The 57671-nt window shown below is 52.2% G+C and carries 40 protein-coding genes (2 of these 40 running past the window's edge); 15 read left to right on the top strand and 25 right to left on the bottom strand.

Annotated features, from left to right (window positions below):
- Nucleotides 1-1107, top strand: the 3' portion of a protein-coding gene (locus ACFQ2I_RS01755) for a response regulator (RefSeq protein ID WP_377561751.1). 540 nt of this gene lie to the left of the window's left edge; only the last 1107 of its 1647 coding nucleotides appear in the window; the start codon falls outside the window, past its left edge; the stop codon is at nucleotides 1105-1107.
- A gap of 375 nt (nucleotides 1108-1482) precedes the next feature.
- Here ACFQ2I_RS01755 and ACFQ2I_RS01750 read toward each other — a convergent pair whose 3' ends face one another.
- The 10 genes from ACFQ2I_RS01750 to ACFQ2I_RS01705 all read right to left on the bottom strand — a co-directional run bounded on the left by ACFQ2I_RS01750 (nucleotide 1483) and on the right by ACFQ2I_RS01705 (nucleotide 23329).
- Complete coding sequence (locus tag ACFQ2I_RS01750; RefSeq protein WP_377561750.1) at nucleotides 1483-5331, bottom strand: TIM-barrel domain-containing protein; 3849 nt, start codon at nucleotides 5329-5331, stop codon at nucleotides 1483-1485.
- Nucleotides 5332-5349: 18 nt separating this feature from the next.
- Nucleotides 5350-8250, bottom strand: coding sequence for a glycoside hydrolase family 66 protein (locus ACFQ2I_RS01745; RefSeq protein ID WP_377561749.1), 2901 nt, complete (start codon nucleotides 8248-8250; stop codon nucleotides 5350-5352).
- 402 nt (nucleotides 8251-8652) lie between these two features.
- Nucleotides 8653-13932, bottom strand: a complete 5280-nt coding sequence (locus ACFQ2I_RS01740) for a CBM96 family carbohydrate-binding protein (protein ID WP_377561748.1) — start codon at nucleotides 13930-13932, stop codon at nucleotides 8653-8655.
- A gap of 172 nt (nucleotides 13933-14104) precedes the next feature.
- Nucleotides 14105-15685 carry an FAD-dependent oxidoreductase gene (locus ACFQ2I_RS01735; RefSeq protein ID WP_377561747.1) on the bottom strand — a complete coding sequence of 527 codons (1581 nt, stop codon included), beginning with the start codon at nucleotides 15683-15685 and terminating at the stop codon, nucleotides 14105-14107.
- A gap of 35 nt (nucleotides 15686-15720) precedes the next feature.
- Nucleotides 15721-16356 (bottom strand): SGNH/GDSL hydrolase family protein, encoded by a 636-nt coding sequence (locus ACFQ2I_RS01730; RefSeq protein WP_377561746.1) that lies wholly within the window; start codon nucleotides 16354-16356, stop codon nucleotides 15721-15723.
- Between the two features lie 41 nt (nucleotides 16357-16397).
- The gene (locus ACFQ2I_RS01725; RefSeq protein ID WP_262679131.1) at nucleotides 16398-17240 is read right to left on the bottom strand and encodes a carbohydrate ABC transporter permease; all 843 of its coding nucleotides are present in this window, start codon (nucleotides 17238-17240) and stop codon (nucleotides 16398-16400) included.
- The gene (locus ACFQ2I_RS01720) at nucleotides 17233-18132 is read right to left on the bottom strand and encodes a carbohydrate ABC transporter permease (RefSeq protein WP_262679132.1); all 900 of its coding nucleotides are present in this window, start codon (nucleotides 18130-18132) and stop codon (nucleotides 17233-17235) included. Before ACFQ2I_RS01720 ends, ACFQ2I_RS01725 begins: the two co-directional genes overlap by 8 nt.
- Before the next feature lie 36 nt (nucleotides 18133-18168).
- Nucleotides 18169-19521, bottom strand: coding sequence for an ABC transporter substrate-binding protein (locus tag ACFQ2I_RS01715; RefSeq protein WP_377561745.1), 1353 nt, complete (start codon nucleotides 19519-19521; stop codon nucleotides 18169-18171).
- Between the two features lie 54 nt (nucleotides 19522-19575).
- Nucleotides 19576-20685, bottom strand: coding sequence for a glycoside hydrolase family 88 protein (locus ACFQ2I_RS01710; RefSeq protein ID WP_377561744.1), 1110 nt, complete (start codon nucleotides 20683-20685; stop codon nucleotides 19576-19578).
- The gene (locus tag ACFQ2I_RS01705) at nucleotides 20678-23329 is read right to left on the bottom strand and encodes a glycoside hydrolase family 2 protein (RefSeq protein ID WP_377561743.1); all 2652 of its coding nucleotides are present in this window, start codon (nucleotides 23327-23329) and stop codon (nucleotides 20678-20680) included. Before ACFQ2I_RS01705 ends, ACFQ2I_RS01710 begins: the two co-directional genes overlap by 8 nt.
- A gap of 417 nt (nucleotides 23330-23746) precedes the next feature.
- Between ACFQ2I_RS01705 and ACFQ2I_RS01700 the strand changes: the two genes are divergently transcribed.
- Complete coding sequence (locus ACFQ2I_RS01700; RefSeq protein WP_377561742.1) at nucleotides 23747-24778, top strand: LacI family DNA-binding transcriptional regulator; 1032 nt, start codon at nucleotides 23747-23749, stop codon at nucleotides 24776-24778.
- 285 nt (nucleotides 24779-25063) lie between these two features.
- On the opposite strand, the gene ACFQ2I_RS01695 is transcribed toward ACFQ2I_RS01700, so the two are convergent.
- The 8 genes from ACFQ2I_RS01695 to ACFQ2I_RS01660 form a co-directional block, all read right to left on the bottom strand.
- The gene (locus ACFQ2I_RS01695) at nucleotides 25064-26968 is read right to left on the bottom strand and encodes an ABC transporter ATP-binding protein (protein ID WP_377561740.1); all 1905 of its coding nucleotides are present in this window, start codon (nucleotides 26966-26968) and stop codon (nucleotides 25064-25066) included.
- Complete coding sequence (locus ACFQ2I_RS01690) at nucleotides 26965-28698, bottom strand: ABC transporter ATP-binding protein (protein WP_377561739.1); 1734 nt, start codon at nucleotides 28696-28698, stop codon at nucleotides 26965-26967. The genes ACFQ2I_RS01695 and ACFQ2I_RS01690 overlap by 4 nt, the downstream gene beginning before the upstream one ends.
- Before the next feature lie 300 nt (nucleotides 28699-28998).
- The gene (locus ACFQ2I_RS01685; protein ID WP_377561738.1) at nucleotides 28999-32733 is read right to left on the bottom strand and encodes a hypothetical protein; all 3735 of its coding nucleotides are present in this window, start codon (nucleotides 32731-32733) and stop codon (nucleotides 28999-29001) included.
- 22 nt (nucleotides 32734-32755) lie between these two features.
- Nucleotides 32756-34852, bottom strand: a complete 2097-nt coding sequence (locus ACFQ2I_RS01680; protein ID WP_377561737.1) for a DUF4838 domain-containing protein — start codon at nucleotides 34850-34852, stop codon at nucleotides 32756-32758.
- 13 nt (nucleotides 34853-34865) lie between these two features.
- On the bottom strand, nucleotides 34866-36395 hold the full coding sequence (locus ACFQ2I_RS01675; RefSeq protein ID WP_377561735.1) for an extracellular solute-binding protein: 1530 nt from the start codon (nucleotides 36393-36395) through the stop codon (nucleotides 34866-34868).
- 60 nt (nucleotides 36396-36455) lie between these two features.
- On the bottom strand, nucleotides 36456-37319 hold the full coding sequence (locus tag ACFQ2I_RS01670; protein WP_377561734.1) for a carbohydrate ABC transporter permease: 864 nt from the start codon (nucleotides 37317-37319) through the stop codon (nucleotides 36456-36458).
- A gap of 12 nt (nucleotides 37320-37331) precedes the next feature.
- On the bottom strand, nucleotides 37332-38276 hold the full coding sequence (locus ACFQ2I_RS01665; protein WP_377561732.1) for an ABC transporter permease: 945 nt from the start codon (nucleotides 38274-38276) through the stop codon (nucleotides 37332-37334).
- A 312-nt stretch (nucleotides 38277-38588) separates the two neighbouring features.
- Entirely contained in the window at nucleotides 38589-38876 is a 288-nt protein-coding gene (locus ACFQ2I_RS01660) for a hypothetical protein (protein WP_377561731.1), read from the bottom strand.
- Between ACFQ2I_RS01660 and ACFQ2I_RS01655 the strand changes: the two genes are divergently transcribed.
- A complete protein-coding gene (locus ACFQ2I_RS01655; RefSeq protein ID WP_377561729.1) occupies nucleotides 38868-40769 on the top strand; it encodes a helix-turn-helix transcriptional regulator in 1902 nt (633 codons plus the stop codon). The two genes, ACFQ2I_RS01660 and ACFQ2I_RS01655, sit on opposite strands and share 9 nt — an antisense overlap.
- Before the next feature lie 63 nt (nucleotides 40770-40832).
- Here ACFQ2I_RS01655 and ACFQ2I_RS01650 read toward each other — a convergent pair whose 3' ends face one another.
- Nucleotides 40833-41840, bottom strand: coding sequence for a cell wall hydrolase (locus tag ACFQ2I_RS01650; RefSeq protein WP_377561728.1), 1008 nt, complete (start codon nucleotides 41838-41840; stop codon nucleotides 40833-40835).
- A 297-nt stretch (nucleotides 41841-42137) separates the two neighbouring features.
- Between ACFQ2I_RS01650 and ACFQ2I_RS01645 the strand changes: the two genes are divergently transcribed.
- The 6 genes from ACFQ2I_RS01645 to ACFQ2I_RS01620 all read left to right on the top strand — a co-directional run bounded on the left by ACFQ2I_RS01645 (nucleotide 42138) and on the right by ACFQ2I_RS01620 (nucleotide 46619).
- The gene (locus tag ACFQ2I_RS01645) at nucleotides 42138-42899 is read left to right on the top strand and encodes an SDR family NAD(P)-dependent oxidoreductase (RefSeq protein ID WP_377561727.1); all 762 of its coding nucleotides are present in this window, start codon (nucleotides 42138-42140) and stop codon (nucleotides 42897-42899) included.
- Nucleotides 42900-43443: 544 nt separating this feature from the next.
- Nucleotides 43444-44424, top strand: coding sequence for a hypothetical protein (locus ACFQ2I_RS01640; RefSeq protein ID WP_377561725.1), 981 nt, complete (start codon nucleotides 43444-43446; stop codon nucleotides 44422-44424).
- Between the two features lie 18 nt (nucleotides 44425-44442).
- The gene (locus ACFQ2I_RS01635; RefSeq protein WP_377561723.1) at nucleotides 44443-44592 is read left to right on the top strand and encodes a helix-turn-helix domain-containing protein; all 150 of its coding nucleotides are present in this window, start codon (nucleotides 44443-44445) and stop codon (nucleotides 44590-44592) included.
- 301 nt (nucleotides 44593-44893) lie between these two features.
- Complete coding sequence (locus ACFQ2I_RS01630; protein ID WP_377561721.1) at nucleotides 44894-45610, top strand: M24 family metallopeptidase; 717 nt, start codon at nucleotides 44894-44896, stop codon at nucleotides 45608-45610.
- 63 nt (nucleotides 45611-45673) lie between these two features.
- A complete protein-coding gene (locus tag ACFQ2I_RS01625; RefSeq protein ID WP_377561719.1) occupies nucleotides 45674-46105 on the top strand; it encodes an HIT family protein in 432 nt (143 codons plus the stop codon).
- A 142-nt stretch (nucleotides 46106-46247) separates the two neighbouring features.
- Complete coding sequence (locus tag ACFQ2I_RS01620) at nucleotides 46248-46619, top strand: VOC family protein (RefSeq protein WP_377561717.1); 372 nt, start codon at nucleotides 46248-46250, stop codon at nucleotides 46617-46619.
- A gap of 206 nt (nucleotides 46620-46825) precedes the next feature.
- On the opposite strand, the gene ACFQ2I_RS01615 is transcribed toward ACFQ2I_RS01620, so the two are convergent.
- Nucleotides 46826-47602, bottom strand: a complete 777-nt coding sequence (locus tag ACFQ2I_RS01615; RefSeq protein WP_377561715.1) for a sugar phosphate isomerase/epimerase family protein — start codon at nucleotides 47600-47602, stop codon at nucleotides 46826-46828.
- A 227-nt stretch (nucleotides 47603-47829) separates the two neighbouring features.
- Here ACFQ2I_RS01615 and ACFQ2I_RS01610 point away from each other — a divergent pair, with 227 nt between their 5' ends.
- Nucleotides 47830-48945, top strand: coding sequence for a Gfo/Idh/MocA family protein (locus tag ACFQ2I_RS01610; RefSeq protein ID WP_377561713.1), 1116 nt, complete (start codon nucleotides 47830-47832; stop codon nucleotides 48943-48945).
- 144 nt (nucleotides 48946-49089) lie between these two features.
- Here the strand turns inward: ACFQ2I_RS01610 and ACFQ2I_RS01605 are convergent, their stop codons facing one another.
- Nucleotides 49090-49971 carry a LysR family transcriptional regulator gene (locus ACFQ2I_RS01605; protein ID WP_377561712.1) on the bottom strand — a complete coding sequence of 294 codons (882 nt, stop codon included), beginning with the start codon at nucleotides 49969-49971 and terminating at the stop codon, nucleotides 49090-49092.
- 114 nt (nucleotides 49972-50085) lie between these two features.
- Between ACFQ2I_RS01605 and ACFQ2I_RS01600 the strand changes: the two genes are divergently transcribed.
- From ACFQ2I_RS01600 to ACFQ2I_RS01580, 5 genes are read left to right on the top strand one after another with little or no spacing between them, the layout of a single operon-like run.
- The gene (locus tag ACFQ2I_RS01600; RefSeq protein ID WP_377561711.1) at nucleotides 50086-50982 is read left to right on the top strand and encodes a 3-hydroxyacyl-CoA dehydrogenase family protein; all 897 of its coding nucleotides are present in this window, start codon (nucleotides 50086-50088) and stop codon (nucleotides 50980-50982) included.
- Nucleotides 50969-52162 (top strand): acetyl-CoA C-acetyltransferase, encoded by a 1194-nt coding sequence (locus tag ACFQ2I_RS01595; protein ID WP_377561947.1) that lies wholly within the window; start codon nucleotides 50969-50971, stop codon nucleotides 52160-52162. The genes ACFQ2I_RS01600 and ACFQ2I_RS01595 overlap by 14 nt, the downstream gene beginning before the upstream one ends.
- A 16-nt stretch (nucleotides 52163-52178) precedes the next feature.
- The gene (locus tag ACFQ2I_RS01590; RefSeq protein WP_377561710.1) at nucleotides 52179-52865 is read left to right on the top strand and encodes a CoA transferase subunit A; all 687 of its coding nucleotides are present in this window, start codon (nucleotides 52179-52181) and stop codon (nucleotides 52863-52865) included.
- 20 nt (nucleotides 52866-52885) lie between these two features.
- Entirely contained in the window at nucleotides 52886-53551 is a 666-nt protein-coding gene (locus ACFQ2I_RS01585) for a 3-oxoacid CoA-transferase subunit B (protein ID WP_377561709.1), read from the top strand.
- 36 nt (nucleotides 53552-53587) lie between these two features.
- The gene (locus ACFQ2I_RS01580; protein WP_377561708.1) at nucleotides 53588-54364 is read left to right on the top strand and encodes a 3-hydroxybutyrate dehydrogenase; all 777 of its coding nucleotides are present in this window, start codon (nucleotides 53588-53590) and stop codon (nucleotides 54362-54364) included.
- Nucleotides 54365-54415: 51 nt separating this feature from the next.
- Here ACFQ2I_RS01580 and ACFQ2I_RS01575 read toward each other — a convergent pair whose 3' ends face one another.
- From ACFQ2I_RS01575 to ACFQ2I_RS01560, 4 genes are all read right to left on the bottom strand, one after another.
- The gene (locus ACFQ2I_RS01575; RefSeq protein ID WP_377561706.1) at nucleotides 54416-55363 is read right to left on the bottom strand and encodes an NAD(P)-dependent oxidoreductase; all 948 of its coding nucleotides are present in this window, start codon (nucleotides 55361-55363) and stop codon (nucleotides 54416-54418) included.
- Nucleotides 55364-55387: 24 nt separating this feature from the next.
- Entirely contained in the window at nucleotides 55388-56326 is a 939-nt protein-coding gene (locus ACFQ2I_RS01570) for a sugar phosphate isomerase/epimerase family protein (protein ID WP_377561705.1), read from the bottom strand.
- The gene (locus ACFQ2I_RS01565) at nucleotides 56323-57057 is read right to left on the bottom strand and encodes an HAD hydrolase-like protein (protein WP_377561704.1); all 735 of its coding nucleotides are present in this window, start codon (nucleotides 57055-57057) and stop codon (nucleotides 56323-56325) included. Before ACFQ2I_RS01565 ends, ACFQ2I_RS01570 begins: the two co-directional genes overlap by 4 nt.
- A gap of 72 nt (nucleotides 57058-57129) precedes the next feature.
- A protein-coding gene (locus ACFQ2I_RS01560; RefSeq protein ID WP_377561703.1) for an ABC transporter substrate-binding protein crosses the window boundary here: on the bottom strand, nucleotides 57130-57671 show its end. 802 nt of this gene lie beyond the right edge of the window; the window shows 542 of its 1344 coding nt (coding positions 803-1344); its start codon lies beyond the right edge, outside the window; its stop codon occupies nucleotides 57130-57132.

Below are 57671 nucleotides of genomic sequence, written 5' to 3'. Positions count from 1 at the left end.
GCGGAAGGCGCCATGCTGGTCGTGGAGCTGGACGGATGCGCCATGCTGGAGCGCGATATCTCCCCCAGCGACTACGCCCTGTACCGCTACATTGTTCATCAGACGGCCATGGAGCTTGCTGAAGCGGAAGCAGGAACCATCGCCTTCATCGACAATGAGGAAAGAACGGTCATGCTGGTTCCAGGGGACGATGCGGACAATGTCAGCCGAAGATGCGCTGAGCTGTTCCGCCGACTGTCCGACAGCATCTCCTCCATGACCGGATTGCGGCTGTGGGGCGCTCGCGGCTTCTCTGAGCTGGATGTGCTGCAGCTTGGCATCTCTTACCGGAGAGCTTGTCAGACACTGAAGCACAGCGTATTCGCAGCTCCTCTCTCCTCAGCGGAGCTACTTGCCGACAACGCCGATCTGGACGAGCGAGTCAGGCAGCTGGACAAGGATATCTCTTCTGTTCAAGGCGCATTGCGCGATAATAATGAAGTGCAGCTTCACACCTCCCTTCTCAAGCTGACGAAGACGGAAGGTCCCATTAATCGAATCGAACTTCTTCGTCTAGGCGTCTATATGCTCGAAGCTTTGGCGTCGAACAGCCGGGCGGGAGAGCGAATGATTGCTCAGGAGGCCGTGTATCGCTCCCTGAAGCAACTGAAGCAGCGGTGTACGGCGGCTGCTTACCATACAGATGATGCCGCACAGCTGCTGCGGGAAGTGCTGGAGCCACTATACGACGGCTATTGGAGGAATGCGGAGCATGCGCTGCAGGAGCACAGCGGCAAGGAGCATGATATAGTGACGAAAGTAAAGGATTACATTCTGTCTCATTACTCCGAACCGCTTAGCCTTGCGCTTATTGCGGAGAAGATGAATATGTCCTCCGGCTATTTGAGCAGCCTGTTCCATAGCAACACCGGCGAATCGTATATCAAGTTCCTGACCCGGGTGCGCATGGAGCATGCGGCCTCCCTGCTCCGAGCGAAGCCGGACGAGAAGGTGTACGACGTCGCGGAGAAAGCCGGCTACACAAGCGTCAAGCACTTCTCCTACGTATTCAAGCAGCACTTCGGCATGCCGCCGGGCGAGTATCAGGAGAAGAGTCGTCGCCAATGAATTCAATCCCCAGTCGATTAACTAACTGGATTTCATGTCATTATTTTCGTTGAAATGATCCTACTTGCCACAAATAAATGGATTTCATGCTACTCTTTCTGACGATTTTAGCGATTTTTTATGATATAGCCTGATATAACTGTACTAAATCCATTTGCGGTGTCCTAGAAAGATAATTATGGTTTCACTAATGACATAGAATCGATTTAGCTGCCTCTGCGCCACCTGTTGTGCCAACTCGATCAATCTCTGCACCTACTTCAGACTTCTCTTCCCACTTCTACAGGCGCAAAGGGATGCCCCCGAGCAGAACAATCTGCCGGGGGCATTCCTTTATTCATTCCCTTATGACCATTCTTCTGTCAACAGAAGCTCTTATTCCTTCGTCAAGCGCACATCGTCAATATGAAGCACCGTTCCGCCAGGCGAGTCCAGATAGAAGCCTACGTCCACCTGTCCGCTGGTCACGTAAATATTGTCGATGCTGATATACTTCCACACGCCGTCATTGGTTATATTCTCGTATAAAGCAGTGCCGCCGTATCCGCTTATCTCCGCCCGTGCCGTCGTCGGATTGGCGTACTGCATGCGCACCCACGCTTCCAGCTTGTAGTAGCTGTTGTTCACCGGCACGTTCACCACCTGATGAATGGATTGCTGATATGCGCTGGCGGAATAGAAGTACGCCCGCTTATTCTCTGTCCAAGGGGATTGCGGCGGATGAGAGCCCGAACCGCTGTCCACACCGTACGCAAGCGCCTGCCCGCCGGGATGCCACTCTGTCCAGTTGCTGCCGTATCCGCCAGCTCGTTCGAAGTCTCCGTTATCCAGCAGATTCAGCTCCTCGAACGGTACAGCCGGCGTACCTGCCGACACCAGCAGCCGATCCAGATTGACATTGCCGCTGTCTGCTCCGTCATATTTGAACGCAATCGTATTCGTACCCGCTGCCAGCGTCAACGTCTGCACATTATCCTGCCATACATCCCAGCTGGCGCCCGGGCTTGTGAGGCTCGCTTGCGCTACATCGACTCCGTTCACATATGTGCTGAGCGTCTTTGTACTGCCCGTACCGTTGGCATAGCGCAGCGAGACGTTATAATTGCCGGCTGTAGGCACATCCACCTTGAAGGAAGCGGCTGTCCCTACAGTCGTCATGCTGTCCACGAACGCCTTGCCGCTATAGAACTGATGATTCTCATTCACGGAAGCTCCGCCGGACAGCTCCGCGCTCTCCGCCTCGTACTTCGCCGTAATCGGCTCCTTCGGCACCTCGATATAATCCAGATTGATATTGCCGGTGTCGCCGGCATCGGCGTAATAGCGGTAAGTAATCGTGTTGCGGCCGGCTTCCAGCGGAATGCTCTCGCTCACCTTCGACCAGGTGCTCCAGTTCGCCAGATGCGGCAGCGACGCTTGCGCCACCCGCTTGCCGTTGGCGAAGATGCTGACCGTCTTGGCCGCGCCCGTCGCATTCGCATAGCGAAGGTCAACATTGTAAGTGCCGCCTACCTTCACATCGGCATAGAAGGTGACCGCGGCGTCTGTGTTGTCGAAGCCGTCGACGAAGCCCGTTCCGGAGTATCCGGCATGATTATTATTCACCTTAGCCATCGTACCCGTCGTCTCACCCCACAGCGAAGCATCCTCCGCCTCCAGCTTGAACGTGGAGGAGGAAGCGGCTGCGTTGCCGCTAATGACGACGCTTTTGGCGGAGCCACTGCCTGCCGCTACTTTGACGTAGGTGACATCCCCATACTTATCCTCGCCCGTCGTCCATCCCTCACCGCTGGCCGCCCTCAGAGCGTCCAGATCCGCGTAAGAGGTCAGTCCGGACCCGTTGCTGGTCACGCCAGTGCCCGCCTTGCCATGCACCTTCAGCACATAATGCTGGACGGCCGGCGTATAAGAGCCCGACTTGCCCGCGACATTCACGTTAATGCCGCTGCCGCCGTTATCCTGCGCGCTGATGTCCTGCTTGAAGTAAGAGCCGCTCTCATAATTGTAGCTGGTGCCGTCATCGTCATAATAAGTGAAGCTCGTCGCCGCCGTATCCGGGAACACGTCCACATCGACCGTCGTCACCGCGCTCTGGCCGATATAGTCCTGCACATCCTGTGAAGGAATGATCGCCCCCTTCTTAATGAACAGCGGAATGTCCGACCATGTCTCGGCGTTGACGGGATATTGAATCGTCTGTCCTCCGGAGTAGACCTTGCCGGTGAAATAATCCGTCCACGTGCCCGCCGGCAAGTAGATCGGCTTCACGGTCTGCCCTTCATCGACGACCGGCGCCGCCAGCATCCAGTCACCGAACATCCAGGCGTCTACATAATTTTTCACATTGGCATCTGTCGGGTAGTCGAAAATAAGCGGTCGTACAAGGCCCTTGTTCGTCTCATACGTGCTCCTCTCGTAAGCATACATATACGGAATGAGCGAGTAGCGCAGATGGATGGCCGCCTTCGCCGCTTCCTCCGCCGTATTGCCGTAGAACCACGGCTGCCGCTGATGATACAGATTGCCGTGGACGCGGAATACCGGGGTAAGCGCGGCGAACTGCATCCATCTGGCATATAGCTCCGGACTTGGATTGCTGTCGTTCGGATTGAAGCCGCCCGTATCCATACCCCACTTCGGCTGTCCGTTGTTCACGGAGGACAGCATAACTGTCCGCTGCTCCTTCATGCCTGAAGCCCAGCCTACCTTGTCGCCCATCTGGAACTGGGCGCCGATATCGCCGGACCACAGCGTCGTCGCATAGCGCTGCGCTCCGGGATAATAGGTTCTTGCCGTCTGCCATACCCGCTGCGCATCGCTCGTATAAGCGCGTTGTCCCTCGTACATTGCTTGCGACAGATGGCCGGTCGTGAAGTTGCCGAACCACCACTGGGCGGCGCCGGATGACACCTTGTCCGTCTCGTCGTTCCACCAGCCGACGATGCCCTTGTCGTAAGCCGCCTCGGAATGATCCCAATACCATGACCGCATGCCTGCGTTATAGGGATCGATGCTCCTTACCAGCACAGGAATAAAGTAGTCGGAGTATTCGCTATGCCCGGGATACCAATACCCTGCCGTATCCGCATCGTAGTATTGGCTCGTTCGCGTATTGCTGGCATCCTCGGTCACGATTCTCGGCTTCGTAATGCCGATCATCTTGATCCCTTTGGCATCCATCGTCGATTTCAGCGCAGTGGTGCCGGCATCAGGGAAGTTCGACGTGTTCCAGGCGAACTCGCCGTAGCCGGTCTCCCCGTACTTCTTCCAGTCGTAATCCAGTCCGTAGCCGTCGATCGGAATGTTGCGGGCGCGGTACGTATCCACCATATTCGTCATCTCGGTCTGATTCGTATCCCACTCGAAGTTCATGAAGCCGAGCGACCACTTCGGCAGCATCGGCGCCTTGCCCGTTACCTCCGAGAAGCCGTCCATAATCTCATCCGGACTGCCGACGAACGCATAGTACTCCACGTCCGTCTTGCTGTAGCGCCGTCCCTCTGTCGGCGTACCGCCATAGTAGAACTCCAGCTTGCCCGTATTATCGGTGTAAGGATAGCCGCCGTCGCTGTCTACCAGGACGCCGTATCCCGCTGTCGACCAGATGAACGGTCCGCCGGAATCTCCTTGATGGCCGGCATGCGCGGGATGAGTGCTGGAATTGCGAATAATGTCAGGCGCGCTTTCGTTGGCGTTATAGCTTCTGATGCCGTAGACGTTGTGGCTCGTATGATGCTGGAAGCGAACGCCGTCGTAGAAGACACCGCCTGCCGCAGGCTCCCATAGCAGTGTCGTGCCGTCCGCCTTTTTAATTGTTACGCGGGCAGGGTTTTTGGCGATTTCCACCTTCATCTTCGACGTTGTGATGACGATAGGATCTCCCGATGTGTCGATGGTCGAGCCGACCGTCGTCCACGTCTTGGTGGGATCGATCATCGGCGTATCGGCGCTCGGCGTCACATTGTTCGGCCGATATGACACCTTCACGATATCGTCTCGCAATATATCGAAGATAAGCATGTCGTCATTCGGCTCCGCACCGTTGTCGATTGTCAGAGACAGCGAATCGGCGGCTGCAGTGACGCCGATCACATTGCCGAGCGCACTGACGTAAGCGGATACCCTCGGTCCCGATGCCGGTAGCAGCAGCGCGGTCATAAGCGAGAGAGCGAGTGCGAACAGCGCCGATCTTCTCATTCCTTGTCCATACCTTTTACCCGTCATATATGGCACCCCTTTCGATTAACTGACCGTTATTTCAAAATCTGTGCCTTCCCAGCGATCCGTTCCCGTCTCTAGTATGCCGTTCCCATTATCGTCCCACAGGAATGTGAAGTCCACCGTCGTGCCGGTCGTGAACGGTCCTACCGACGTCTCGTGATCCAGCAGCGCGTCGCCCGATCCGTTCGGTCTCATCATGACGTCGACCACATTCGTCCAGTTGTTCACGCCCTGATGCGCCCAGCCGGAAGCCCCGGTGCGGAACGTAATGCGGTAGCCTGCCGGCACCGACGTAATCTGCCGATCGAACTGCCACACATACGTTTTGTCCAAATCTAGATAGTCCAGATTGATGGCCCCGGTATTGGCCGCATTCTTCCATATCGTAATCGTATGAATGCCCTTCTTCAGCGAGACGGTCAGCTCCGAGGTCGACCAGTTGCTCCAGCTGCCGGTAGACGGGAAGCCGATCGTTCCGGCATAATTACCGTCGACGAATATGTCTCTCGTCGCATCCGATCCACCGTTCGCATAGCGGAACAGCAGCACTTGATCGTCGTCTTGCGCCGCCTTCACAGTGAATGTTACTCCGTCATTGTCCGCGAAGTTGTCCACGAAGCCGGTGCCGGAGTAGCCGGAGTGATTGTTGTTCACCCCTACATTGACCTTGTTGGCATTCTCCGCTTCGTACAGATCGTTCGTAGGCGCCGTGAAGGTTCGCTTCATATAGATCATGTCCCAATACTGCAGCGAAGGAATCGTGAACGAGACATACTTGCCCTTGCTGTCCGTGCCTGTCGTGTAAGAGAGCGATTGCGTCGCGCCCAGCGCAATATCAGGCGATGCCAGATAGACGCCCGATACCGATTCGTTGTCGCCGACATACACCTTCGTCGCCAAGCTCGTAAGCGTCGTCGGCGTATCATCGGAGTAACGCCAATCCGTGTCCGTGCTGTTCTTCAAGTTGATCAGATGCACAATATTGTAATCGTCGCTCTGCTTCATGAAGTGCCAGATGTTGCCCGCCGTTCCGTTGCCTGCGACAGGCTGGCCCGCGATCTCCACGAACTGGCTGCCGGAATCAGTGTTGAAGACATCCTTGTCGTACAGCAGATTCTCATACGCCGTTATAAAGTTGTAATGGTTCTTCATCGCTTCCTTCAAGCCGCTTCGCATCTGCTTGGCCCGATTCGGGAAGTACGGATGGCCCAGCATCTGGTCGCCCTCTCCCATCTCGATGCGCGATCCGCCGGAAGCGGCGATAGCCGCGCTGGTCAGCCGGACAGCGTCTTCGTCGAATGTGCCCAGCGTCAAGCTGTCCAGGTTAATGAAGCCCGTATCGCCGGCATCCTTGGCGAGCTTCACTGTATGCGAGCCCGCTGTCAGCCATACCGTATGGGACGCATCGAACTTCCACGTTCCCCAGCTGTCCTGATCCAGGAAGTTGTCGATCTGCTTGACGAAGTTGCCATCCACATACAGACTGCGCGTATTGTTGGCGCCGGTATCGTTACCGTATCGGAATACCAGTCCATACCAGCCTTCCTCCGGAACGGTAATGCTGAATTGCACATAGTCGCCCGTATCGCCGAAGCCGTCCACGAAGCCGCTGCCGGTATAGCCGGCGTGATTGTTATTCGTCGATACGCCGCTTAGCGTCGCCGATTCCGCCTCGTAGGTCGTGCCGCTATTCTCCTCATAATTCATGTAAGCAGCCAGCACGACAGCCTTCTGCCCGTTGTTGCGCCTTGCCTTGTCGATTAGTCCCTTCAGCTCGATATAATCGTTGGCGTGCCCCCAGATCTCGGTATACGTGAAGTCGTAATCCGCGTTCTTAGTCACATCGTCGAACGCCCAGCCTTCCGCCGCTCCGTCCACGTTATTGAACGTAATCACCTTGTCGGACATGCCGTTGCTGTCCAGATTGGCGCGCAGATTGTTAATGAAGCTGGAGAAGCTGTTGTCCAGATCGATCACATTGCCGTAATAATCGTAGGGGTCCGGGCGTTCGCCCATCTGATCCAGATGGATGCCATCGAAGCCCGCCGTAGAGATCATATCCCGGTACTCACCATAAATATGGTTCTGCCAACCGGCGCTGCCGGGATTGAACAGCCAGAGCCACGTATCCGGGTTGTTGTCGACGAAATCGAAGCCCAGTGGATTCATATGCGCGCTGTCCTCATACATCGCCCATTCCGGACTGACGCCGGAGATCGCCTCATAGTTGTTGAGCGCCGCATAGCTCATCGTATAAGGCATGGCTGCAGCGTTGTAATTGTGCATGGAGGAGATCATATTCTGGATTGTCGCCCAGTACATCGTATGCTTGCCGCTCCAGTCCGTCCAGGAGCTGTCAATGACACCTCCCGTCCGCTTGATATTGTTCTCGTGCCGCCACATCCAGTCGTACAGCTGGAACGCATTCGTGTGGTAGTCCTCGATCGTGCGCTGCACCCGCGCATCCGTTACGGTCGAAGACTCATTGGGGAACTCCGCCATATAGCCGTAGCGAGGGAATCTTGTCCAATCGCTGGATACGTCTATGGCGGTCGCTCCCGAAGCGGAGCCGGCTGTTACATGTACGAAGTATCCTTTGAAATCCGTGCTTGGTGTCGTCCAGGTGAAGGTCACTGTAGTAGAGTTGCCATTGGGAAGGCTGATTGCTGTGGAGTCGGTGTGGAGTTGCGTCTCGAGATGGTGAATCGCCAGATTGACATTGCCGCTGAAGGTGGAACCGGAATCGTTGGTCAGCTCCACTTTAATTGTGGCCGTACTGCTGGGGGCGTACCTCGCCTTGTCCGTGTACACCCGCTTGATCATGCCCGTTGCGGATGCATGAGCCGGCGGCGGTATAGCCCCCGCCATCGAGAGCATGACGACTGCCATAACAAAACCGAACAGATAGCTAGCCCTTCTCACATAAACTCTCTCCCTTCGATAGAAATAGTAGATTACACCTTCATTGTATAGCTACTATTCCCGCGATAGATAGTCCGATTATTTCATATATGAGTACGGAAATTAAAGAATGTGGAGCTAACGGTTGCAACTGCTCTTATCTTCGCTATCCCCCCTCATTTCCGCCATTAGGTAGACGCTTCGCACGAAGGAGCTGGTATGTATCATGTGTTTTCATAGTGTATAAGAATGCTTATCACTCCTTGGCAGAAGGTCGCCCTCGCGAACGCCACCTTAGAAAAAGTGCCCGCTCCAGCATCCCAAGTTCTTCTAGGAACAAGGTGATGCAAAAAGCAGGCACTTTCAACTAATGATTACAAGTCGCCTTCACATTCGGCCGACATTATCGCAAGATTGCCGCCATTAGTGCTCCAACAGGAGCAACGGCGGAATGATGCCATGATGGCTGTTGAAGTCGATATAACTTGTTCCGTACTCCTCTTCAATAGCCAGCACAACGCTCAGCTCCGACTCCCCCCTCTTTAACGCCGTGTACAGGAAATCGCTAATGTCCCATTCGTAATATCCGGCCGTTCCGTTTACTTCGACCGTATCCAGCAAATAAGCCGTTGTGCCGATACCTGTCACATTCCCGCTTAAGGGATCATGGTTAGGCGCAGCGTTGAACGTAATCGCATCTGCCAACCAGTTATTGTCGAGTATGCCATATGCACTAACGGGAGTTGCCTCCGGCGAAGTGCTGTTTTTGCCGTAAAGCCTGAGCAGCGCCCGATTCACCCGCTCGGTCTTCAAGCCGGACAAGTCGAGCTTGATGTATGATTTGCGGTCCGCTCCGGTTCCTGCGGCATTCTTGACAACAAGATGGGAGGAATATTCGTAGTTGCCGTCCGCATAGCTTCCTCCCCAGATGAAGGCCGCTTCCTGCACCTCCTCCTTGACTGGCTCGTACATAGACAATACCGGAGGCTCCGGTCCCAGACGCCCGTCAACCTTCACCAGCACATTGCCGTCCTGCAAGTCCGTTAACAGGAAGGAGGCATGGGAGGAAGACAATCTGCCTTGAAGGAATCGCGTCGCATCCACCGCATATGTGCGTTCTTCACTGTCTACGTACAGGGTTGCAATCGGAATCGCTGTATCCCCGACTCCCGTGATCCCTGTATCCCCTTCGGCATGATTGGGCGAATTCGCCCAGGTTAGCGATGATTCCGTCCAGCTGTCATCCGTGATGCCGTATACAGAGACGGCAACGCTGCCGACAGCTCCCGGAGCGGACGCCCGGAACTGCAGGATGCCCTTGCCCAATTCGCTGCCGGAATAACCGCCCATGTCGAATTTCATATAGGTTATTCTGTCGTCATCAGCGATCGGCGCATCCATCACTTCCGCCAGAACAGTGCCATCCATCTGCTGATGCTCATATTGACCTCCCCGGATATAACCGGTCTCCACCACTGCCAGATCTTCGTGCTCCCGCAGCATTAATTGAGGCGGTCTGGTTCCGCTCTCCTTGCTGGTCATGAATATCCAGTCGCTATATCCCTGATCTTCCGGCAGCACGATAAAGCTTATCTCTCCGCCGCCCCCGTGCTCCTGCACGAATGCGCTCACATCGACCTCGAACCAGCTGTAATTGCCGTCGGCCAAGCTGACCTTGTCGATATACCATGACGACACTCCCATGTCCGTTACCACCGTCTTGCCGGACTGGTCTTTGCCGAGCAGAGGGGCATTGTTCCACGTCAGAGATTCCTCCGACCAGCCATTGTCCGCTATGCCGTATACGGCGAGCTCTATCGGGTTATACGGGGCGGCATTGTCATAGGCATAGAAGCGAAGCTTGGCTTCATTCACCTGATTGCCGGTATACGTGCCCAGATCGAATTTCAGATACGCCGCCATGCTGGCACTGGAGGTGCCCGAATTTCTCAAGCCAAGCGTCGTATAGTGGCCCAGCACCCGATCCGGCTCCACCTCCTTCGCATAAGCATCCTCCGATGCGTTCAGCGTGAATTGCCGATTCCTTAATGTCGGTCTGGCCGCCATTGGCGCTTGTACCGTCACGTAGTCTCCATCCCGGCTGAAGCCTGCGGGAACGCCATCCACTCTTACCTCGTTCAATGTACCGGCGCCATAATAGAAGGTAAAGCTGGTCAGCGTCTTCTGTGCGTTCGAGTCTTCTTGAACGGTATTCGCAATGTCGACCGTACCGCCGCTGCCGTGTTCGACCGACAATCCGCTTAGCACTTGGTCGCTGCTCGCATAGATGCGGCCATCCAGAGACAAGCGGTTATCGTTGGCGATCTCCAACCTTGTCACCGCTCCGCCGCTATCCTGCTTGACCAGCTTGAAGCTTGTCTCTTCTGTAGCGTGGCTTATATCGTATTGCAGATGATACGATTCGCCGGACGACATTGCCACCTCTACTCCCTCTTCCGTAACCTGGGCACTCGCAATGCCTTGGCTGCCTCCAGGGGAGAACTCATGGAGCGCGACGAACTCGCCTGCACCATTGACCGTCTGGCGGGCCGTCAATACCGGTGTCTGCACGCCCGGCATATTCGCCCTTCCGAAGGAGCGCGATTCATATACTTGCATCGGCGCATCGTTCAACATCGTAATCCGGTATCGATTCTGACTGTCTACAGCATCGGTGAACTCTGCATGCCAATTGCCGGAAGTGAATGCTTCGGCTTGCAGTTCAATGAATGGATAGCCTTCCGAGCTTCCCAGCATGCCGCTTGCTGCTGTAACAGGCAAGCTCAGATTCATCGAGCTTTCCGGAACGTGGGCGAACCAGTCGAATGTGATACTGTCATATGTGCGAAGCTTGAATACGTCCAGCATCCAGTCGTCGACCATAATGACCGCACGGCGGTATTGCTGGACGTCGGGATAGATGCCGTCGGCGGAAGCTGCGCTGAAGTGCATGGAACGGGTATGACCTTGCGCAAGGAAGGAGCCCCCCATGCCGGCTTGCAGCTTATCCGGTACGACGACCGTATTATGCGCCGCGGACTTCCGGTAATATTGCTCCGCGGATACCGTGCCGTAAGGACTCATGCCCAGATCGTCAAGCCATACTCTTCCGTTTCCGTATGTCGTGACATTCAGCTTGTCATAATGATCGTGACCGCCGGTATGCGGACCGTAGTCCAGCGTGCTCATGTACGTCTCGCCGCCGACGTGATTGCGGGTCAGCAGACTTCCCAGCCCGGTCATGTTCGCATCGGATAGCAGGAACGGCTCGCTTGTCTCCGGTATTGCCGCATAGCCGAACAACAGCGAGTATAGCTCCGCGTCGCTTCGGGATACGGAAGCCATGCCGTAAGCCTGATTCATATATTCCCGATAGCTGGAATCGATATCGCTGTAGGCCCGGTCAGCCGTCTCCATCATCCAGAGATACATCGGCGTCAGCAGATTGGGCTTATATACAGAGTCGTTGTTCGCCTGCAGCGTCAAGTCCGGATACGGCAGCCGAAGCAGCGCGTCGAACATGGACTTGAACCGCTCATTCCCTTCGTACAGATTAAGCCTATCCTCGCTGCCGAACCGAAGAGCCGCATTCGCCAGGTAAATGTAATGCTTCAGCACGAAGCTGTGGTAGCTCGGCGATCCCTCGAACCAGAAGCCGTCCTCCCCTACGCCCAGTTCCAAAAGACCGTCGAACATGCCCAGCGCCGTTCCGTCCTGCTTCGACGGGGCATAACCAAGCAGCGCATCGGATATGAGGCCGCTGTCGTCATAGAGGTAGCCGGTCAAGCCCAGCGCCGTATTCTGAATAACTTGAAAATTGTTCATGCGATGACTGAACTTGATGGCGTCTGTCGCGGGATAGAACATGTCGGTGCGGATAGCCGCTTTGTCAGCCTCGTTGAACTCGCCGGAATTGTACAAGCTGTCCACGGCGAACACCATCGGCGTCACGAAGTAAGCGGCTTCATTCAAGGGGGAGTAAAATAGCCTGGTCGCGAAGTCGCGCGCGGGCTCCACCACGTCATGCTCCTCGTATTGCGGATACTTCGCCGCGAATTCGTTCACGATCTCCGCCGCTTTCTCGGCATAGGCCGACTCGCCTGTCAGAATATAGAGGTACGCCAAATATTTGGCCGCATTCGTATGATCCGTTATCCACTTCGCATACCAGCCTCGAGTAATCTGATCCATCACATTGGGGTCCGTATTCTGCGAGCTGATGATGTAATCGTCGGACGGATCGCCGGGGTCCAGACCCGGAGATTCGAACTCGGCAATCTGGTAATACGTGTCGTAATCGTAGCCGCTCGCCAGTATATCCTGATAGGACATATATTCATAGACGAGCGGAACGTTGTAGTCAGGATCGTTGAAGCGATTCTCCCAGATGTAGCTGGAATCGGGAATTAAGGCGATATCGCGCGTCAGCCATATATCGTATCGGTCCCGGTAAGCTTGCAGCACATCGCTTGCCCAGCGGTACCCGAACAGGCGGTCTCGGATGGCCTTCACCGCAACGAAGTGGGGCCGGGACAACGTCATCTCTCCCGCATTGATCTCGACATTGTCGATGTGCGCCTCATCCGTATGTCCCGATGCGGCTTCCATGGCGATCGCCACGACGACATCGTCGCCGGCATACCCCTGCAGGGCTGCGGCTATGTCTTGCCCTTCCGTGGTGACGCGGCTCCACTCCTTCACATGATCCGCCGATCCCGTCCCGTCATAAAGCATATAAGCATACAGCTCGCTTGACGGGTTGTATGTGTCGGCGGCGTTCGCTGTCTGCGACAGCTGGTTCCAGACCGGTACAGGCAGAATAACCAGCCTTAGTGAATGGGACTGACTCGCTCCCGAGCCGAACAAGCGGTAATCCAGCGATACGGTGAAATCCTCCGGCCCGCTGAAGAAGTCGGGCAGGGAAACCGTCTGGCCGATCAGCGCCATGCCTTCCGAAGCGGCCGATTGGTCGGCCAGCTTCACATAGGAGCCTGGAGCGCCGCCTCCGCTCTCGATGCTGACTGTCAAGTCAGGCGCAGCTCCTGCACCCAGCTTCGCGTATCTCGTCTCCCAGCCGCCAGGCTGATGAAGGTCGGAGGTGGCAGTCAGGCGGAATCCCGCATCCTCCGTCCATACGCCTCCTGTGTAGCCTATTCTGATCTTGCTAGCATACAGAGCGGACGTACCGCTTCCACCGTTCCAGGCAAGCTTGAGGTAATTCGCATTCGCCGCCCCATGCCACTCGTAGACCAACCTGTCCAACGAGCCTTCGCTTGCGCCTTCGTTCACTACGGCCGGTTCGATCGAAGTGAAGGCCGCGCCATCGCTGGATACCGAGAAGCTGAAGCCTTCGCCTTGCGATTGCGGATCGCGATAGGCCACAAGCACGAAGGAACGGATATCTCCCTTCTTGTAGACAATCTCGGGATTGCCGCCGTTCGAGGCGAATAGGAATGGGTCGCCTTCTACATCCGTCGGGCTAACCAGCGGACTGACGGAAGAGTCTATTGCCGCCACATCCTGCGAAGCATGAACAAGAGACAAGCTGTTCATCTCGTCTTCTGCAATAAGGCCTCCATCATCCGGTCCCGGACTTGCCGCTTTTGCCTGACTCCCGTCTCCCGGTACGGCGGCGGCTCCAATCGTATGAACAATCAGGATTGCGATTAACAGCTTTAACCATAAGCTAAGTTCTTTTTTCACGTCATTAACCTCCCGGAATAAATTACGGACTAAAATAAAGCGCTTACATTTTGTGGGAAAAGGAAAACCTCTATCGAGATCGAGGCCCTTTTCCCATTGCACCAGCGGGCAGGATGCGTCCATAGCTCCGGCATTGCCGACCTGTTATGAACGCATTCCCCTGCCAAAGCCGTTACAGCGCCTTGACGCTTGGCCAATGCAGCTCTACACCGTCCTGCTCCAGCCTCTCCTGCAGCCCCTTCAGCAATTCGCGGTTATGGCGCACCTCCCTCGGCTGCGCTTCGCGGTCCAGGCAGTAAGCCGCCAAGGCTCCCGCAGCTTCGCCGATGTTCCATTCGACGGGATGCAAGCGGTAGCAGCCGTTCGAAATATGCGTCACGCCTATATTTTTGCAAGCCGGAATCAGATTGTTCATCCTCACCGGTATAAGGCTGCCGAGCGGAATCTGGAAGGGATAAGACGACATGTCCAGATAACCCCGGCCGCCCAGTCGCGGATGCAGGTCGATTCGGTATGCGCCTACTCCGACCGTGTCCTCGAACTGCTCCGCCCCTTGATCGCCTCTGATCTCGGCGCTAATATGCTGCTCCAGCACGGTGAACTCCGCCTTAATTCTTCTGGATTCGCGAATATAAGGCGCCTTCGCAAGACCGTCCTCCGTACCTAGCGCCTCCTTGCACAGACGAATGCCGGGATAACCGCGGCCTCCGTCCGGACGGGGCGCTTCCGTCTGCATCCAATACAGCAGCGATAAGCTCAGTTGCTTCGCATTGTGCAGATGCTTCCGCCTCTCCTCCTCGCTTACATCGATGATGGACCCGAGCCAGTAATCATTCTGCGGCCAATTCACCGATACGATATCGCTCCGATACGTACCCGGCAAGAAATTCGACTTGTCCACAATACGACGGTATGCCCATCGCGAAGTCAATCCGCCCGGCTCGTCGAAGAACGGATAGACAACCGGCTCCAGCGTGATGAAATGCGGGACGATCCAACTGAAGAGAGGCCCTGTCCAAAATTCGTCGTTGCGATAAGCTCTCCAGAACTCATATTGTTCCGGCTTCTCAATCGTATGGTCCTCGCCCTCGAAATATTGAATCGCATACGTGTGAGTCAGAGCCTGCATGCCCATCGGGTCCGGCTCTCCGGGCAGCGCATGCGGTTCGCCCGTCTGCGCCCGGGACTCCATGCCCGTCACATATTCGACGCCCGCCAGCGGTAGCAAGTCGCCGGATTCCGTAGCATCCAGAATATACGGCGCTTCCAGCATATGTCTGCTTCCCGTCAACACATGCTCCACCGTAACGGATACGATGCGGTCGCCATCCACATCCGCTTCGACAGGCTTATAGTGTGTCATAATAACCAACTGGCCGGTATGCACATATGGCGCCAGCATCTGCTCCAGCACCGCCAGCGCCGTTCTCGGCTCATGGCACAAGCGGCTGACGACGCCATTGCCGGGATTCAGCCGCTCCTTCGCACGCGCTTCCGGCGTCAGCGGCATATAACGCCGATAGTAATCCCTTACGGCATTGCGGTATTGGCGATAGCTTCCCGTACAGCCGAACTGTTCAATCCAGGGATGCTCGTCGGGCGGTACCGCCTGGCTCGTCAGCTGCCCTCCTATCCAATCTGTCTCCTCCGTCATGACGACCCTCTTGCCTGCCCGGCATGCCGCCATGGCCGCTGCGCAGCCGCCGACTCCTCCGCCGATAATGGCGATTTCGCTCCGGTCATTCCGATTCATCGCTGTCATCCTCCTTCTGCTAATCATAATGGCCATCAATCGATCAACTGGCTGACCATGCACTCCGCATACAATCGGTGGCCGAGCGGAGTCGGATGGACTCCGTCGTCATCTCCGCTGTTCTCCTTCGTCCGAAGCAGCTCGCCCAGTAGAACGCCCCTTCCCAATTGCTCCATCCAATGCCGCTCCACATCGGCCAGCGCACATCCGCACTCCGCCGCCGCTTGGCGTATAGCCTCGCTATAGCGTTCGATCCAGCTTCCCGCTCCCGAAGGGGCGTACCATTCGCGGGGATGGCGTGCGTAATAATAAGCTTCGTCATCCCCTTCGATGATAGGATGTATCGTGCATAGCAGAGCACGTATTTGCCGTTTCTTCAGCTCCGTCACGATTCGGATCAGATTGTCACGGAACAGGGGCAATGCGACTCTGGATTGTCCGCGAGCGACAGCCACATGATCGTTCATGCCGAATTGCACGACGCATATATCCGGCTTCCGGCTCAGCACATCCCTCTCCAGCCTCGGCCATGCGTCCTTCGTCGTCTGCCCCGGCACGCCGGCATTCACCGACGTACCGCCCAGCAGGCAGGCCAACTGCTCGATATACCCTTCCCCGCGATTCATATGCACTCCCGCCGTAATACTGTCGCCATATCCGGCAATAAGCATCTTCGCCACTCCTTTTCCCCGAATTCCTTTCGAATAGCCTGCTATCCCTTTAACGCCCCGCTGGATATGCCGTTAATGATATGCTTCTGAAGCAAGAAGAACATAATGAGCAGCGGCAGCATGGAGACGACAAGCCCCGTCATGGTCAAGGAGTAATCGATGAAATGCTCTCCCTGAAATTTCATCAGTCCCGATTGAATGGGATGAAGCTCCTTGTCGGTAATCGTCAAGGATGGCAGCAGCCACTCGTTCCAGATCGCGCGCACATGGAAGATCGCTACCGTCGCGATTGCGGGACGAGTCAGCGGGACAACGATCAGCCACAGCTTGCTCCATTTGTTGCAGCCGTCTATCGTCGCGGCTTCCATCATTTCTTTCGGGATAGAGTCCATGAAGTTTTTTACAATGAACATCGTTAACGGTATTAATGTCGTGGCGAAGGGCAGGATAAGCCCCAGCCGGCTATTCAACAGCCCGAGCTCCGATATCACGATATACTTCGGTATGAAGATGCCCGGCATGGGCACCATCATCGTAATGATGATCGCGATATAGATGACGTTCTTGAACGGAAATCGATAGAAGGACACGACGTATGAGATTAAGACGCCAAGCGCGATGCCGATCGTAACGGAAGTAACAGTGTAGATAAAGCTGTTCGTTACGTAAATATGGAAATCGTATTTGAACAGCACATCCGCATAATTGGCTAGCGACGGCTCGTTCGGAATCAGCGTTGCGAGCAAATTTTCATTTTTTAAAATTTCCGCATTGGGCTTGAACGTATTCGCAATGATCCAGAAAAACGGATAGAGACAGCTAATCGATACCACAATCAAAAAAGCATGTGTGACGGTCATCTGCAATCGTTTACTGTTAATCATATAATTTGGCTCCGTATCTTCTTGAAATGAACAACTGGATGAAAGATACCACCACCAGCATAAAGCCGAACAAAACCGATAACGTAGTAGAGTAGCTCATATTGACGTTATCGAACGCTTCCTTCAGTATCCGCATCGCCGGAACTTCTGTCGCATAACCCGGGCCGCCGTTCGTCATAATGACCACCTGGCCGAATATTTGCATCGATCCCAGCACAAGCAAGATGGATACGAGGATCATCGTCGGAATGAGCAGAGGAAGCGTCACATAGCGGAACGACTGCATGCCGCTTGCCCCTTCCATGCTTGCGGCCTCGTACAGCTGCCGGTCGATGCCGGTCAGGCCGACAAGGAACAGCAGGAAGTACGTACCGAAGGTCTCCCAGATGAACGTGGCGGCGACAGCGCCCATAGCCGTCTCGCTCTCAGCCAGCCAAGCATGCGTCCATGACGACAGTCCGATCGTCTCAAGCAATTGATTAATAATCCCGAACTTCGGCTCGTACATCCACTTCCAGATCAGACCGACAATAATCGGCGACAGAATGGTCGGGATAAAGAAGATTGTCCGGTACAGGCCTCCTCTTGCCAATCGGCTCACGAGCAGTGCCAATAGCAGCGCTATCGGCACTTCAAGCAAGATGATGCCCGTAGAAGTCTTCAGAACGCGGAGCACGGAGTCCCAGAATACCGTATCCTCCAGCGCCCTCCGATAATTGTCCAGCCCGGCGAAGCTTGCCTTGGCCATCGGCGTATAGCCGCTCCACTTGAAGAAGCTGAGCCGGTAGCTCTGATAGAACGGATACACATAGAACATAGCGAACAAGATCAGACCGGGAATGACGAACAAGTAACTCGTGAGATAGTCCTTCCAGCGAGACGCAGCTTTCATGTTATTCCCCTTTCCTCGCGCGAAGCAACAGCAGGCTTACTTCTTATTGGCCAAGCTCTCCATCAACGATTGCTGAAGCCCTTCCGGCGTCGTCTTGCCTCCCACCAGCATCTGGACACCCTTCCAGAACTCTTCATAAATTTTGGCCTCGGTCACAATCTCATGCATGCGCCGCTTCGTCAGATTCTCACCAAGTCCGGCAAGGATCTTCACGTTCTCATCCAGGCTGGCCTTGTCCATAGCCTGACTGTTGGCCGGGAGCACGCCCGACTTCTCAGCCAGATGGATCTGCTGCGCATCGTCCGTGAACCACCGGATGAACACTTTGCTCTCCTCCTTGAACTCGCTTGACTTCGCAACGCTCAGGCTGATGGATACGCCCCCATCGATATTGACCTCTTCGCTATCCATCACTTTGGGCGGAGCAGCTACAGCCCAATCGAGATCCGGCGCATCCTGCTTCAGCATGGGCACGAACCAGGAGCCGTTCGATATCACCGCCACTTCCCCGTTCACGAACTTCTTCTCCACATCCGGCATAGTCAAGACGACCGTTCCCTCGGCAAGATAGCCCTGCTCGCGCAGACCGTCGATTGTGCCGAACACTTCTATCCAGCGCGGATCGCTCATTCCGTTATCGCCAAGCACCGCTTCGATGACCGCTTCCTCGCCTCCGAATATGTTCGTGGCCAGCGGGAATATAACCTGGTTCAGCGTGCCCCAATTATCCCCCAGATCGTAAGCGACGGGCGAGATGCCCCCCTGCTTCAGCTTCTCGTTAAGCTCCAGGAACTCGTTCCAGGTCACCGGGGGCTGCTGGAAGCCGACCTCATTCAGCATGCTCATGTTGTAGAAGTAACCCGAAGTGGCAACGACATACGGGATCGAATATTTTCCCGACGCCGCTCCCCACTCGTTGTCTGGCGCCAAATATCCTTTGAAGCTTTTATTCTCGCCCAGTACGTCGTAGCCCCACTCTTCCCATTCCGGAGTCAGATCCTCTACAAGATCCGCCATCACCAGATTGGCCAGTACCTCGCCGCCCAGCGATCCGCCGTAGATATCAGGGAACTTCCCTTCCTGCGCTCTCGTAATCAGATACTGCTGATTGGTCTTGGCATCGATCAGCGTCTGTGTAACGCGAACGCCGGTCTCTTCATAATACCGTTGCAGCAGTTCTTCGATAGCGTCTTGCTGGCCGGTTTGATAGTGAACAAATTCGATCTCGACTTCACTGCCCGGCTTGGTCTGATTGGCTTCCTGTCCTTGCTCCTTGTTCCCCTCCGTATGACCGCCTTGCTTGTTCCCGTTCGACTGTGAAGAACATCCTGCAACGATAGCCGCCAGCAAGAGAGCGATGAGCATGATAAATCCTGTTTTCTTCTTCATTCGATAACAGCCTCCCCTTCTATATGTGTATAAATAATGCCGGTACGTATCGGATTACCAATAACTTCCGGACATACGGCCGAACCTCATAAGCGCTTCCGCATAATAGTAGTCTCCAAATATGAGATATCCGTCAGGTACATTATTGGCGCCCACATGGTAAGCGCCGTGCTTCAGAAGCCCTTGCGCTTCCGGTTCGTGCATGGTGGATATGCGTACGAGCGCCCCCATCATTCTGGCAGCGGCATCCGACAGCAAGCGATAGTCCTCGGACTGTTCGTCGAGATGCTCCATAATCTCAAGCAGACCGCATAGACAGATAGCCGTAGCAGAGCTGTCCCTTGGCACTTCCGATCCATGATCGGCGGAGAAATCCCAGTAGGCGACGCCATCCTCCGGCAATTGCCCGATGAAGTGATTGGCCATACGAATCGCCGTGTCCAGGAACGGCGCTTGCTTCGTATAACGGTAAGACAAGGCGAAGCCGTAGACGCCCCAGGATTGCCCGCGCGACCAGGTCGAGCCGTTGTGCAGTCCTTGATGGGTTGTGCCTCCTATGGGATAGCCTGTAGCGGGATCGAATAGAAATGTATGGTAAGAGGAATCATCTCCCCGAATCAGGAAGCGGCGCGACTTCTCCGCATGCTTCTCCGCTATGGCGGAATACCGGGTATCTCCCGTCTCCTCGGCGGCCCAGTAGAGCAGAGGCAAATTCAGCAAGCAGTCCATAATAATCCGGCCGCCGTTAACTGCATCTTGCTTATCGCCCCAAGCCTGAATGTAGCCTCCCTCGGGACGCCAGCGGTCCGCCAGCGCATCCGCCGCACGAAGAGCCAGTGCTCTGGCTCCTTCATCCCCCTGTTCCAGCCACTGCGCCTTCGCCGACAGAATGAACAGGAATCCGACGTCATGGTCAATGTTCGTCCCGGCCGCCAGACGCTCCTCGAAGCTTGGCAGCAAGCGCTGCGCCTGCTCGGCGAAGAGCCGGTCTCCGGTATACTTATGGCAGAGCCAGAGAAGCCCTGTCCAAAATCCGTTCGTCCATGTCGTATTCGGAAACAGCCTGTACGAGCTGTTCTCTCCGATATGCGGGAATTGATCCCGAAATAACTCTACATTGCGGGCCGTACGTTCTGCCACATGCCGCAAAGCTGCATTATACATGAACTTTCGCCCCCTCTTTCTCGTTAATGGAATGTCTCTCTCGCTCTTCATATCCGTCAGTGTCTTGGCCAAAGCAACGAAAGATCAGGTCCGGAGGAAGCGACGCAGCCGACTTATCTTCGGCTAGCAATCCGCCACACTTCTTGCGGAAGCACGATACCTCCACTTCCTTCCTCTCGCCAGGCAGCAAGGTGAAGAATTGCTCGCTTGCCGCCAGCCAGTAACCATTCGTCGTCTCCTCGCAACGGACATGCAGCGCCAGTGCTTGACCAGTATTCTCGACGATGTAGCTCCTGCGCAGGGAAGACAGTCCCAGGGTCGCTGTGCCACTGGCGTTGATGGCTAATTCCGCAGGCTCTTCCGGCTCCCACCGGCCGACGCCTGACACTTGCAATACGGCGCCCCTCAGGCTGACAGCCCCGGCATAGACAGGCTCTTCGCCGTCTCTTCCGGCGGAGAAGAAGTAATCGGCCTGCGAGCCGTCCGATGCGTGGCCGTTCCCCGACTGCGACAATGTCAGCCGTATCATGAACAAGCCTCGAAGCTCTTCCGTAATCGGCAGGTGCAATCGTCCTGCTTGCCGGCTTCTTCCCTCCTCATCCAGGCCGGAATGGAACGTCTTCGACCACCTCAATTGCCCGTCCGAGCCGTAAGCTTCTGCGAGAACAGCCGTCTGCGCACCTCCTCTGCCGACCACGAATACCGGCGCATCCAGCACTTCCCCGATCCCATAATCCAGCTTGCGATAATCCAGCGATGCCGCTGCGGGGAGGAACGCTTGGCGCATCCAGTAATAAGCCATCTTCGCTTCGCCGTAATAATCGATCAAGCTCGTGCAAGATATATTGGGGTATGGCTCGTTCAATTGCCAGATCATGCTTCCGCTGTTCCGGAATTGCCTTCTCCGATTCGCTTCCAATATGAAGCGCAGCCCCTCCGCCTGCATCCATTGGCTGGCATCGCTGAACGATTCCAGCGTCTTCATCGATCCGAACAGCGCTTCATCCCTCTCCAGCGTATCCCACCATTCTCCGTGATGGCGCCATACCAGATTATCCTTCATCGAAGCCGGACTCTGGTTGTCCGCTCCGACGAATTTGCGGATACTCTTCGCAGAGCTTAATCCATCTACTCCGAACTCGCTATGGAAGAGGTGGTCGGCATCTCCGTACAGGGAGTAATGATCGGGATTTCCTTGATACTTCCAGAATCCGTGTACATCGTGGCTAACCCCTTTCTCTCTCGTAATGAACTCTACCGGGCCGGAAGCCGAAGTCGGGAGGAACAATCTCTGCGGATCGTATCGCTCTACCAATTCCTTCAGCATCGCTATGTTCTCATCTTCATACGTGCAGGGCTTGTTAGGCGCCTCCATTAGCTCGTTGCCTCCACTCCACACGGTTAGCGACACATGGGAACGCTTTCTCTTAAGTGCCGACACAGCCGACAGCTTCAGCAAGCGCAGATATTCCGGCTGCTTGGAGGGCATATTGTCCACACCGGAGCTGGACTGAATGAACTCTTGCCAGATCATAATTCCGTTGCGGTCGCACAGATCATAGAACTCTTCCTTCTCGATAAGACCGCCGCCCCACACGCGAACCATATTTACGCCGCCGCGCTTCATCATCTCCACCATGTAGGCATATTGCTCCGGAAGCACATTGCCGTACAGATGATCAAGCGGCGTCAGATTCACGCCCTGAATGTACACCTTGACACCATTGACAACGAAGGTGTAAGGCAACGCTTCCTGCGGACTTCCTTCATTGCGCTCGTATCGCAGCGTACGGAATCCGGTCAGCAGCGATTGCTTATCCAGGCAGCGCTCGCCATCCCTTATCTGAACGGTGACCTTATAGAGCGGCTGCTCCCCGTAACCGTTCGGGAACCATAGTCCGGGCTTCGCAACCTCCAGCTCCAGTTCCGTGTGACCCGCAGCGCTGACGTCCACATGATTGCAAGCGCATTCATTGCCTTCCGGATCAAAAACTTGAACATGCAGCGACAGGCGCTCATATCTTGCTGTGGTCTCCTCTTCCTTGATTGCCGCATTCCTTATCGCTGCGGACACGCGCACGATGCCTTGAGCGGCATCCGGAGCAGGCTCAGCGATGACATGAATATCCTCCAGTGTGCAGCTATCGGCTATCCTTACATACACATCCCCCCATATTCCGATATTGACCAGCCGCGTGGAGAAATCCCATTTGTAATTGAACCTGCTTTTCTGCGTATGCGTCTCGGATGTCCGGCCGATCTGGGCCATCTCATCCGGCGCATGCTTGACAATAACTGACAGAACCAGCGGGCCTTCGCTTCGGCATCGCCCGGATATATCGAACACGGCTTCATGAAACATGCCTTTGTGCTCTCCAAGCAGTTGGTCATTCACATAAATCAGAGCTTCATAATCGATACCTTCGAATACCAGCTCCGCCGACTCATTCTCCCCAAGCTGGATCTCATCAATCGTTGCCCGATACACCCACCATCTGTTTTCCACCCATTCGCAAGCCAAGCTATTCTGCTCGAACCACGGATGCTCGATCCAACCTGAGCGGTATAGATCATCATGCACTCCCCCTGGCACTGTGGCCGGCAGCCATTCCGTTACGCCAAGCAATTCGCTGCCAATCTCCATGCTCGACACCTTCAAAGGTACCCATGGCCAAAACCCTTTTACTTGCCATTTTGAATTTGTCAAGCTCACTTTACGCATTTTGTCACTCCAATAGCTTTATAAATTCACATGCGAAGTCATTTCCGCTTGTGGTGTCCTTCCTGTAATAAACGATAACCCCGTCAATTATCAAAATCAATTGTTTTTAACTTGACAAACCATTTTTGTAAAGTAATAAATACATTGATTATTGGCATGACATTTCTTAGAATAAAAGCAACCGCCGAGTTTTTACGATTTATCGTATAACTCCCCGGGCACATTCGCTCGATCCGCCAACTTTGTACGATTTTTCGCTCAAAAGTAGCGGACTTGCTGGCATTCTAGTCAACTTTGTACGTTTTTTCGTACAGCATTCATGAAAGGATTGTTTCCATTATGAAAGGAAAATCCAGGAAAACATCCATGCAGGACCTTGCCGACCATCTCTGCATTTCCAAAAATGCCGTTTCGCTCGCTATTAACAATAAACCTGGAGTCAGCGAAGAGCTGCGGGCCAAGGTGCTGGAAGCCGCCAACCAACTAAATTACCGTTTCACAAAAAAAAATAAACAGGTTAGAAATAATCTGTTGATCCTTATCCCCTCTTATATTAAAAATGATCGCATTTTTTATTACGAGTTATTCTGGGCAATTGAACAGCGAACGAAGGAGAATGGCTATAACGCCATGATTTGCGGTGTAACACCCGAGATGGAGGAATGGCGGACATTGCCGGAGCTGTATGACGAAATGCCGTTCCACGGCATCATCATTGTAGGCGTCTTCCGTCTTGACTACGTGCGGAGATTGCTGGAGACTGGACTGCCGCTTGTCACGGTGGATCATTGTTACGAGACACTTCAGCTGAATGCGGTCGTTACGGCGAATGAAGAGGAAGCTTACAAGATGGTGAGACATCTCATTGATTACGGCCACCGCGATATCGGCTTTATAGGCTCCATTGAGATGACCCGAAGCTTCAAGGATCGATGGAGCGGTTATTGCCATGCCATGAAGGACGCCGGCTTGGACATTCAGGAACAATATTGCTTGCTTCAACCTTCGCCTCTGGAGGTGCTTCTGGGCAGCAAGGACGAGCTTACCGCTTACATTGACGGGCTTCGCTCCATGCCTACGGCCTGGTTCTGTGCCAATGACGTCATCGCCATCAGCATGATTCAGATTCTACAGTCCAGAGGACTTACAGTGCCTGGGGATATTTCGATTGCTGGCTTCGACGATATCGCCTCCTCTACCCTTATTGCGCCGGCGCTCACAACCATTCAGGTTCAGCGGGAACAGCTTGGCTTCGAAGCCGTAGATTTCCTTATTCGCCAGATCGAATTCGGCGGAGCGCCGGCGAAGCTGTCCGTCTATGGTGAGCTTATTGCCCGCGATTCTTGCACCTGGGCGAAAAAGAGCGATTAGCAGCCGACAAAAAACAACGACGGCAAAATCAACTATCATTTCATTTGAGCCCACTTTTGCTCTAATACGCGGAGATAGACATCAGGATCACGATCAGAAGAACCAGGCACAGCAGATCATGCGGCACCTGGTTCTTTCATTTATGTTGTTTGCAAACCACCGCCCGCGAAGGAACGGGCAATGTTTATTCGTCCGTGCGCGAAAAAAACCGAATTCCGGCGCTGGCTATTATGCTCCAAGCGGAATTCGGCTATGAAACGCCGGAGCCAGACAGCAGCGCGACTGTTATCCAGCCGTCATTGTGTTGGCGGTGAACTGGCTATTGTACAGATCGGCGTAGAAGCCACCCTTGGCCAGCAGCTCCTCATGCGTCCCCTGCTCAATCACTGAACCTTTGTCCATGACCAGGATCAGATCGGCATCGCGGATCGTCGACAGACGATGCGCAATTACGAAGCTGGTGCGGCCCGCCATCAGCCGCTGCATCGCTTCCTGGATTTGCAACTCGGTGCGTGTGTCAACGCTGCTTGTCGCCTCGTCCAGAATAAGAATTGCCGGGTCGGCCAGGATCGCTCGTGCTATCGTCAGCAACTGCTTCTGGCCTTGCGAAATGTTGGAAGCCTCTTCGTTTAGTATCGTATCATAACCTTCCGGCAAGGTACGAATGAAATGATCCGCATGCGCAGCAACCGCCGCGTCCACCACTTCGGACTCCGTCGCGCCCGCGCGTCCGTAGGCGATGTTGTCGCGGATGGTGCCGTTGAACAACCACGTATCCTGCAGCACCATGCCGAACAGGCTGCGCAATTGCCCGCGCTCCATCTCCCGGATATTGCGGCCATCAACCGTAATCGCGCCGCCGTTCACTTCGTAGAAGCGCATCAGCAGGTTGACTAGGGTTGTTTTGCCCGCGCCGGTGGGTCCAACGATTGCTACTGTCTGGCCGCTGCCGACGTTAATGTTCATATTGTCGATCAGCGGAGCATCCGTGCTGTAGCCGAACTGGACATCGCGGAACGCAACATCTCCCCGAGGCGCTGTCAGCACAACGGGTGCAGCCGGCTCCGGACTTTCCTCTTCCTCGTCAAGCAGTTCGAATACCCGCTCGGCGGAAGCGATTGTCGACTGAATAATATTGGCAATGTTCGCCGTCTGCGTAATCGGCATCGTGAACTGCCGCGCATATTGGATAAACGCCTGGATATCGCCAACGCTGATTCGCTGCTGCGTCACCAGCACACCGCCGACCACGCAGATCAGCACATAGCCAATATTGCCGATCAGATTCATCATCGGCATGATGATGCCGGAGATAAACTGTGCTTTCCAGCTGGAGTTGTACAGCTTGCCGTTAATTTCATCGAATCGCTCAATCGACTTGCGCTCGCGCCCGAACGCTTTTACGATCGTATGGCCCGTGTACATTTCTTCGACATGGCCGTTCAGTTCGCCAAGCTCCGCCTGCTGGCTCTTGAAATACAGCTGCGACCGCTTCGCGATCATTCCGATAACAACAAAGCTTAGCGGCAGCGTCAGCACCAGAATAAGCGTTAGCAGCGGACTGATCGTCAGCATCATGATGACAACACCGACAAGCGTAACAATTGATGTAATAAGCTGCGTCAAGCTTTGCTGCAACGTATTGCTTATATTGTCCACATCGTTGACAACGCGGCTTAATATATCCCCGTGCGAGCGCGAATCATAGAACTTGAGCGGCAGCTTGCCCAGCTTCTCGTTCACTTCATTCCGCAGCCGGTACACCACCTTCTGCGCCACTCCGGCCATCAGGTATTGCTGGAAGAAGCCGAATATCGCGCTGACGACATACAACCCGCACAGCAGCGCCAGTATAAACGCAATGCCTTGGAAATCGACTGAAGCATCCGGAATTCCATTGATTTTGGCCATCATGCCTTCGAACAGCTTGTCGGTTGCCTTGCCCAATATTTTTGGACTGAGGATGGAGAAGACAGTGCTCAATATCGCTGCCAGCACCACAAGCATCAGCTTCATCCTGAACGGGCGCAAATAACCCATCAACCGCTTGAGCGACGCTTTGAAATTTTTGGCCTTCTGGCCGGGCATGCCCGCCATGCCGGGTCCCGGTCCAAAGCCCATCCGCGGACCACCGCCCGGGCCGCCCCTTGCTCCACCTGCATTTTGCCGGCTGTCTCTGCTTGCACTCATGCAATCTCCTCCTCCGACAGCTGAGAAGCGACGATCTCGCGATATACGGCGCAGCTCTCCATCAATTCGCGATGATTGCCGCTACCCGCAATCTGCCCTTCATCCAGCACAATAATCCGGTCGGCGTCCATAACAGTGCTTACGCGCTGCGCAACAATGATGACCGTTGCATCGGCCGTTTCCGGCTTAAGCGCCGCTCGCAGCTTGGCATCCGTCTTATAGTCCAGCGCCGAGAAGCTGTCGTCGAACAAATAAACCTTGGGACGCCGGATCAGCGCCCGGGCGATCGAGAGACGTTGCTTCTGCCCGCCGGACACATTCACTCCGCCTTGTGAGAGCATGGAGTCAAATCCCTCCGCCATCTCCGTCACGAAACCAAGCGCCTGTGCGGTCTCTGCGGCTTGCCGAATCTCCTCGTCGGTGGCATCTTCTTTGCCGTAACGGATATTATCCGCTACAGTGCCGGAGAACAACACCGCCTTCTGCGGCACCAAAGCAATGTTCTGCCGCAGCTCCTCCTGCGTCCAGTTCCGCACATCCTTGCCGTCTAACCGAACAGCCCCTTCCGCCGCGTCGAAGAAGCGCGGAACCAGATTGATCAGCGTCGACTTGCCCGAGCCGGTGCCGCCGATAATCGCCGTCACGTCGCCGGGGTTCGCCGTGAACGAAATCCCCTCCAGCGCCGGCTTCTCGGCGCCCGGATAGCTGAACGATACGTCCACGAATTCCACGACGCCGCGCACGGCAGGCTTCTCGCCCACAGCGGCCGCCGTGGAATCCTTCACCGTTGCCTGAAGATCCAGCACCTCGTTAATCCTTGTCGCCGATGCCGACGCACGCGGCACCATTACAAACATCATCGAAAACATCAACAGCGAAAACATAATTTGCATTGCATATTGGATAAAAGCCATCAAATCGCCAACTTGCATCGCGCCGTTATCGATACGCAAACCGCCAAACCAGACGATAGCAATCGTCGACAGGTTCATGATCAGCATCATCAACGGCATCATCAGCGCCATGATCTGATTGACCTTCACCGCCGTATCCATCAAATCGCGGTTGGCATCGACGAAACGGTCTTTCTCATGCTCCGTCCGGTTGAAGGAACGGATAACCCGAATCCCGGTCAGCCCTTCGCGCAATACAAGATTCAGCCGGTCCAGCTTCTTCTGGATTGCCTTGAAATAAGGCATCCCCTTGCGCACAATAAGCCAGACCGACAGCGCCAGCACCGGCAGCGCAACCAGCAGCACCAGCGTAAGCTCGGCATCCTTGTACAGCGCCATAATAATGCCGCCGATACACATCATCGGAGCCATCACCATAAGACGCAGCATCATCATCAGTACCTGCTGCACCTGATTGATGTCATTGGTCGTTCGCGTAATCAGGGAAGCCGTCCCGATCTTGTCGAATTCATGGAGCGAGAACTCCTCCACATGGGAGAATACCCGGCTTCGCACATCGCGTCCGAACCCCGACGATATTTTCGATGCGTAAAGACTTGCCAGCACGGACACAATCGCCCCCACCACCGTAACCGCCAGCATTAACCCGCCCATTTCCCAAATATAGCCGGTCTTCCCTTCCACGACGCCAATGTTGACGATATCCGCCATCAAGGTAGGAAGGTAGAGTTCCGCAAGCGACTGCATCAGAATCAGTACCATTACCAGCGCTATTAAAGCGCGGTATTGCCTGGCATAACGAAATAACCTCAGCATGGTTTCCAGCCGTCCCCTCAGGATTACTTTACTATTGAAATATTCAACGGTTTAATTATATAACCGTTTCCGAAACGGATTCAAGTCCAGTCATTCGTAGAAAAAAAGAAAGCCGATTATCCGCTACATAAGCGTGATAATCGGCTTTCTTGCTTTATTTCACAAAACAATGATTTGCAATTTGGTCGCGTGCAGGTCTCCCTCACAAATCGACAATCATTCCCCTTGCCAATCGTTAAAACCACAGGTATTTTCTTCTCCATCTCCCACTATCCGCCGCCGCTTCACAATCGAAGATATTTAATTCTGATGCCCTCCGTCTACCCATGTCGACATCGCATTATTGCGCCGATTGTATTCCACGTCGAAGAACTTGCCAGATGCATCGGCAATGCCGAGAAGACTGAACTCCTGACGTCGTTCAAGAATGGTATACGTTCCTGTAGAATAGATTTTAACGGCGTTTTCCGGTCCCGGAAGGATGGACAGATACGGATTGGCATCGCCCGAACGCAATGCCGTGCTTGATAAAGCACCGTTGTCCGGATACCACTTCTTCCCTTTTTCTGCAGCCGTCGAGCCCCCTACGACAAAATGAACGTTTAAATATTGAAGCGGCGTGGCGATGTTTCCTTTATTTTCGATAATTGCATAGAATCGCACAGCGTCTCCCGGCTCATATTGAGCTGCATCCACCCCTACTTCCGTAATCTCCAAATCGAAATAGGACTGCGGCTTATTTACCGTTACCGTTCTCGTTGCTGTCCATGTGTGCTGTATGCCATTGGCCGTTGTCACGGTAAACGCGGTCGGACTGTCGATATTGATATATTGGCCAGAGGCCGGCTCTACTGTGCTTCCCGGCATTATACCAATAGTCGGCTTCACATACTGGCTCTGACTATGGATATTCATCTGGAAATCAACCGTCTTATACACCGAATCCACAACGGAGACGCCCACTTGCGTGCCAATGAAGAAGTCAGTAATAAGCGCGCTGCTCACCATACTGGACCATGTGTTGTTCGTGCGGTCTTCTTCGTTCGCAAGATATTTGCTTGTCGAATCGGCTATCGCGAGCAGCTTAAAGTGAGTTCCTCCTGTTGGAATGGCGTAGGTGCCGTTCGATACGAACCGTACGCTCTCTCCGGGAGCGATAGACAGCTGCATATTAGAGAATGCAATGCCTAGAGCGGCACTGGACTGGTTACCATTGCCGGGATACCATCGCGTGTGGCTGCTTCCCGTTCGTTCAATGGCATCATCGTACCCTTCCACAAAATGAACCATGACATAATCAAGCGGGGTGGCCGAGTTGCCTTGGTTCTTCACAATGGCGTACAGATGCACATCATCCCCTTCGCGATATGCCGCTTCCTCCACGCCCACTTCCGTCACGATCAAATCAAAGCCGTCAATCGGAACATACTCCACGGTCAATGCAATCGCATTCCCTTCATTGCCCGCTTCATCAACCGGCCTGATGACAATCGAATTGCTGCCGCTCGTTAGAACTACTTTCGTTTGGAATGTGAGATCAGCTGCAATCGGCACAGCCGTACCAGCTACCTCCACGATTCCTGCTTCATTCACCGCCCCCGACACGACATACTCCGCCTGTCTTACTGTCTCATTGGCTTGATGGACTGTCGCGACTGGCGCCATAGTGTCGTAAGTGACCTCAATTCGCTTGGTAACGGTATTGCCTGTACTATCCTCAGCCGCAATTACTATGCTGTTGATACCAGGCTGAAGCGTCACCTGTTCATTGAACCGCAGCTGGGCATCTACCGTTGCAGAGTTTCCATTCACGGTTACAGAGGCATGCTCATTCACCTGCCCACTTATTTGCAGCAAGGGTTGATTCACAGCCGTAGCGATTTGATCCAGAGTTATTTTGGGCGGAGTAATATCGGTTCCTGCTAGTTTACCATACCGTACCCCTCGGCCTGTCGTTCCTACGAACACCAGTCCAAATACCTGTCTGCTGGCATCCATCGTCTGTGGTCTGTTGCCGAAGCCCGTATCACCCGAATCAATATCTTGCCAGGACTGACCATTATCGATGGAACGGAATAGCCCTTCTGTCTGTCCTATAACACCGTACATGTATACCGTTGGGTCTGCGCCCGTGACATAAGGCTTGCCCAGCGCAATATTAAAGGCCCGATTCACCCCTTCTGCTTGTGTGAATGTACAACCACCATCTGTAGATCTGAACAATCCTTTATCATCAAGACTGATCCACAATTCCCCTTCATCGGTGAACGAAGGCTGTATATAGATCCAGCGTCTATCATTCGGCAGCGGCAGCGTCGCCGTCTTGGTAAAATTCAAGCCGCCGTTCGTACTACGGTAGAAATCGCCCGTCTTGTCATCGATAAAGTAGAAGATGTTCCCGTTCAACCGATCCGACTTCAGCACATGGGACCACGTCCATGGTCCCTTAGCCGTCGTAGGCAGATCAAATATCTCGGTCCAGGTATGACCGCCGTCAGCAGTGCGAAATACAGAATAGTTGCTTGTCGTTACCAGAAATAACGAAGGATTCGTAGCGGATACAGCTACCTTCGTCGATAATGTGCCGACAGCCGGGAAGGAGGGAAATTTGGTCCAGGTCGTCCCGGCATCACTGGAAAATGCGCCTGATCCAGCGGATTTGGATCCGCCTACCATGACTACATGGGAAGGATTGCTCTCGGCATAATCCCAATCGTAAATTTCCGACATACCCAAGTAGTCAATGCGTTCCGGATATTCATCCGCATAATAATTAATGCCTCCGCCCATGTCGGCTCCCCCGATGGCAAGTCTCGTTCCTTGCGGAATAGATCTCACTGAACGAGTCGTCATCTCCTCGTGGCCTGCTTGAATCTGTTCCCACCTCACCGTCGATGCCGTTATATTCTCCGTCATCCATATGCCGTGCCAATCCGTGAACCACACCCGGTTGGCATGGTAAGGATCGAACTCCAGTGCACCGATTGAGGTTGCCCAATAAGCAGGCTTCATCCACGGAATGTCCGATTGAAGCTCAGAATTGGCGATGTCAATTCTCTTCCACGCGGTCCCGCCGTTATCCGAATAGAATAACACTCCTCCCATATTGTGAGGGCTGACGACTATCAGCTGCGGATTGGCAGGGTGTACGCTTATGCCGTTATAACCGGCCGGCTGTCCCTGATAATTCATCAAATTCGCGTCCGGCGTTAGATTAGTCCATAAGCCGTTCTCAAATTTAAGCACACCTTTGTCATGCTGCTCCGTAGTCACGTGCAGTGTTCCGGAAGAGGATAGCGACATTCGCGCAGGATGATGAGGATTATCGCTACCCGTCAACTTCACCCAGTTGTCGCCGGAGTCGGCGGACCAATATATGCCATCACCATAAGCAGCTGCATATACGACACCTTCTTGATTGCGGTCGAACAGCAAGGCCGTTATGCCATAATCGTCCTGGAGCGTCCCGGGGAATACGATCTCGCTCCAGGACAATCCGGCATCTTCAGATAGCCATAAGCCCTCCTTGCGGGATGCGACTAATATACGGTTAGAATCGAACGGATCAACCACAATCCGCTCCCCTACCCAGCGCAAATCGCCATTTCCAGAAAAATAGAGATCAATCGGTAGCTTGGACCAAGTCTCCCCTTTATCCAAGGACTTCAGCACAGTCCCCTTCGGATACGTATTCTGAGCATTGGACGCCAAGCCAACCGCCGCATATACGATGTTGGAGTTGCCGGGGTCTACAGCAATACCATCTACACTGTACCAGGTCCAGAGGGAGTAAGGCAGGTCATCGTTAAGCGCAATCCATCTCATGGAAGATTCATCCAAGCGGTAAGTGCCGCCCACATCTGTGCGAATATACATTGTGTCGTCTACGGGATGAAAGATGAGACCCGTTATCCATCCCCCTTCGCCGTAGAGCACGTTGCCGTATTCATAGTCAATTACAGGAATCGCTTTGCTCTCACTTTCAAAGAACATAACACCAATGAAAATACTTGCCCATAGAAGCACTCTTTTCATCTACCGACACCTCCAGTATTCATCAGCCTTGCTCGTTCAATTGCTCATAGAGATATTCATAGTGTCCGCGCATCCAGGTTGCGTTCAGACCGCTGGCGTAGTAAGGGCTGTAATCATAGTTCTGCAGCGGCAGCCGTGTGTGCTGCAATTCCTGCGCATAGGAATGGCAATAGCGGAATTCCCAACGGGCAAGCAACTCCTTACGATCTCGCAACAGTAAGGTCGTGCGTGTCATGTGATAATAGAACCTTACCATTGTCTGTCCATAATGGAATCGTATATCGTCTTCGATCAGCCTTTCGATGACATTCGGAGATTCTGCAGACATGATCGCTTCATCCAGAATGGCTCTGCATTCCTCCATCCCCTTTACCGTATCCACCAAGGAGATGCCCGCATTAGTCGTGTCCGTGGCCCCATGATATTGCATATGCTCAAGCGGAAACAGCTCGCCGGCCTCCTCTTTCATCTTCAGCCATAATCCATGCTTCTCCGGACTTCCGTAACTCTTCTGATAATGCTTCATGTACTTGATATTACTTAATGTCCGCTCCAAAAGAGCATAAAACGCTTTCATAATCGGGGAGACTTCCTTGTAATAACATTGAAAGTAAGCCTCTGTCAGCTTCTCGCTGTCGGCCGCAGCATCCCAAAGAAGCGCCGCATGCAAATAATTGTTCAACGCCAGCATGCCCCATCTTCCGCTCGTCATGTGCATGTAATAGAAATGCCGCGTTCCCGTCTTGTAATAGAACGGAATATCATGAGCAATGATCCTTCTCAAGACAATAGGCATTGCCGCAAATGATCTGACGCCGTAATATTCGCCGATAAACAGCTCGCCCTTATAATGGCGCTGCTCCCCCTCTGTCCAGTTCCGATAGTGCTGCAGTACGGGCAAGTTCGTCTCCGTGCAGCCCTCGTCGTCTATCGTATGAACATAACATCTCTCTATAGGAAAGAAGATGGCTACACAATTGTCATAATCAAAGCCGTCTGGCAGCGGCCGATCTGGCGCAGGAAGCGTCTCGTGATACGCAGGGAAGAGAATACGGACATTCCGCTTTAAACCTCCTGCCTTGATCGCCTCGACAATCTTCTGTCTAAGCTGGTGAACAAGCCCGATAAGTCTGCTCGTCAAGTTGCCGCTATCAGTACATGCTTCGCAGCCGCACCAATTACCGTTATCCAAAGGCCAGAAGTTCAAGACATCGACATACCTCAAATCTCCTTCGGCTAGGGCGCGAACAATGTTATGCGCCAGCTCCTCTGTCGCTTCCGGATGCGAGAAGCAATGGTTGTCTCCGGCAAAGAACTGTTCCTTCTCGGCATCAGGACTCCTCCTGCATTGTCTCTCTCCATTCACGAGAGCGAACCAATCGGGATGGTTATCGAAGTAGTGCAGCGGGTTCATAAAACGATAAAGAATATCATGTCCTCCGCCGCCAATGGCAATGCCTCGTTTCTTCCATGCATGCGGATTGGCAACCTTGTACAAATGAACATAATTCATCCGATTGCGGCCCAGCCAGTCTAACAAATCCATATGCCGATCATCAATAAATTCGGAATAGCAGCCTCTGGTGCGAAAATGCGGACTCTCTTGCATGTACAGCTCCGGAAGCTGGTGCAGCGCTTCCGGGAATACCGTCCCTAGCTTGCCAGGGGCGTACCACTGAAATCCAAGAGTGTCCAAAAAAGCATAGGCGGCGTATAACGTCCCCGTTCTTCCGCTGCCGCACAATGCCCAGCAACGTTCCCCTTCCCTATAGAAGGTGTCGATACGGAAGGCTTCATCTGACCTGTCCGCTGCGATCTCCTCGCGAATACTGGGTAAACCTTGTTCCATAAGCAGCTTCGCAAAGACACTGGAGCCGCCGCTTCCCAGAAAAATCCCGCTTCCTGAATGCATGCTTCCATCCATAGGCGCCAACCGGATATCGCTCTCTTCACCCCATACGAGCTGAAGATGGAGCCGAAGCTCCATCGCGGCAAAGCACTCTGTGCAATATACAGCTCTTGCGTCTCCATCATCCCACCAATTGATCTCTTGCTCAGCGCTAGCAGCCTCTTCAATGCTGGGGAATGTCCCTTTATCTACATAAATTGTGAGCTTCATCTCTTTTATCCTCTTATTCCATGCCTGTTACCGCTAAACGGTCGTACGCATTCTTGTACAGTGCCGTTAGTTCGGACAGTCCAAGATTATGGAGTCCCTCTACATACTTATCCCAGTCGGCGAAGCTTTGTTTCCCGATAATGAACTGGATGACGTTCTCATCCCGATACTTATCCAGTGCTGCGCCTTTCGTTGTAATGATTTCCAGCTCTTGCTGATTGAAATCAGGGATGCTCCGATACGGTGCATCGTACTTCCGCGCTTCCTGGTATGCCGTTTGCAGTTCATCCGATGCCAATACGAGCGACGAGTTGTAATCCACCCATGTATACGTTCCATTCGTTAGCAGACCTGTCTGAATGCGTTGATCGATCGCGTCCTTGTATGAGGTTACAAATTGCTTGTTCCCGTCAACGACTTGATAATGCTCTCCCTCCTTGCCCCAGCTGAGCAGTTCGCGTCCCTTCTCACTGTAATAAAAGTCGATGGTGCGCATAGCTTCTTTAATCTTCTTGGAATTGGACGCAACGGTAAGGCCCGAATTGACAACATGCATATAAGCATTTAATGGTTCTCCCCCTTGCAATCCCACTGGCGGCGCCATAAATGCCAGATGGAATGCCGGGTTGCCTTCACGCAAGCTGTTGTTGAAAAAGTCAATGCGTCCAATGTAATCAATGGTGACAAACGCGCGATCCGTAGACATCAGATCCTGCCATTTCTTCGCATCGACGGACAGCCAGTCAGGCGGGATAAGCCCTTCTTTGTAGAAGAGATGCAAATACTCCAGCATACTCTTGTAATGATTCTCTCCCGGCCCGAACTTCACTTCCCCTCCATCGTTATAGAAGCCCTCATTCGTGTCGAAATGAGCCGACAGCAGTTTAAGAAGCAGCAAATTATTGCCTAACCGGAAGCTGAGCGGATAACTGTCGGGATACAACTCCTTCAACTGCTTGAGTACGGTGTATAGCTCATCAAACGTGGCTGGCGCCTGCAATTGATGCTTGCTGAATATATCTTCGCGATACATCCAAATCATTCGATTCCCCTCGCCCATTCCCTCATTAGGAAACATGTACAAGTTGCCATCCGCCGCCAATTGCGCCTTCACGATTTCCGGATACTGCTGCATCCATTGTTTGAAATTCGGCATATCCTCAACGTAATCCAGGATATTAGCCAGCGCTCCTTGTTGACCGAATTTATTCGCTACAGCTTTGCCGTACATGAACATAATGTCCGGCATCTCCCCAGAAGCGATCGTCAAATTGAGCGTATCGTCCAACGAACCGGACGGCGTCTGAACTTCGAAGGAAGCTCCCGTCTGTTCTTCGATGAGCCTCCAAACCGGCCAATCCTTGTTGTAAGGATAGCTTGGGTGCGAATCTACCAACATGCTTAACGTGATTCCTTCAGTGCTTTTCCCTTCTTGAAGCCCGTTCTGTTGCTCGTTGTCCTCTTCCTCTCCTCCACAGCCGGCCACAAGCCCGAATATAAGCGCCATTAATGTCAGTAATAATACAGTCTTTTTCATCTTCATATCCATATCCCCCATCATTATTTTGCATGCGATGTATCCATGTCATAAAATTGCTTCTGCTTATCCCTTAACCGCTCCTACGAGAGCACCTTTCACAAAATACTTTTGCAGGAATGGATATACAAGCAGAATCGGAACGGTAGCCGCCATAATCGTTGCATACTTTAAGGACTCTTCCACGATAACGCCATCACCGACGCTGGTGGCATCGGATGAATTCAGTTGACCGGCGAGCACGATATTGCGAAGTACAATTTGCAAAGGGAACAGATCAGGATCCCGCAAGTACAAGAGCGGCAGCATAAAGTTATTCCACATGGCCACGGCGTAGAAAAGTCCGATTGTCGCAAATATCGCTTTTGAAAGCGGCAACACGATTTTAAAGAAAACACCCGCTTCGGTCAGTCCTTCCAGCTTGCCGGATTCCTCCAGTTCCACTGGTATCGCGCTGAAAAATGTCCGCATGATCAATAAATTCCATGTGCTTACAGCTGCCGGCAAAACCATTCCCCAAAGTGTATCCATCAAACCGTAGGACTTGACGACAAGAAAAGTGGGGATCATTCCGCCGTTGAAAAACATCGTAAATATAATAATTAGCGTAAAACTCTTGCGGAAAGGCATCTCCCTCTTGGACAAGGCATACGCCCCAAGCGAAGTAATGATCAAGGATAGCAATGTCCCAATTATTGTATAGAGAACGGTATTGGTGTAGCCAGTCAGTATACGAGGGTCGCTCAGCACGAACTTGTACATGTCCAGGTTGAAACCCTTGGGAAGCCATAATACCTGTCCTTTCATGACATAAATATCCTGACTTAAAGAAATAATCGCCATATACCAGAAAGGATACAACGTTATGAACACAATGCCTGACAGCAAAACTCCGTTAAATACGGTAAAAAGAGAAAGCCTGCTTCTCACTCTTCACCCTCCTTACCATAAGCTCGTTTGCGATAATTTTCGGCTCAAATAATTCGTTGATAGGATGAAAATCATGCTGATTACGCCGGTAAAGACATCAATCGCGGCCGCATAGCTAAAGTTCCCTTGCATAAGCCCGACACGGTAGACAAATGTGCTTAATATATCGGCTGTCTCATAGGTGGCGGGGTTATAAAGCAAAAAGACCTTCTCAAAGCCAATCTCGATAACCTTGCCGACGTTTAAAATAAGAAGAACCACGATCGTCGATGAAATGCCCGGAAGTGTAATATGCCATAGCTTTCGCCATCTCGATGCGCCGTCAATCTCAGCAGCTTCGTAGTATACGGGATCAATTGCAGTCAGAGCAGCCAGGTACAAAATGCTCTCCCAGCCTATATGCTGCCAAATTTCCGACATGACGTATACGGAGCGGAAATATTCCGGCATAACCAGAAAATTGATCGGCTCAAATCCTAACATCGCGATCGCATCGTTCACAATGCCGCCAGACGGTGATAAAAACATCACAACCATACTGGCGACTACGACATTGGAAATAAAGTGCGGCAAATAACTGACGGTCTGCACGAAGCGTTTGAATACCATATGGCTTAATTCATTCAGCAGCAGTGCCAGAACGATTGGTGCAGGAAATCCGAAAACCAGTTTGTAGAAACCTAGTAGAAACGTATTGCGAAGCAGTTTACCAAAGTCAGGATTTTCAAAAAACATGCTATAGTACTTTACTCCAACCCAGTCGCTTTCCCAAATACCAATGAAAGGATTATAGCTTTTGAATGAAATGACAATTCCAAACATGGGCACATACTTGAATAACAGATAATAAAGCAGACACGGTAAAAACATATAAAGCAAGTATCTGTGTTTTCGAATGTTGCGGAACACTCCCGCCCCTCTCACAGATCCGGTAGCGGCTCCTAGCTTTGCTTGCATGTTGATTAAGCATTCTCCCTTCTGATCATTCGTTGGTGCTATCATCAGTACCGATGGCTGTCTTAACCTTACTGGGCGAGACACATCTCCACAATGCTCAATATTCCGGAAAACAAGCAAAATGCCTGCTGTTATCAAGTTTACTGATAATACGGATAACTATTGATAAAACGGATATCTCTGCAAAAATGAAAAATGTGGTATCTTTATTTCTATACAAAACGGAAACAGAACAGGATGATCAGCGTGCGTAGAACATTCATGATGAGAGCAACGAACACAACCATATTTCTGAAACTATTTACTAGTTTTTTAGTCATTATTATGATGCTTGTCTCCTTCAGTTTTGCGTCCAACGTTTATTTTCTTCGGCATGCCCGAAAAGAAATCCTCGATGCTCACCTGTCCAATTTCGTCACCACTGTCAATAATTACGAAACGCATTTGAAATATGCTAAAAAATTCGGCATGAATCTCTTTGTCAACGATCAGGTAAATGTGTTCATAAACGCAGCCCAACCTTCCGCCGATTACGATTTTATATATCAGATCTGGAAAAGCCTGCAAGCCTCTCTGTCGGACACCAACATGATGATCCATAACATATTCTACTTACTGCCGGATAGCGGAATCGTTATCGAGAAAGATGGAACCCGCTCCTTCAATGAAATGTTCGCCAAATACTATGAACATCCCGTATACACACAAGATTTCTGGTTGAATCAGCTTAGCATCCCCTATAGCTACAAGCTGTTTCCGGAGTCAGAATTTCATTCTCATGTCGGGATATCTTCGCAGAGCGTAGGAAGTTATCTGCCCATACTTATTAAAAACCGTTTTAACGATCGTTTCTCATTAATTATGCTGCTGGATTCTGGAAAAATGTTCAATACATTCTACCAGCCTGCAAGAGACGGGGACCTCTATATATTCGACGAGGAAGACAATCCAGTATTCTCATCTCGCAACATCGAAGACTCTCCTATGCCGGCCTTGCAGGCGACAACGATCAGGGATGGATACGTGAAGCAAGGAAACCACTATTACTATTATCGGAAAGGTCCGGAATCCCAGCTCACCTATGTAAGCGTTATCCCAACGGTGCTTATCGAATCCAAATTCACCCAGCTAAACGGGATTCTTATTGGATTTTTGGCTCTTTCCTGTGCGCTAAGCTTAGGATTATCCTTATACTTTACCAGAAATCTAAATACACCTATTCACGAGCTGCTGAAGGTGATTCGGCAAGAAGTTGTGTCCAAGCCAAGAAAAAGCAAGATTAAAGAGCTGGACTTCATGCAAGACAAGGTGCAGGAAATGATGCGGGCCTATCAGGATATCAAACAGGAAGTAACCCAAAAGAAATCACTGCTCAAAAACTTTGTCTATATAAATTACTTAAAGAAAATTCATACCCGGCAAAGCGACTTCAACATCCAGCCCGAATTAACAAAACCATTTATCCTTATCGGATTTCATATTCTCTATCGGAGCAACCATACGCTTCCGTCAGGCACTGATGAACAAAAAGCATCCTATTACATTAAAGAGCTGGTTCATGCGCATTTGGCCAAAAGCTACAGTGACCTGTTGACCCTTCAAATGGAGCGTCAAATTATTCTATGCATCTTGTTCCCCAAGGAAGGAGAACAACGTCACATCACTGACCATCTGGAGAAATTCAAAGTCATGATGGAATTGGATCATGCCTATTATTTGACGACCATTGCCGCGAGTCCTTATCAATCCGACCCGGCGGCATTCACTTCTTCCTACGAGAATATTATGATGAGGCTTGAGCAGCGAACACTCGGCATGGATGCCCAAATTATTGCGGAGAATGCTTGTACTCCTGAACCCTTGCGTGACGATTGGGAGCGAGCTGAGATCGCAACCCATCTCGAGGCCGGCAATGAAGAGGAACTATGGCTCATCGGGAGAAAAGCTCTTGTTCACTTGCACAAGAAGCAAGCGCCTCTTGCCTCTTTCACAAATCTTGCCGCCGCATTCAAGCAGCAGCTGATGAAAGTGTTTACGCCTGTTGAGCAACTACATTTTGAAGAGCTGAGCCGATATGAAGAGCAGCAATTGTTCACGCTCGAACAATACGAAGCATACTTCGGGCTGTTATCCCGCACAGCATGCGAGCTTCTCGCCCAGAAGAGGGAGCGAATTGAGCCGGTGTGCGACTTTGTGCTTAAGTATGTGGACAACCACTACGGAGAAGACATTTCCCTGCTTATTCTTGCAGAACAATTAAAGATAACCCCTTCATATCTTTCTTCTTACTTTAAAGAGAAGATGGGTGTTAACTTTAGTGAATATGTGCAAACTTACCGCATGCAAATCGCAATCGGCCTGCTGAAAAAAACAGACATGCGAATTCAGGAGGTCGCACAGAACGTGGGCTACCAAAGCGTCAATTCGTTCATTCGCAACTTCAAGAAATTTACCGGCTATCCTCCAGGCGAATATAGAAAAATGAATCATTAGAAAGAAAGCTAAAAAAGAAAGCCGATCATCCGCTTCATAAGCGTGATAATCGGCTTCCATGCATTATTTCGCGAACCGGTGATTCCCGATCGTAACAACACTGTCGAGACTGGACCAGAACTTGCCCTTGGATACTTTCGGATTATGGAAGTACAGCGCGCCTTCTACGTTGTTCTTGCCGTTCAGCGCATCCTTGGCCGCGCGCAGCACGCTCTTGTTCGGCTTGCTCTTATCCAGCAGGCCGTTATGAGCCGGCGGGAACTGCCGTCCGGAATAGATGACATCGCGAATCGTTCCCGGGAACCGGGAATCCTTCACTCGGTTCAAGACGACGTTGGCCACGCCCAGCTGCCCTTCGTACGATTCGTAGCCGGATTCCACTTGGGTCAGCTTCGCTAACAACATGAATTCTTCTTCTGTGAATGGCTTCGCTTCATTGTCCAGTACAGAAGGCACGACGACACGCAGCTTCGCTCCTGCCTCTATGCTGTCCTCGCTCTCCAGCCCGTTGCGCTGCAGCAACTCCTGCTCGCTGAAGCCATGCTCCTTCACCGCGTCAGCAAAGCCATACTCTTCGGATATGACGGCGAGCGGCACCGCTACCAGCTCTGCTACCCGCGCTTCCTCATCCCACTTCACGGTCGCATGCATCAATTCCGCTGCCTGGCGCAGCGGCAAGTACATGCGGCCCGCTTCCAGGAACGGGAGATCCTCCAACACATATCGGCCCTCGTTAAAGTATACGATCGGAATGTCTACGCCAAATACAATGCTATCTCCCAGCGTCGTCTTAACGGTCACTTCCTGATTATCTCCGTTCCATTCCGCCTTTCCGCCGAACAGCTTGGCTACACTTGCTACCGGCACGAACAGCCGTTTCTCCTTGAGCAATAGCGGATCGTTAAGCTCCACTACCTCTCCGTTCATGCTAATAGAGATATTCTCCGCCACCTTCACTTGCTCCGCCGCCGCGACAGAGGCAGCTGGCGCCATGCATAATAAGAATAATACAAGTGTCATGGCTATACTGTGCGTTCCTATGAATAATTTCTTCCTTGTCCAATGATTCAAATGATCGTACCTCCCAAGCTGTTATGAACATTGCGCAGACGGACATGAGATCGCTATGCAAGCTCAAGGCCTCCGCTGAGTTCATCCATTTGTGTCTATTGCAATTGCACGCTCATCATTTCCGCAAAATTATATCACAGGTCCAAGTCAGGCGAAGATTAACAATTTCACATAATTCCGGAATCCCGCACCGTTACTGCGTTTATTTAACTAACAAAAATAAAGTTATTGACTTATTGAATGTTAACTCACTACAATGAGTTTGAAAATAAATCCAAAAACTGAGGTGACGCCACCATGCAAATCGATCTGAGCGACAAAACGGTCCTTATTACCGGGGCAACAGGCAATCTGGGAAGAGTCATGGCACGTACGCTGGCAAGCTGCGGTGCGAATATTGTATTGCATTACAACCGTAACGAAGCAAAGGCGAAGGAGTTGGCCGGGGAAATTGCGGGCATGGGCGGACGAGCACTTATCGTGCAAGCGGACATCACCGATCAAACCCATATACAGAGCATGAAGGAGAAGATAGAGCAAGAATTGGGCCATGTGGATATCGTCGTGGCCAATGCGGTCATTCAATATCAGTGGACATCCGTGCTGGAGCAATCTCCCGACGATTACAAGAGCCAGTTCGAGTCTTGCGTCATGCAGAGCGTCTACCTGGCGAAAGCGTTCATCCCCGGCATGATTACGCGTAAGAACGGCCGGTTCATCGGCATCAATACGGAATGCGCGATGCAAAATTTCCCCACTCAATCCGCCTATACAGCCGGAAAGCGTGGAATGGACGGGGTATACCGCGTGCTGGCGAAGGAAGTAGGAGAGTATCAGATTACTGTCAATCAGGTAGCGCCGGGCTGGACGATTAGCGATGCTGACCGGGCGATCAACTCGGAAGACCAACCCGGCTATTCGCAGCATGTCCCTCTGAAGCGCAGGGGTACGGATCAGGAAATTGCGAATGCCGTCGCCTTCCTCGCTTCCGATCTGGCAAGCTATATTACCGGCGCTTACATACCGGTCAACGGCGGCAATGTGATGCCTGCGATTTAAGAGAAACGCCTGACAGCGTCGGCGTCCTACTCTCTCCCTGTACACACGCCCTTTTCGATGCTCCAATGCAGGATTCCTACACTATTACTGCTCGCACGCCCCTTTTCGGTGCTCCAGTGTAGGAATCCTGCACTAAATCTACTCATAACCGCATTTTCGTCTCCCAGTGTTGGCCGCATACACTCGAGTGATGCATAGGAAATGATGTGTTAGGAGCGACCACACTTCCGTTTTATGGAACATTTTTCTCAGAAGAAAAGTGCCAGCTTTTTGATGATATCCAGCAAAAAAATTCTAGAGATAAGCTGTGGAAGCGGTCAATCCTTGCACTACCATACCAGGGGGAACGCAATGCAACTGAACTATGGGGGATAGATCTATTGGAAAACCATATTGAAAAGACCATGCAACTTTTGACTTGCTGCAGAAAATGATAGCAGCCTGTATCCATGATTTTATTTGCGTGAGATAAATACTTACACCTTTATTGAACTTTATAAAATTGTGCCGATATTTGCGGCATGAGCGGACTGGGGATGATGGGGTGGCATTCAGCAAGGTTAAGGAATTTGTAGTCATTATGCTTATTGCAAGTATACTACCTGGCTGTGTGAACAGCGGAGACGAGTCCGTAAAGACAGCTCTACCGTCTCCCGTAACGCCTACAACACCAGCAACGTTCACGGATACCGCTAAGCCAACACCTTCGCAACCAGTCGAATTGAATTTGGCTGAGAGTACTATTATCGGCGAATCCAGTGTGGGTATGGTTTACGAGTGGCAGAACAAATTATTCACTCGGGAACGCGAAGGCATTATCAAGACATTAGGCGACCCTAACATGAATAAGTTCCAAGCATCCATATCGGCGGACGGCAGCCATCTACTCTATAATCGTAAGGAGAGTAAAGGTGCTTTAAGCCAAGTTCCATGTGAGATATCGCTTTTAGATGTGGAGTCTGGACAGGAGATGAACGTTTTAAACCCTGACGAATCCATTTTATGCCACAAATTTGGTTGGCTAGACAACAACATTTATGTGCAATGGAATGAATTCCCGTCATCAGGGTTAACCGATCTTACCATCTTTGACGGTCAGTCAGGTGAAATATTGGAATCAGGGTGGCTATACCAGTACTTGGAGAAATGGCAAACGAGAATTGTATTACTGCACCCGCCCAACAAGGACGAGGAACTCGAATCATTAGGTGCCGATATTCGTATTGGCGCATTAACACCAGATGGCGCGTTTCACCTTCTATTTGAACAAAATATTTACGAGGTCCAATTTCTCGATATCCAGGTGTCCCATTCTCTGGGAGCTATGAGCATCTTGTCTCATCATTTACCAACCCAATCGTCGCAACTTTGGATGGCACCGGTTGATATGGAGCAATGGAGCACTGGAGATTGGCAGACGGTGGATATCAAACCTGACCCGGATGGCAGGACAATTTCCTTTGACAAGGACGGCTTCGTTGTGCTGAGCGACGGTAGACGATTTGAGCTTCCATGGCTGGACTAGAACGTTACTAATATAAATATGACTCAATCGGAGTTAGCTAGGAAACTGGAAGTATCGGAAGCACAGGTTTCTCGAGATGAGCGAAACGAGTATTATGGAGCCACTGCAGAAAAAATTGAAGCTGTAATGAGTGCTATGGGAATGAGGGCAAGCAACGATAAATATTGAGGTTGCTACTGGATTAGGCGCATAATAGCGGGAATGTTTTTTGGACCAACAATTGAATATATTACCCCAATATAACGATAACCAGTTCATTTTTAGCGTATGTTGAACTAACGAAAGACGAGAGCTCAATAAATACCCGATGACGATGCTGCCGGCATGACCTGCAGAATCGTTAAGCTATCGGGGGAGTGTACATTAATGAGCTGAGTTGAAGGATTACATTCGTTGAACCCGAATAATTAAGTAGCTAACGCATGAGATATGTGAAAGTTACAAAGTTTAACCCAGGTGGAGATAACTTGTGAAGCACTTATCAGACTATCTATATGTTCAATCGATTGCAAAATGTTCAATGGAAGAACTAGGAGCTTTCATTAAAGAGGGGATAACTGAACGTGAGATCGTAATTAAAGCGGAGGATATTTTAAGTGAAAACGGGGTAGAGCGTTTTTGGTACTACAATATCGGGGCTTTCGTTCAAGTGGGAACGAGAACAAACATTTCTGAATCAGGGAGGGTTTACCGGCCGTCGGAGCAAAAAGTAGGCAAGAACGACATTGTGACGGTCGATCTGAGTCCGGAGATCAACGCATTCTGGGGAGACTATGCCCGTACCTTTATTGTGATCGATGGGAGTGTGGTCGATGAAAAGCAGCTTCTATGCCAACCAAACTTTATTGCAGATGAGTTTGGGCATGGGATACATACTGAGAAGCAGCTACACCGTATGTTTAAAGCGTATATTGAGCCAGAAAAGACCTTTGAGGAAGTCTATCTTTATTTGAACAAGGCGATCCAACAACTCGGTTACGTGAACCTCGATTTCGCAGGAAACCTCGGACATACCATTGAATTTCATAAAGAAGAAAGAAGTTATTTTGAACGAGGAAATACGAGGAAGATTGGAGAAGCGGAGTTATTTACATTTGAGCCGCACATAAAGCATGTGAACGGAGCGTACGGCTTCAAAAGAGAGGATATCTATTACTTCTGGAACGGCGAGTTAAAGGTCTTATAAACGAGAAACGGCGGTCCGGACATTCGCTACTTTAGCCGTCTTCTTACTGAGGGGGGAAGAAATGTGCCCGAACGTACTTGTCTAGGTTGCCAGCTAGCCAATAAAGAGATTGAAACTAATATTATTTTTGAAAATGATCGGGTCACTTGCATTCTAGATATCGCTCCATTAAATGAAGGGCACATGCTGATCCTGCCTAAGAAGCACTTTCACGATGTCGATGACTTAGATGAAGCTACGGCAATTGATATTATGCGTACATCTAGGTTCCTCGCTAAGCTACTAAAATCTCATTTTCAACCGCAAGGCATTACCATCCTTCAAAACAACGGAAAGTTCAATGATTTAACCCACTATCATATGCACGTCTTCCCTCGCTACGAATCTGACGGTTTTGGTTGGTTAGAACCTATTGATGCAACAAATGCCAAAGGCCGCTTAAAAGAAACCGCGGCGGCTTTGGTTGCTCTCATCCATCAACAACCGTTACGCTAACGGGAGGCGATAGTGCAATAACTTTTGAGGGTATCTGTTTGAATAATAGTTGCTTCCATGGTTACAATACTGAGCGAAACATGTGTTCAACAAGGTAATGTTGTATACTTTATGCAATAACCAATTTTTTTATGGAGGAAATATGAAACTGGGCGCATTCTCTGTAAGTTTAAGTGTAAAAGACATTTACAAATCAAAATTATTTTACGAAAATCTAGGTTTTCATGTCCTAGGTGGCGATATTACTCAAAAATGGCTCATTATGAAGAATGAAAGTTGTATCATTGGTCTATTCCAAGGAATGTTTGAAAAGAATATTCTGACCTTTAATCCAGGTTGGGATGAAAATGGTAAAAATCTTGATTCGTATACGGACATTCGAGATATTCAAAAACAGCTTAAAGCAAAAGGAATTAAAATACTGTCTGAAGCAGATGAAACAAGCGAAGGACCTGCCAGTTTTACAATTGAAGATCCTGATGGTAACCCCATTCTTATAGATCAGCACAGATGAAGTAGAGACTGGAATAGCTATATACATCAGGGCCTTCAACAAAGAAAGCTTTAAGCTATCAGAACCGATAGCTTCATGACGACAGGCTGCCGACCATAACGGCAGCCCGCTCAAAGATTTGGCAGCATTCTGGAATCCACGGGATAGCGGAACGCCGGTTCCTTAGGTGTGCTCGGTTCCGTTCATTACCGCCGACCATTCACGGCTTACGAACGGGCGGAAACGGCCTCTGCCTCGCCGATCAATGCCAACAGCGTCGCTGCATCCTCTAGAAACTGCTTCGGCTCTCCGTCCGCTACAAATTCGATTAACGCATAACGCGAGCCTCCGAATGTATTCACTTGCTTAAAGTGCGACAGCCATGCCTGATCACCGGCGGCCAACGGCTGCTGCACACGATCCTGATAATAGGACACATGCAAGTTAAAAAGACGGCCGCGCAGCGCTTCAATCTCTTGCCTGAATAACTCCGACTCTCCTTCGTGCAAACGCTGCCAATCGCAAGTGAACGACGGTTCCGGCACAAGCTGCAACAGCTTTAATGTGCTCTCCAGCGTATCGGTCAACGTATTCTGGTGATATTCCAGCGTGACCGTCATGCTCCTTGATGCCGCAATCGCCGCTACTCTTCTCGCATCCTCGGACACGCGATCCCAAGTCGTCTCATCCGCTTCCGCCGAGCCACAGCTTCCCGCCCATACCCGAATCACCTTCGTGCCTAGCGACTCAGCCGTCTCTGCCAGCTGATCGAAATCCTCGCCTTCCCCGCTGCCCAACCTATAGTAGCTGGCATATGCCGCCACCTGTAAGCCCGCATCGGTCGTCAGCTTGCCCACCTCTGCAGCCAATTCGAGATTTCCTGCCGGCACATGCACATCGCTTCCCCAAGCGATTGCTTGCAATCCAGCCTGTTTCGTTAACGTGACAATCTCTTGAGGTGCAAGCTTTCGAAAAGTAACAGACAGCATACCAGGAATCATCATACCATCACCCTTTGCTACATTTTCAAATTACCACATTCGTCCATTATACTGGTTGCCGCGCCGAAGGTATAGTCAATAGCCGCCAGAACTCTGAATTGGAGGATTATCCCCTTGTTTAAGGCGGCTTCCGAGGCATAATGCTAAAATAATTGTACTTTTTGATAAAGACACCTTCGCATGAATTCTCTATACTAGCCCTAACATGAAAACTAATGGAGGTTTCCCGCATGAAATTGGCCGTCATTGGGTATGGACATCGCATTCGCCATATGGTGAAAGAGATCATAAAAGCGAATCCGGAATGCTATGTAGCCGCTATTGTAGACCCCAGAGAAGATGAGATTAGGTTGCAGTACCCCGATGAAGTCAAGCGTGCCGCCTTCTATCCCGCTATTCCGGACATGCTAGGCGCTATAAAGCTCGATGGCGTTCTCGTCGGCACCCGCTGCAATCTGCATACCGAGATGGCTGTCCAGCTGCTGCCCACCGGCATTCCGTTGTTCCTGGAGAAGCCTGTCGCCATCAGCTACGAACAGCTCGAGCAATTGGAGAGAGCCTATCAGAAGTCCGACAGTCAAGTCGTCGTATCCTTCCCTCTGCGCAACACGCTGCTGGTACAGACCGCGAAGGAAATAATAGATTCCGGGAAGCTAGGCACGATCGAGCATGGGCAGGCCGTGAACAATGTTCCTTACGGCGGCGTCTACTTTCATAACTGGTACCGGGATGAACGGATTACGAACGGATTGTTTCTGCAGAAAGCTACCCATGATTTCGACTACATCAACTATCTGCTCGGTATGCGGCCCGTCATGATCAGTGCAATGCGATCGAAGCAGATTTTCAAAGGCGATAAGCCTGCGGGGCTTCTCTGCAAAGCATGCGACGAGAAAGACACCTGTCCGGAAAGCACAATCGGTCGGGAGGATCTGGGACCTTACTGTTGCTTCGGCGAGGATACGGGCAATGAAGATTCCGGCAGCGCGCTCATTCAATACGAGAGCGGCATGCATGCCGTCTACACGCAGAACTTCTTCGCAAGAAGGAAAGCGGCAAGACGCGGCGCACGCCTGCTCGGATACAAGGGAACGCTGGAGTTTAACTGGCAGGACAATGAAATCAACGTATATATGCATCACACGCCAAGAGTGGAAACACACAAGCTGACGATAGACGACTCGGCGGGCCACGGCGGCGGCGACGGCGCACTCGCCAGGAACTTCGTCGGCATTATGCAAGGCAAGGAAGTCTCGAGGACGCCGTTGGAGGAAGGCTTGCTTAGCGCCCGTATGTGCCTGAAAGCAACGGAGTCAGCAGTGACGCATACGTTCTGCATGATTTAAGCCATGACGAGAACAGCGCTGCAAGGATAACTTATCCCCTGCAGCGCTGTTCCCTATTTGTTCCCTATTTGTTCCTTATTTGTTCCCTTTATTCAGCTTGTACGTATACTCACTCTGTTCACTGTAACCAAACCTTTCCTTTTTTTAAGAGAAAACCTCTTTCACATACTCTACCCAGCCTCTGGCCGCGTGGGACAAGTAGCCATCCTTCTTCCAAACAATGCCCAGATTCCACTGAATGCTTGGCTCTACACCGTTCAAGACACGAACTTTCTGTGTATCGAACTTCGCGCAGATCGTCTCCGGAAGCAAGGAAATGCCTTGATTGGCACAGATTAATTCATAGATGAAATCCCACTGGCTGCTCTCGTAAGCGACTTGAGGCTCGAAGCCCTCCTGTATACAAGCCTCCTTCACGCGGTCGTGCAGATTGAATTCATGACGGAACAGAATGAACGACTCGTCACGCAGATCGCCAAGCTTCACTTCTTGTCCAAGAGCTAGATGATGCTGGATTGGCACAACCAGCTTCAATTGCCGCTTCACAATCGGAACGATCTCGAATAAGGCATCGTCCACGGGTAATACAACTACCCCCAGATCAATTCTCCCCTCCTGCAAAAGCTGCTCAATCCGCTTCCCTCCCTCTTCGACAAGCTGAATCGTAATCATGGGATGCCTGTTACGAAACTCCGTAATGACTTTGGGGAAGAAGCTGGCTCCTATGACCGGCGGGAGTCCCAATGTGAATTTCCCCGCTTTAAGCTGTGTGAGGTCGGCAACCGCCGTTTGCAGGTTATGGGCAGCGTTCATGACAGCTTGTGCATGATGCTGCACCACTTTCCCGGCCTCCGTCAACGTCACGCTTCGCGTTGAACGATTAAACAGCACCACGCCTAGCTCTTCCTCCAGCCCCTTCACCATTTTGCTGAGCGTGGGTTGAGAAAGATGAATAGCTTGACTCGCCTTGGAGAAGCTCTCACGTTCGGCAACTTCCAAAAAATAGCTCAACTGTCTGAAATCCATCCGCAGCACCTCTTATAGATGATTGGAATAAATACCATTCTATATATGTATTATCACTATATTATGGATTCATGTAAAATGAAAGAAAACAACGACCCAAGGAGGGTGGAATGATTGAAGCACATTGCCGTATTAGGAGCCGGCACGATGGGTCTTACGATCGCCCGCCTGTTCGCGAACTATCGGTACGAGGTTTCCCTGTATGAGCCAATCGGCAAGCGACTCGATGCTGTAGAAGCGCAACTGAGCGGAGAGGGCCTCGGCATTTGTCTGACTGACGATTTATTGAAAGCGGTTGCAGATGCGGATCTCATTATAGAATGCGTCCCCGAGCAATTGACGGTCAAACGGGAAGTCTTTCTGAGGCTATCCGCCATGATGAAGCGGGATGCCATTGTCGCTTCCAATACATCCAGCTTCTCACTCCAGACATTGGCACAGGATCTGCCCTATCGAGATCGGTTCATGATTGCCCATTTCTTCAATCCGGCGCATCTCATACCGCTAGTAGAAATTGTCGGCATGCCCGATACGCCTCCACATCTCTTGGAAGAGCTCGTCTCGCTGCTTCGGCAATGCGGCAAAACCCCCGTCGTGCTGAACAAGGATATTCCCGGATTTATTGCCAACCGTCTGCAAGCCGCTCTGCTAAGAGAAGCCTGCTTCTTGCTGGAAAGCGGTATAGCTGACGCCAAGGGGATTGATACCGTTGTGAAAGAAGGACCCGGTCTTCGTTGGGCCAGTAAAGGGCCATTCGAAATTACTGACCTCGGCGGATTGGATATATGGGCCATATTGACTGGCCGGCTATTCCCCGAATTGAGCAATAGCAGCGATACACCTGGAACAATCATGGAGAAATTGGCTAACAACGAGCTGGGTGTCAAAAGCGGTAGCGGCTACTACGAATACAGCAGCTCTACTCAAGCAGTAGAAGAAATGGGCGACAGTCTGCGGCGCTTGCTCTCCGCGAGACAGTCCGGAGGAGATGATCAAGCTGACAACACATAATGTCGTCATTACGAGTGCGGTGCGAACCGCTATCGGCAGCTTTAACGGCATGTACAAGGATGTATCCGCGATTCACTTGGGTACGACTGCCATTGCCGCAGCAATCCGACAATCGGGAATCGCTTCAACCGATGTGGATGAAGCGATCATGGGCAACGTGCTACAGGCCGGACTTGGCCAGAATCCTGCCAGACAGGCGGCACTCGCCGCAGAGCTGCCCATCGAGAGTCGCGCCGTGACCATTAATCAGGTGTGCGGCTCAGGACTGATGGCCGTCAGTATGGCGGCCAATGCTATTCGCTGCGGGGATAGCGACATTATCGTCGCCGGCGGCATGGAGAATATGACTCGCTCTCCATACTTGATGCCCGGGGCTCGCTCCGGCTATCGCATAGGCAATCAGACGATTCAAGACAGCATGATGCATGACGGGCTGCGATGCGCCTTGCACGATTATCCCATGGGCAATACAGCTGACGAGCTATGTGAGCGTTATGGATTATCGCGTGAGGAGCTTGATCGCTTCGCTTATGACAGCCAGCGTAAAGTGAAGGCAGCAAGGGAAGCGGGCAAATTCACAGATGAAATCGTTCCCGTCAACATTCCGCAAAGGAAGGGCGCACCACTCTCCGTCTATACAGATGAGCATCCTCGTCCAGACACCACCTTGGAGGCTCTGTCGAAGCTGCACCCGGCATTCAAGCCGGACGGCAACGTCACTGCCGGCAACTCTTCCGGAATTAACGATGGCGCTGCGGCACTCGTTCTGATGAGTGAGGCCAAAGCAGCCTCCCTCGGACTGCGACCGCTCGCGATCATTCGTTCAAGCGCTACTGCCGGAGTCGAACCCGCTCTCATGGGATTAGGGCCCATCCCGGCAACTGAACGTGCGCTTGCCAGAGCGGGTCTCCACATGAATGACCTCGATCTTATTGAGGTCAATGAAGCATTCGCGGCGCAAGCGCTGGTCTTCACCAAGCGATTCGATATCGATCCCGGCATCTTCAATGTCAATGGCGGCGCTATTGCACTCGGTCATCCGATCGGCGCAAGCGGAGCGCGGGTGTTAGTCACTCTCTTGCATGAGATGAGACGCAGATGCTCTCGCTACGGATTGGCATCGTTGTGCGTCGGCGGCGGCCAAGGCATTGCAACGATAGTGGAGAACGCATTTTCATAGAAGGGAGTCGATCCTATTGAAGGAAATAGCAACATCATGCTCGGACGCCATCAAGGGTATTCATGACGGAGCGACGATTATGGTCGGCGGATTCGGCCTCGTAGGCATTCCGGAGCAGCTGCTTATCGCATTGGCCGATAGCGGCATCCGAAATTTAACGGTCATATCGAATAACTGCGGGGTGGACGACTGGGGACTCGGTCTGCTGCTCAGGAATCGGCAGATCACGAAAATAATCGCCTCCTATGTGGGAGAGAATAAAGAGTTCGAGCGTCAGGTGCTAAGCGGTGAAATTATAGCAGAGCTTGTACCGCAAGGTACGCTGGCCGAGAGAATCAGGGCGGGCGGAGCAGGCATTCCAGCCTTCTACACACCGGCGGGAGTAGGCACCCTACTGGCAGAGGACCGGGAAACCCGTGTCTTCAATGATACCGAATATGTGCTTGAGCATGCCCTGACAGCAGATTTCAGCCTCATACGCGCCTACCAAAGCGACCGAATGGGCAATCTTGTCTATCACAAAACTGCGCGAAACTTCAATCCCATTATGGCGGCGGCAGGAAAAACCACCATTGTAGAAACGGAGCAATTGGTGGAAACGGGAGAGCTGGACCCGGATCGTGTCCACACACCGGGCATCTATGTGCAGAAGCTCATCAGGGCTGTGCAACAAAAGCGTATTGAGCGGTTAACAACTCGTTAACGAATGAGAGGAGAATCGGCATGAGTGAACGATTATCGGTGCGAGAGCGCATTGCGAAACGGGCAGAGAAGGAAATCAGGAGCGGATCTTATGTGAACCTCGGTATCGGGATGCCTACATTAGTCGCCAACTTCATCTCGCCGGACAAACAAGTGATCCTGCATTCGGAGAACGGCTTGCTGGGCATCGGACCGTATCCCTCTCCGGATCAAGTCGAGCCTGATCTCATCAATGCAGGCAAAGAAACCGTCACCGCCGTCGAAGGCGCATCTTACTTCAGCAGCTCCGATTCATTCGCCATGATCCGCGGGGGACATATCGATCTGGCTATTCTAGGCGGCATGGAAGTATCCCGCTCCGGCGATCTGGCCAACTGGACCATTCCCGGGAAGATGGTGAAAGGGATGGGGGGAGCGATGGATCTCGTACACGGGGCGAAAAGAGTGGTCGTCATTATGGATCATGTCAATAAAGCGAATGAGCGGAAAATCCTCCACGCTTGCCGTCTGCCGTTAACCGGCAAACAAGTGGTGCACCGCATCATTACCGATCGGGCGGTCATCGATGTGACGACTGACGGCTTGCTGCTTGTCGAGGTTGCGGAAGGCTATACCATTAATCAGATACAAGCGACGACAGAGCCTCCGCTTCTATTGCCGGAGCAAGTCGTGATGAATGCTTACTAGACTAGCCAACAGCTTTACATGATAGGGGGAAAACGTATGTTCAGTAATCGCGTCATTATCGTGACGGGCGCCGCCCAAGGCATCGGATTCCATCTGGCCAAGCGCTTCGCCCAAGAAGGCGGTTCCGTCGTGCTGGCCGACCTTGAAGGCGCCGCTCTTGCAGCCGCTGAAGAGCAGCTTGCAGAGACAGGCTGCCAAGTGGTTGCCATCCCGGCAGATATGACCGTCGAGGAAGATATTATCCGCTTAATCAACCAAGCGTCCTTGCATTACGGACGCTTGGATGTTCTTGTCAATAATGCGGGCATTCAGCATATTGCCCCAATTGAACATTTTCCAACGGACAAGTTCGAACTCATGATCAAGCTCATGCTCACCGCTCCGTTCATCGCCATCAAGCATGCCCTTCCTCTTATGAAGCGACAAGGCTATGGCCGAATCCTGAATATGTCCTCCATTAACGGCCTTGTAGGATTCGCCGGCAAGTCAGCCTATAACAGCGCCAAGCATGGGGTTATCGGCCTCACTAAGGTCGCCGCCCTGGAAGCCGCGCCCCACGGTGTAACCGTAAATGCGTTATGCCCCGGCTATGTAGACACCGCATTAGTACGCGGACAGCTGCAAGATCTGGCGGATACCCGTCATGTACCGTTCGAACGTGTGCTGGAGGAGGTCATCTACCCGCTTGTGCCGCAACAGCGCTTGCTTGCAGTGAAGGAGGTCGCCGATTATGCCTTATTCCTGACCGGCGAATGCGCCAGAGGCGTGACAGGCCAGGCAGTCGTACTGGATGGCGGCTATACGGCACAATGAACCCCAGAGCGATGAAGGCACACGCCTGTATTCGCTCTGGGGTTCATCATGTTATAGCCGAATATCGTTAAGATGGTTCATCGGCGTCTCGCCGCGCATCACTCTCATCATATTATCCAGGAAGAAACGGTACCTGACCTCATGGAACTTGGTTCCGTCCGGCATGCCCGCCGTGTGTGGCGTCAAAATGGCATTGTTCAACGAACGAAGCTCGCTTCCCATCGGCAGAGGCTCCGCTTCGAACACATCCAGGCACGCCCCGCCGATCTCCCCGTTCTTCAGAGCTTCAATCAGATCCGCCTCATTGACAATCGGCCCTCTTGCCGTATTGACGAGCAATGCATCCTTCTTCATCTTCTTCAGGAACTCGCGATTGACCAAGCCGCGCGTCGATTCGTTCAGGAAGATATTCGTCGTAATAATATCCGAGCTCCGAACCAAGGTGTCCAGCTCCACGAACTGCACGCCGTCCACGCTCGCCAGATTGCGGTTAATATCATAGGCGAGCACGTTCATTCTGAACGCGCGAGCCAGCTCGGCCACACGGGAACCGATTGCTCCGAAGCCAATAGTGCCGATCGTCTTGCCGCTCAGTTCGCCGCCGGTATAGACAAGCTGTGTCTCATCCCCGCCGTTCTTCATGAACCGGTCCAGATATACGATATTTTTGTAATGCGCCAGGACGAGCGCCAGGATATGCTCGGACACCGCATTCGCATTCACGCCGGCGGCGTTGCTCACCCATATGCCCCGCCTGGTGCAGGCATCAATGTCCACGTTGTCGAAGCCCGCTCCCGTCTGAACGAACTTCAGCTCCACCGCTTGATTCAGCAGCTCATCGTTCACTTCAATATGCTCGGGAATGAGCACGCTCGCTTCCCCGATATATGAGCCGATTCGCTCAGGCTCCACGATATGCACCTGCCAGTCGGCCGGGAAGCAGGCAATAACGCGCTTCCTCGATTGCTCGGGGAAATAACCCGTAATTAACACGTTCACTTCAACCACTACCTCTGCATTAAATTAGACGTTAGCCCAAGCTTCCAGGAAAAAGCGCTTCATATTGGCAATGACCAGCCGCGGAGATTCGTCGGCCAGCCGGCCCATCTCGAACGTCACGACCGGCCTCCGCGTCGGCTTTGGCCGCTGGAAGAAGCCGATTTCCTTCAATGCAGCGAGAAATGCGGTCAATTCATCTACGCCGACCTCGGAATCCTTCACGCCGAACGGAATGTGCTTATCGCCGAAGTAGTCCGCTTCTCTGTTCTTCATGTAACAATTTCCAATATGAATATGAGTCAGCTCATCCTTTGCCAGCCACAACGACTGCACAGCATCTTCTTCCATGAGCGGCAGATGGCTCTGATCCAGCAGCAAGCCGAAGTTATTGTACTGGCTGCGAATTGTTCTGGCGACATGGACGGCCTCGTGCGTCGGCCCCAGCAGATAATGACGGTCCATATGGCGGTCGCCGATCTCCAGCGAGATGTACAGCTCGTAGCCATGAGATGAGGCTCGCTCCTTCGCGTACTGACAGATCTCCATGGCGGAGAGCATGAACGCCTCCACATTCCGGCTCTTCTTGTCTTCCCCTTCGTACTTCCCCGTAACGATATGCATAATGCGGGCATCCATCTCGTAGCAATGGTCGACCAGCATTTTACACCGTTCCACGGATTCCACTCGCACCTCCGCATCCAGAGAGCTGAGGTCAATCCCCAGCTCCCGGAATGCATCGCCGCCGTTGAACAGAATGTCCACACCGCTATACTGCATATACTGCTTGGCCAGCAGGCGCGTTCGCGGGTCCGCAATGTACGATACTTCCACAGCCGTGAAGAAGGGGTCCTCCAGTATCGTCATCAATCCTTCCAGCATCCGCTCAGGCTTGTCCTGCGGGAACGGGAACAGCTTCGGCAGCACAATGCCGATGCTTGCCGTGCTTTCTATCGCTTCTCTCATACGACTTTGCCGGAAGCAATCAGCTCCGGCAGCTCCTTCACCGTGTTGATGACATGCGTATGGTAATACTTGCCCCACACTTGAATAGGAGTTGATCCCTGCATGACCCCAATAATTGCGCGGCATCCCGCGTTGTAGCCCTCCAGCATGTCGGCAGGCGTATCGCCCACTTTGATGACCTGCCGTACATTCTGCACGTTCAAGTACTCCATCGCTTTGAAGATCATGAACGGCGCCGGGCGACCCTTGCCCTCCGGCACCATATCCAGATCGACCGCGTAATCGATCAGCCCGTTCTTCACCCAGCCGAGCGTATCCATGATGACATTGTTAATGTCGCGGTGGAAGCCGGTTCCCGTCGCCACTTTGATGCCGTTCTCCTTGCACCATTGCAGCGTCTCGGTAGCCCCTTCGATCTCCTTGCAATGCTCCTTGTAGTAAGCGATCATATATTCCGTATATTTGTCGTAGAGCTTGACGGCTTCGTCATGCGTCGTCGGATCGATGTCGACCTCGAAGTTTTTGAAGTCGATGATGTTCCCTTTCGTCCGCGCAATGAGGAATTGATACAGATGAATTTTGTTCGTGCCCATATGCGTACTGATCTCATCCTTCGTCACGTCTAGCCCGTAATCCACCGCCGCGCGGTGCAGGCAATCCCTTACGCCGTTATCGTCCTGTACCAATGTTCCCGCCAAATCAAATACTGCCAATGCAATGTTGTCTCTCATCTTCTGTCTCTCCTGTCTCTAATTAAAATAGGATGAATGCGATATATATCCGGTATCCCTCTTACTCGCCGCTTACGGCTTCAGCACCTTATCAAGCTCTGCTTGCGCCTTCTGCTGTGCTTCCTTCAACGCTTGCTCGGCAGGCATGTTCTGAACGAGCACCTTGTCCTTCGCCAGCTCGATCTCCGCATAGATCTTGCCCCCGGTTGGATCGACGTAAGGCGGAATGCCGTTCGTCTTAATCTGCTCCAGCGGTACCGACAGATAAGGATTCTCCTTCAGCTTGGCTTGATAGATGTCCGTATTCACTGCACTCTCGCGAATCGGAATATAGCCTGTCTCTACCGCCCAATAAGCCGTCTGCTCAGCTGCCGTATAGAACTTCACGAATTCCCAGGCTCCTTCTTGCTGCTCCTTCGGTGAATCCTTGAACAAGTTGAACATGACAGATACCGCTACCGGTCTCGGCTTGCTGCCCATGAAGCCCTTCTGCATGCCTGTCGCCACCTGCGTGAAGTCCAGATCGCCGCCGTCTCCCGATGAGCCTGTATAGCCTGCTGACTTCCCGTTCATTACGTTGTCAATCGTCTTGTACCACCATTCCCAGCCGTTGC

This window comes from Paenibacillus chungangensis (genome assembly GCF_042675905.1).
In the GTDB taxonomy this organism is placed as follows: Bacteria; Bacillota; Bacilli; order Paenibacillales; family Paenibacillaceae; genus Pristimantibacillus; species Pristimantibacillus chungangensis.
Note: the sequence above shows the minus strand (reverse complement) of the source record. Positions and strands in the feature narration are given on the sequence as shown.

Excerpts from the sequence above, each read along its gene's own strand:
- ACFQ2I_RS01635 (WP_377561723.1), top strand. The coding sequence starts at position 44,443 with ATGACTCAATCGGAGTTAGCTAGGAAACTGGAAGTATCGGAAGCACAG.
- ACFQ2I_RS01675 (WP_377561735.1), bottom strand. The coding sequence starts at position 36,395 with ATGAAGATGAAAAAGACTGTATTATTACTGACATTAATGGCGCTTATA.
- ACFQ2I_RS01570 (WP_377561705.1), bottom strand. The coding sequence starts at position 56,326 with ATGAGAGAAGCGATAGAAAGCACGGCAAGCATCGGCATTGTGCTGCCG.
- ACFQ2I_RS01605 (WP_377561712.1), bottom strand. The coding sequence starts at position 49,971 with ATGGATTTCAGACAGTTGAGCTATTTTTTGGAAGTTGCCGAACGTGAG.
- ACFQ2I_RS01750 (WP_377561750.1), bottom strand. The coding sequence starts at position 5,331 with ATGACGGGTAAAAGGTATGGACAAGGAATGAGAAGATCGGCGCTGTTC.
- ACFQ2I_RS01620 (WP_377561717.1), top strand. The coding sequence starts at position 46,248 with ATGAAACTGGGCGCATTCTCTGTAAGTTTAAGTGTAAAAGACATTTAC.
- ACFQ2I_RS01580 (WP_377561708.1), top strand. The coding sequence starts at position 53,588 with ATGTTCAGTAATCGCGTCATTATCGTGACGGGCGCCGCCCAAGGCATC.
- ACFQ2I_RS01665 (WP_377561732.1), bottom strand. The coding sequence starts at position 38,276 with ATGCAAGCAAAGCTAGGAGCCGCTACCGGATCTGTGAGAGGGGCGGGA.
- ACFQ2I_RS01680 (WP_377561737.1), bottom strand. The coding sequence starts at position 34,852 with ATGAAGCTCACAATTTATGTAGATAAAGGGACATTCCCCAGCATTGAA.
- ACFQ2I_RS01695 (WP_377561740.1), bottom strand. The coding sequence starts at position 26,968 with ATGAGTGCAAGCAGAGACAGCCGGCAAAATGCAGGTGGAGCAAGGGGC.
- ACFQ2I_RS01700 (WP_377561742.1), top strand. The coding sequence starts at position 23,747 with ATGAAAGGAAAATCCAGGAAAACATCCATGCAGGACCTTGCCGACCAT.
- ACFQ2I_RS01705 (WP_377561743.1), bottom strand. The coding sequence starts at position 23,329 with ATGGAGATTGGCAGCGAATTGCTTGGCGTAACGGAATGGCTGCCGGCC.
- ACFQ2I_RS01565 (WP_377561704.1), bottom strand. The coding sequence starts at position 57,057 with ATGAGAGACAACATTGCATTGGCAGTATTTGATTTGGCGGGAACATTG.
- ACFQ2I_RS01690 (WP_377561739.1), bottom strand. The coding sequence starts at position 28,698 with ATGCTGAGGTTATTTCGTTATGCCAGGCAATACCGCGCTTTAATAGCG.
- ACFQ2I_RS01710 (WP_377561744.1), bottom strand. The coding sequence starts at position 20,685 with ATGTATAATGCAGCTTTGCGGCATGTGGCAGAACGTACGGCCCGCAAT.
- ACFQ2I_RS01725 (WP_262679131.1), bottom strand. The coding sequence starts at position 17,240 with ATGATTAACAGTAAACGATTGCAGATGACCGTCACACATGCTTTTTTG.
- ACFQ2I_RS01735 (WP_377561747.1), bottom strand. The coding sequence starts at position 15,685 with ATGAATCGGAATGACCGGAGCGAAATCGCCATTATCGGCGGAGGAGTC.
- ACFQ2I_RS01655 (WP_377561729.1), top strand. The coding sequence starts at position 38,868 with ATGATCCATAACATATTCTACTTACTGCCGGATAGCGGAATCGTTATC.
- ACFQ2I_RS01660 (WP_377561731.1), bottom strand. The coding sequence starts at position 38,876 with ATGGATCATCATGTTGGTGTCCGACAGAGAGGCTTGCAGGCTTTTCCA.
- ACFQ2I_RS01715 (WP_377561745.1), bottom strand. The coding sequence starts at position 19,521 with ATGAAGAAGAAAACAGGATTTATCATGCTCATCGCTCTCTTGCTGGCG.
- ACFQ2I_RS01610 (WP_377561713.1), top strand. The coding sequence starts at position 47,830 with ATGAAATTGGCCGTCATTGGGTATGGACATCGCATTCGCCATATGGTG.
- ACFQ2I_RS01585 (WP_377561709.1), top strand. The coding sequence starts at position 52,886 with ATGAGTGAACGATTATCGGTGCGAGAGCGCATTGCGAAACGGGCAGAG.
- ACFQ2I_RS01730 (WP_377561746.1), bottom strand. The coding sequence starts at position 16,356 with ATGCTTATTGCCGGATATGGCGACAGTATTACGGCGGGAGTGCATATG.
- ACFQ2I_RS01685 (WP_377561738.1), bottom strand. The coding sequence starts at position 32,733 with ATGAAAAGAGTGCTTCTATGGGCAAGTATTTTCATTGGTGTTATGTTC.
- ACFQ2I_RS01645 (WP_377561727.1), top strand. The coding sequence starts at position 42,138 with ATGCAAATCGATCTGAGCGACAAAACGGTCCTTATTACCGGGGCAACA.
- ACFQ2I_RS01615 (WP_377561715.1), bottom strand. The coding sequence starts at position 47,602 with ATGATGATTCCTGGTATGCTGTCTGTTACTTTTCGAAAGCTTGCACCT.
- ACFQ2I_RS01720 (WP_262679132.1), bottom strand. The coding sequence starts at position 18,132 with ATGAAAGCTGCGTCTCGCTGGAAGGACTATCTCACGAGTTACTTGTTC.